We start from the raw sequence: 57,671 nt of genomic DNA, 5'->3' as shown, positions 1-57,671 counted from the left end.
AACGCGGTCGAGTGCTGGCGGAAACCAGCTGAGCTGCGGGCCGCGGTTGAACGGAAGACGGCGGGCGGACACCCCCTGGAGGGGTCTGTCCGCCCGCCGACTCGAATTCGTCGCTGATGCGAAGTGTCAGCGCTCGTCTTCTCCCGCCGTTGCCGGGGTGTCGGTCAGCCGTCCGGTCTCGTCCTGTATTTCCGAAGCGATCTTCTTGAGCTCCGGCTCGAACTTGCGTCCATGGTGTCCGCAGAAGAGCAGCTCACCACCGCTGATGAGGACAACGCGCAGGTATGCCTGAGCGCCGCAACGGTCGCAGCGGTCTGCCGCTGTCAGCGGACTCGCGGGGGTCAGAACAGTAGTCACGTCGCCTCTTCTCTAGCTCGACGAGCTGTCGTACCAGGGTCAACATCCAACCAGGCCGAAAACGTTCCCGCTCTCAGCTTTTCCTCGAAAACCGACCTCGGGGTGACTGGATGTTACCGATTGGCGGCGAATAGGAGTCAGTTGCGTCAGATGTCGCTTATGGAGCTGTTGTCCGGACTTGCTCCCGGCTGGCTTGCCGGTTGTTGCTGAGGACGTGCCCGGAGCCTAAATGGTTCATGCCTCTTTGGGAACGTGACATGTGTATCACTCGCGCGGGTTATCGAACACGTGCTCGAAGAGGGCTAGCATGGAAGCCGGGACGAGGGCCGTGTTGAGGCCCGGATACCGGGTCGCGGCGCTGTCACCCCTCCCGGCATCGGTACCCTCTCACCGACACGGCTGAAAAAAACTTCAGAACATTCCTGATCGAGGAGCTGCCCGCGTGACCGCCGAAACATCCGTGCCGTCCTCTGCGCTGCTGACGGGTGCAGATCGCGACGGCTCCAACTACACCGCGCGGCACCTGCTCGTCCTCGAAGGGCTGGAAGCGGTTCGCAAGCGGCCCGGTATGTACATCGGGTCAACAGACAGTCGCGGTCTGATGCACTGCGTCTGGGAGATCATCGACAACTCCGTCGACGAGGCGCTCGGCGGTCACGGCGACCGCATCGAGGTCATCCTGCACGAGGACGGCTCGGTCGAGGTCCGGGACAACGGCCGCGGCATCCCGGTGGACGTGGAGCCCAAGACGGGCCTGTCCGGCGTCGAGGTGGTCATGACCAAGCTGCACGCCGGCGGGAAGTTCGGCGGCGGCTCGTACGCGGCCTCCGGCGGTCTGCACGGCGTCGGCGCGTCCGTGGTGAACGCGCTGTCGGCCCGGCTGGACGTCGAGGTCGACCGCAACGGCGCCACGCACGCCATCAGCTTCCGCCGCGGGGTCCCCGGGATCTTCACCGAATCCGGCGCCGAGGCGCCCTTCGACCCCGCCAGCGGGCTCACCAAGGCCAAGCGGGTCCCCAAGACCCGCACCGGCACCCGCGTGCGCTACTGGGCCGACCGGCAGATCTTCCTCAAGGACGCCAAGCTCTCCCTGGACCATCTGCACCAGCGCGCCCGCCAGACCGCCTTTCTGGTGCCCGGCCTGACCATCGTGGTGCGCGACGAGCGCGGCATCGAGACCGACAAGCCCGTCGAGGAGGTCTTTCACTTCGACGGCGGCATCAGCGAATTCTGCGAGTTCCTCGCCCCTGACAAGCCGATCTGCGACGTCCTGCGCCTGTCCGGCAGCGGCACCTTCAAGGAGACCGTGCCCGTCCTTGACGACCGCGGCCACATGACCCCCACCGAGGTCACCCGCGAGCTGGGCGTCGACATCGCGCTGCGCTGGGGCACCGGCTACGAGACGACCGCCAGGTCCTTCGTGAACATCATCGCCACCCCCAAGGGCGGCACCCATGTGACCGGATTCGAGCGCTCCGTCACCAAGACGATGAACGAGGTGCTGCGCTCGGCCAAACTGCTGCGCGTCGCCGAGGACGACATCGTCAAGGACGACGCCATGGAGGGCCTGACGTCGGTGATCACCGTGCGTCTGGCCGAGCCGCAGTTCGAGGGCCAGACCAAGGAAGTGCTCGGCACCTCCGCCGCCAACCGCATCGTGGCCAATGTCGTCGCCACCGAACTGCGCGAGTTCCTGACCTCCACCAAGCGGGACGCCAAGGCCCAGGCGCGCGCCGTCCTGGAGAAGACCGTCGCCGCCGCCAGGACCCGCATCGCGGCCCGGCAGCACAAAGAGGCGCAGCGCAGGAAGACCGCGCTGGAGACCTCCTCGCTCCCCGCCAAGCTGGCCGACTGCCGCAGCGACGCCGTCGACCGCAGCGAACTGTTCATCGTCGAGGGCGACTCGGCACTGGGCACCGCCAAACTGGCCCGCAACTCCGAGTTCCAGGCGCTGCTGCCGATCCGCGGCAAGATCCTCAACGTCCAGAAGTCGTCCATCTCGGACATGCTCAAGAACGCCGAGTGCGGCGCGATCATCCAGGTCATAGGAGCCGGGTCCGGCCGCACCTTCGACATCGACCAGGCCCGCTACGGCAAGGTCATCTTCCTGGCCGACGCCGATGTCGACGGCGCCCACATCCGCTGCCTCCTGCTCACCCTTTTCCAGCGCTATATGCGTCCGATGGTCGAGCAGGGCCGGGTCTTCTCCGCCGTCCCCCCGCTCCACCGCATCGAACTCGTCCAGCCCAAGAAGGGCCAGGACAAGTACGTCTACACCTACTCGGACAACGAGCTGCGCCAGACCCTCCTCGACCTCCAGCGCCGCAACGTCCGCTACAAGGACAGCATCCAGCGCTACAAGGGCCTCGGTGAGATGGACGCCAACCAGTTGGCCGAAACCACCATGGACCCCCGCCACCGGACCCTGCGCCGCATCAACATCAGCGACCTCGAATCCGCCGAGCAGGCCTTCGACCTCCTGATGGGCAACGAGGTCGCCCCCCGCAAGGAGTTCATCACCAACTCCGCCACGACCCTGGACCGGTCGCGGATCGACGTCTGACCTGCGGCCGGGCCGGGCGTCAGGGGGTTGTTGGGTTCTGGAGGGTGCGGCGGAGGCGGGCGGCGGGGGCGGGGCGGTCGGCGGCGGTGAGGAGTTCTATGAGGCGGGAGCCGACGCGGTGGTGGAGGGCCGGGCCGCCCTGGGGGGAGATCGCGTAGAGGTCCATGATCTCGGTGGCCTCGTCGAAGAGGGCGAGGGCTTCGTCGAGGCGGGGGTCGGCCGGGGTGACGCGGACTTCCGCGGCGATGAGCAGGGCGCCGGCGAGGCGGTGGAGGGCCAGGGGGTCCTTCTCGGTCATGCGGCGGCAGACCATGACGCACTCGTCGGCTGTGTCGGTGGCCTCGGCGAAGCGGCCCGTGACCATCAGCGCGCCGAGCAGGACGCCGAGAGCCTCGGCCAAGGTGTGCTGTTCGGCGATCGCCTCGCGGGCGCTGACGCGGCGGAGGATCGCGACGCTCTCGTAGGCCGCGGTCAGGCTCTCCTCCGGGCGTTGGGCGACGAGCAGGCGTACGGCGAGTCCGTTGAGCCCGTCGGCGAGTTCGCGCTCGTAGGCGGCGGGATTGACCCTAGCGAGGTCGCGGTAGAGCTCGACGGCCTCGTGGGCCAGCGGGACGCTGTCGGGATCGCCGACACGTTCGAGGGCGGCGGCCAGGTGATAGAGCGCGTTGGCCAGGGACATGGCGTGGGCGGACGGGTCCTTCGCGTGGAGACGGCGGCGCAGGGCGACGCTCTCCCGGCCGTGTGAGACCGCCGACCGCGGACGGTCGATACGCAGGTGGCACACGCCGAGGGCGGCCAGGGCGGCGGAGAGGTTCGACTCGTGCTTGCCGGGCTCTTCCGCGGCCAGCGCGCGCAGGAGCGTCACGGACTCCTCCAGGGCAGCCGTCGCGTCGTCCCAGCGCTGCGCGTACGACAGATCCCGTCCGATACCGAGCAGGCCGCTTGCCAGGTCGGGGCGGTACTGCTCGTCGTACGCGGCCAGCCTGCGCTGTACGGCGACGGCTTCCTCGGTGGCGGCCAGGGCCTCCGCCCGGCGCCCGACCTCGCCCAGGCGGTCCGCGTACGCCTTGAGGGCGAACGCCAGATTGCCTTCGACCACGGGGACGAGCGAGGGATTGGGGACGCCGTCACGGGCGATGGCCCGGAACTGGGCCAGGACGGCCTCGGATTCGGCCAGCGCCTCCTCCAGCCGACCGGCGTGGTGGAGGCGGACGCCGTGCTCGTGCCGCTCCGCGGCCTGGTCGTTGGGGTTTCTGGCGCGCTCCAGGCGGTGCGGGAGCAGCCGGGTGCTGACGGCGGCGATTCCGGGGTCCAGGTCGGGACTGCGCCGGTTGAACGGCGGGAAGAACATCGCGACGGCTTCGAGGAGTTCGGGGCTGATGTCGTCAAGGGCGGCGAGCGTGGCCAGCGCGGCGCTGCCCCCGATGACGGCGAGTTGAGGGGCCGTGCCGAGCAGCGGGAACAGGTGGAGGGGGCCGACGTGGGGCCAGCGCTGGGCGGCGGCGGTCAGAAAGACCACGGCGCGCGGCATCCAGCTTCCGGTGACCGCGTCGCTCACCACGTCGGTGCCGCTGAGCATGGCGCTGACGGTGCGCCCGGCCCAGTCCTGGGCCGGGTAGTCGGCCCGGTGGCCGGGAAGGGTCAGCGCCAGGAAGTCCTCGGCGAGCCGGTCCGGGTACAGCGGTTCCAGGACGGTGTCGCGGTCGGCCTCGGCCGGTGGGTAGCAGACCGCGTGATCCGCGAGGATGCGATCGGCCGGCAGCCGGACCGCGAGGTCGCTGATGGCCACCCGCCCCTCCTCCGGGCTGACCGGCCCGGTGAGCGCCGCGGTGAACACGGTGCGGTTCATGAGCGCGGGCGAGGTGCGGAACGCTGGTGCGGACGGGGCGATCTCGTGATCCGGGTCCCCGTACAGCCGCGCCCAGTGCAACTGCTCCCGGTCCAGGAGATAGCTGGACAGGCCCGCGAGGTCGGTGGGCGCGCGCAGCCCGTGGGCGTCGGCGTCCACGGCGACCAGGGCAGCCATGTGCACGGCCAGGGTCAGGCCGAAGGCCGCGTCACCGAGCGGGGCCGGTGCCGCGATGCCGCCGGGGGAGACGCCGTAACGCGCCGCGAAGCTGTCGCGGGCCACGGCGAACATCTCGGACCGCGGGGATGCGGCGGCGCCGTCACCGCCGACCTCGTCGGACAGCGGCGCGAGCCGTTGCAGCGAGGTCCTGGCCTGCTGGTTCGCGAGAGCGGCGCGCACGCTCGGCCAGACCTCGTCGCCGCGGGCGATCAGCAGCACCCGGGCGCCGCGCCCGCTGTCGCGGTGCACCAGCGCGTTGCCGAACAGCCACATGAGATGGGTCAGCGGCCAGCGGTCGGCGTAGTCGACGATCAGCAGCACACCCGCGTCGCCCCGGTCACGGAGGTCCTGACTGCCAGGAGGCGGCAGCACGCTCCCCGGTCCGTGGGTGGCGGTGACGACCTGCCAGCCCTCGGCCAGCGACTCCTGCGCGAAGCGGTCGGCGAGACGGGTCTTGCCCTGTCCGCCCGGCGCGCACAGCCACTGCACGGCGAGCGGACCGCCGCCGTCGCGCCAGCGCCGTAACGAGGTCAACTCGGCGGTGCGTCCGGTGAACTCCACGACCCGGAAACGCGCGTTGAGCATCCGGCTCGGTACATTCAACAGAAAGCCGTCGTCCGGCAGGACCGGCGGCTGCCAGCGTTGCAGCAGGTAGACCGGGACGCCGTCGCCGAACACGTGGATGTCCGCGCCCACGACCCCGTAGGCGAAACCGCTCTCGGCGCGTACGGACTGGCTCACGCTCCCGCCTCCCCACCGTGCGGTGTCCGGCGCTCCACGTTCCGCTGGCCGAGATCCGACACGGTGCCCTCCCCCGTTGTCCGACGATCCGATCGCCGGTCGCTGGAAAAGCGTACGCAGCGCCGCCCCCCGGACGCAGGGGATCCGCTCACCGGGCGGGCGCTCGGACCGGCGCCGGACCGGCGCGTTCGCCCACAGCACGGGGGCGTTGGTGGAGGGGGCTCCACCCGGGGGTGGAGAGGGAGATTCAACCCCCGGTTTGATCCGCTGAGCTGGGGGTTTCCGTAGATTCTGAGATGTCGGCGAACCCGCCGGCCTCGTGGGAGTCGCTTTACGGAGGCGTCCGTCATGTCCGGTCTGATCGATGCGCTGGTGATCGTGGCGGTCATCGGTGTGGTGGTCACCCGCCAGTTGCGGCCCAGGAAGGTCACGGGCGGCCGGCGGTGGTGGCTGATACCGGCGGTGCTGGTGTTCATGTCGCTGCGGCAGCACGGGCTGATCGACCCGGAGCACCGGCAGACGGCGGTCGCGCTGCTGGCCGTGGAGTTGGTGGTCGCTGTGGGGATGGGGTTGGCATGGGCGTGGACCACACGGTTGTGGACCGAGAGGGACGGGACGGTCTGGGCGCAGGGAGGGAAGGTCACCGTCGCGGTCTGGGCGGCCGGGGTCGCGGTGCGGATCGGGCTGTACGGGGTGGGTACGGCGATGGGGGTCCACCAGGACAGCGGCTCGTTCCTGATAGCGCTCGCGGCCACGCTGCTGATACGCGCCGGGGTGCTCGCCTGGCGGGCCCAGAGCGTGGCGCCGTCGTACCGTACGGCCTCATGAGCGGTTGGACGTCCTGGCCTTCGAAGGAGGCGCTGTCCCGCGAGAACCGGTCGTCCGCGCGGCGGGCGTTCGGCCGGGGAGTGCGGCTGCTCTTCGCCGCCGCGGCGCTATGGGGGATCCTGGCCCGCACGGATCTCAACGGGTGGCTGACCTCGGCGTCCGTGCTGGGGCTGGCGGTGGCGGCCGTCGTGGTGTGGGCGTTCTTCCGGTTCACGCTCGCGCACCGGGCGGCGCCGTCCGTCGCACTGATCGCACTGATGCTGGGCGCTGCCTTCGGGCTGCACGCGGTGGGCGCCGATGTGCCCGCGACGCTGCTGTGGTGCGGCTGCGCGGTGCTCGGGATGGAGCGGCTGCCGCTGGCCGCGGCGGCGCCCCTCACCGGTACGGCGCTGGCCGCCTACGCACTGGTCGGTGACTCCGGCGGCTGGCTGGTCACGTCGCTGACGGTGGCGGGGCTGGGGCTGATCGGGTACGTCGTGCGGCTGGACGCCGAGGCGCGGGGGAACACGCAGCGGCTGCTGGTCCAGGAGCGGGCGGCGCGGGCGGCGGAGGCCGAGTCGGCGGCGTTGGCGGAGCGGGCCCGGATCGCGCGGGAGATCCACGATGTGCTGGCGCACAGCCTGTCGGCGCAGACGGTGCACCTGGAGGCGACGCGGCTGCTGATCGAGCGGGGCGTCGAGCGGGACGTGGTGCTGGGACGGGTGATCGCGGCCCGGCAGATGGCGCGGGAGGGGCTGGCCGAGACGCGGCAGGCGCTGTCGGCGCTGCGCGGGGAGATGGCACCGGTGGAGGACTTCCTGCGGGAGCTGGTCGCTTCGGAGGGGGCGGACCTGGAAGTGGAAGGGGAGGCGCGGTATCTGCCTGCGGAGGCGGGGTTGGCGGTGCGGCGGGTGGCACAGGAGGCGATGACGAATGTGCGCAAGCACGCGCCGGGAGCGAAGGTCGCGCTGCGGCTGGAGTACCGGAGCGAGGAGGTGGAGCTGGAGTTCCGGGACTTCGGGAGCAGGACGCCTGTGGATAACTCTTTGAGGGCATCCGGATCGGGCTACGGTCTTCTGGGGATGCGGGAGCGCGCGGAGCTGCTGGGCGGCGCGCTCGACGCCGGACCGGCCGAGGAGGGCTTCGTGGTGCGCTTGCGGGTGCCCGCGTGACGCGGGTGGTGGTCGCGGACGACCAGACGGTGGTGCGTGAGGGAATTGTGATGCTGCTGGGGCTGCTGCCCGACATCGAGGTGGTCGGAGCGGCGGCCGACGGGGAGGAGGCGGTACGGCTGGTGGGGGAACACCGGCCGGAGGTGGTGCTGATGGACCTGCGGATGCCGCGCTGCGACGGGGTGGAGGCCACGCGGCGGATCAGGTCGCGGTATCCGGGGACGCAGGTGGTGGTGCTGACGACCTTCGCGGACGACGGCTCGCTCTTTCCCGCGCTGCGGGCGGGGGCGCGGGGATATCTGACCAAGGACGCGGGAGGGGAGGAGATCGCGCGGGCCATCGCGGAGGTGACGGCCGGGCGGGCGGGGCTGTCGCCCGCGGTGCAGGGCAGGATGCTGGACGCGCTGACCGGGGCGGGCCCCGAGCGGCGGCCGGAGGGACGGGGGAGCGGACCGGGCGGACCGGGCGGACCGGGCGGGGCGGGAAAGCCAGGCCAAGGGGCGGCGGGACGGGGGGAGTTGCCGGACGGGCTGACGGCCCGGGAGGCGGAAGTGCTAGCCCTGGTGGCCGAAGGGCTGTCCAACGCCGAGATCGCCGCGCGGCTGCACGTGAGCATGGCGACGGTGAAGACGCACATCAACAACCTGTTCGCCAAAACCGGGGCGCGGGACCGCGCACAGGCGGTCGGATATGCCTACCGGCACGGCATCACCTGATGGGGTGAAGGTTTCTACTTGTTCGTTCTGGATCTTCCCGCTCTGTCCATGATTGGGCACATCGGCCGATCGGCCGATGGAACGAGGAGTGTTCGGTGGACAAGCACGACGGGGGCGACCCCGGGGCGCTGCGGGTGAACGACCCGTGGCAGGACGCGGCGGACGCCGGTCTCTGGGTCCCGGATCAGACGGCCCCCGACCCCGCGCCGGGGCGGACCCGGCCCGAGGGCACACCGCAGGCGGGCCAGGACGGACGGCCGGTGGACCGGTCGGCGGTGTATCTGGAGGTGCAGGGCAGCGCGGCGTTCCAGGAGGTGCGCGACCGGTACCGGAGCTTCACCTTCCCGGTGGTGGCGGGCTTCCTGGCCTGGTACCTGCTGTACGTGGTGGCGGCCACCACGGCACCGGGCCTGATGGGACATCAGGTTGCGGGTGACGTGAATGTGGGGATGGTGGCGGGGCTGGCGCAGTTCGCCACGACGTTCCTGCTGACGTGGGCCTACGCCCGGCACGCGCGGCTGCGCAGGGACCGGGCGGCGCTCGATCTGCGCTGGACGCTGGCGACCAGGACCGGGCAGGAGCGGGTGCGTTGAACAGCGGTCGGTTCAATGGCGGGTATCTGGCGGATTCAGCCGGGGAGCATCAGGGCCTCGCGATCGTGCTGTTCACGATCTTCGTGTCGGTGACGCTGGCGATCACGGCGTGGGCGGGACGGCGGCGGAGCTCGTCGGTGGAGTTCTTCGCCGGGGGACGGTTGTTCACCCCGATGGAGAACGGCCTGGCCATCGCGGGCGACTACATGTCGGCGGCGTCCTTCCTCGGCATCTCCGGGCTCATCGCGCTCTTCGGGTACGACGGCCTGCTGTACTCGGTCGGGTTCTTCGTCGCGTGGCTCGTGGTCCTCATGCTGGTCGCCGAGTTGGTGCGCAACTGCGGGCGGTACACACTCGCCGATGTGCTCTCCGCGCGGATGAGACAGCGGCCGGTGCGGATCGCGGCGGGCACGTCGTCGGTGGTGGTGTCGATCCTGTACCTGGTGGCGCAGATGGTCGGCGCCGGGAGCCTGGTCGGGCTGCTGCTCGGCGGGCACGGCGCGGCGCGCACCTGGACGGTGGTCGGGGTCGGCGCGCTGATGGTGTTCTACGTGTCCTTCGGCGGGATGCGGGCGACGACATGGATCCAGATCGTCAAGACGGTGCTGCTGATCGGCGGCACGGTGACGCTCACCGTGATGGTCCTGGTCCGCTTCCACGGCAATCCGGGGAGTCTGCTGCACGCCGCCGCGGCGGGCAGCGGGCACGGCAACGCCTTCCTGGCTCCCGGGCTGAAATACGGCGGGAGTTGGGCGTCGAAGCTGGACTTCATCAGCCTCGGCCTGGCGCTGGTGCTCGGGACGGCGGGCCTGCCGCACATCCTGTCCCGCTTCTACACGGTGCCCACGGCACGCTCCGCGCGGCGGTCGGTGGTCTGGGCGATCGGGCTGATCGGCGCCTTCTACCTGATGACGATCGTGCTCGGTTTCGGAGCGGCGGCGGTCGTCGGCACCGACACCGTCCGCTCGTCCAACGCCGCGGGCAACACCGCGGTGCCGCTGCTCGCCGAGATCCTGGGCGGCGGGGAGGGGACGACAGGGGGCACCGTGCTGTTCGCGGTGGTCGGCGCGGTGGCCTTCGCGACGATCCTGGCCGTGGTCGCGGGCATCACCCTGGCGTCGTCGGCCTCGGTGGCCCACGACCTCTACGCCACGCTGCGCCGCCGCCCCGTCGCGGAAACGCAGGCACGGCAGAACAGGCGCGCCAAGCGCGAGGCCGCGGCCCCCGGCACCGCGCGGGTCACCGCCGACGCGGTGGAGGAAGGGGCGATGGAGGAGGACGAGGTGCGGGTGGCCAGATTCGCGGCCGTCGGGATCGGCGCCGTCGCGATCGGGCTCAGCCTCTTCGCGCAGGACCAGAACATCGCCTTCCTGGTCGGCCTCGCCTTCGCCGTCGCCGCGTCCGCGAATCTGCCCGCCCTGCTCTACTCCCTGTTCTGGCACCGGTTCACCACCCGCGGCGCGGTCTGGTCGATCTACGGCGGCCTCGTACCGGCCCTGCTCCTGGTGGTGTTCTCGCCCGTCATCTCCGGCAGGCCCGACGCGCTCTTCCCCGGCGTCGACTTCCACCTCTTCCCGCTGGAGAACCCGGGCCTGGTCTCCATCCCGCTCGGTTTCCTCGCGGGCTGGCTCGGCACCCTGCTGTCGCCGGAGGAGGCGGACGCGGGGAAGTACGCGGAGACGGAGGTGCGTTCGCTCACCGGCGCCGGGGCCGCGTAACGGCGGTTCAGCCGGTGGCGGCCCAGGCGTAGCGGTGTTCGGGACGGCCCGTGTCGCCGTATTTGAGGGTGAGGCTCAACCGCCCCGCCTGCTCCAGGTACTTCAGGTAGCGCTGGGCGGTGGAGCGGCTGAGCCCGGCGCGTTCGGCGACCTCGTGGGCGGACAGCGGGCGGCCCGCCTCGTGCAGGACGCGGCGGATCAGGTCGGCGGTCGGCGCGGAGTGCCCCTTGGGCAGTTCGGCCGAGGACGCGCCCGCCGTACGCAGGGCGCCGAAGATCCGGTCGACCTGCTCCTGCCCGGCCTCGCCGCGCCCGCCCACCCCCTCCAGGGTGCGGCGCAGCGCCGCGTAACCGTCCAGCTTGGCCCGCAGACCGGCGAAGCTGAACGGCTTCACCAGGTACTGCAACGCGCCGAGCCGCATCGCTGCCTGCACGGTGGCGACATCACGCGCCGCCGTCACCATGATCACGTCCGCGTGGTGCCCGTGCTGCCGCATCCGGCGGACCAGCGTCAGCCCCGTCTCGTCCGGCAGATAGTGGTCGAGCAGCACCAGGTCGATCCGGGTGCGCTCCAGCACCGACAGCGCGTGCGCCGCGGTGTGGGCCCGCCCGGCCACCCGGAAGCCCGGCACCTTGCCCACATAGGCCGAGTTGATCTCCGCCACCCGGAAGTCGTCGTCCACCACCAGTACGTCGATCATCGCGCCGCCTCCCCAGCCGCGGAAAGCACTCCTCCGGCCAGCGCCCCACCGGCCAGCACTCCTTCGGCCAGCGCCTCGGGCAGCACCACCGTGAACACCGCGCCACCGCCCGCCCGCGCCGTCACCCGCGCCAGACCCCCGTACCGCTCGGCGAGCCTGCGCACCAGCGCGAGGCCCAGGCCGCGCCCCCGGTGCGGCGGACGTTCCTTCGTCGACCAGCCCTCGGTGAAGATCAGTTCGCGCGCCTCCGGCGGCACTCCCGGCCCCGTGTCCGACACCCGCAGCAGCAGGGTCGTGTCGTCCTCGGCGCGCAGTTCGACCTCCACGAAAGGCGCGGCGGACATCGCCGGGGACACGCGGTGCCCGGCGGCGGCGTCCAGCGCGTTGTCGATGAGATTGCCCAGCACCGTCACCAGATCGCGCGGGTCCACCACCCGGTCGGGCAGCAGCGTGCTCTGCGCGACCCGCAGCGACACCCCGCGCTCCGCCGCGATGGCGGCCTTGCCGACCAGCAGCGCCGACACCAGCGGATCGTGCACCCGGTCCGCGATCACCTCGGCCGACGCCCGATGGGTGTCGGCGACCTCCGCGACATAGCCCACCGCCTCCTCGTGCAGGCCCAGTTCCAGCAGGCCCAGCACGGTGTGCAGCCGGTTGGCGTGCTCGTGGTCCTGGGCGCGCAGCGCGTCCAGCAGCCCGTGGGTGGAGTCCAGTTCGCGGCCGAGCAGCTCCAGTTCCGTACGGTCCCGCAGCGTCACCACGGCCCCGCCGTCACCGGTCGGCATCCGGTTGGCGACCAGTACCCGGCCGCCGCTGACCGTCAGCAGATCCGCGCCCTCGACCCGCCCCGCCAGCACGTCCGTCGTACGGCCAGGCGGCAGCAGCTCGTCCAGCAGCCGCCCGGTGGCCGCGCCGTCACCGGCGCCGTCGAGCCCGAGCAGCCGCTGCGCCTCGTCGTTGACCAGCCGCACCCGCCCCTGCCGGTCCAGTGCGACCACGCCCTCGCGGACGCCGTGCAGCATCGCCTCCCGCTCGTCGAGCAGCGCCGATATGTCGGCGAAGGCCAGCCCGTGCGTGGCCCGCTGCAACCGCCGCGAACCCCACACCGCCGCCAGCACGCCCACGCCCAGCGCCGCGCCCGCGTACATCAGCAGACCCGGCACCAGGCCGATCGCCCGGTTGAGGATGCCGTCGTACCTGATGCCCACCGACACCGCGCCCACGATCCGGTGGGAGGAGTCGTACAGCGGCACCTTGCCGCGGGTGCTGCGCCCCAGCGTGCCGCGGTCGATCTGCATGATCTCGTCACCGGCCAGCGCCACGCTGGGATCGGTCGAGACGGGTTCGCCGATCCGCTTGGGGTCGGTGTGCGACCACCGGATGCCGTGGGTGTCCATCACCACGATGTAGAGGGCCTTCGTGGCGATCCTGACTCGTTCCGCCTCCGCCTGCACCGGGCCGTCCGGCGTCGGCCGGGACGAGACCACGGCCCGCGCGACCTCGGGATCGACGGCCACGGTCTCCGCGATGGCCAGCGCCCTGTGCATCGCCTCTTCGTCGAGCTGGTGGCTGAGCGGCGCCAGGAAGAGCCCGGTGGCGAGCGCCGTGACGCCCGCCGTGATCGCCAGTTGCACCAACAGGACCTGCGCCGAGACACGGCGCGGCCATCCGATCCGCATCGTGGGGCTCCTCCGCATTCCAACCGGTCCGCCGACAGTCGCGGCGGCCGACCCGCGTCCCCACCCCACGCGTACGTCGACAGCCCTGTCGTCAACGCAAGGTAAACCCCGCAGAGCCGGATGGGCAGACTCCGTTTCGCTTTCGTTGTGCGCGGGCGAGCAAAACGAGCAGAAGACCGGCTTGCGCGCAGAAGGCTCCTTGCGCCCACAAGACTGCCGCCGCCGCGGTGGTCGCTCCTAGCCTCCACCGCCATGAGCAGCGAAACGAGCCCCGCCATCGAGCTGCGGGGGGCGAGCAAGGCGTTCAGGACCCCGTCCGGCGCCCTGCACACCGCCGTGAGAGACCTGGACCTGACCGTGGAACGCGGTGAGTTCGTCGCGGTCGTCGGACCGACCGGCTGCGGCAAATCGACGACGCTGACCCTGGTCAGCGGCCTGGAGGAGCCCACGGAAGGCGAGGTGCTGGTCTCGGGAGAGGCCGTGAACGGCATCAACCCCGGCGTCGGCTTCGTCTTCCAGCAGGACGCCGTCTTCCCCTGGCGGACCGTGCTGTCCAACGTCATGGCCGGGCCGCGCTTCCGCGGTGTCGGCAAGGCCGAGGCCAAGGAGCGGGCCCGCGACTGGCTGGCCCGCGTGGGCCTGACCGCCTTCGAGGACCGCTATCCGCACCAGCTCTCCGGCGGCCAGCGCAAGCGCGTCGCGCTCGCCGCGACCTTCGTCAACGACCCCGACATCCTGCTGATGGACGAGCCGTTCTCCGCGCTCGACGTGCAGACCAGGGCCCTGATGTCCGACGAACTCCTGGAGCTGTGGTCCGGTACCGGGTCCTCGGTGGTGTTCGTCACCCATGACCTGGAGGAGTCCATCGCCCTGGCCGACAAGGTCGTCGTGATGACCGCGGGGCCCGCCACCGTCAAGGAGGTCTTCACGATCGACCTGCCGCGGCCCCGCAAGGTCGAGGAGGTCAGGCTCCAGCCGCGCTTCGTGGAGATCTACCGCGAGATCTGGTCGTCGCTGGGCGAAGAGGTCCGCATCACCCGCGAGAGGAGCGTCGGACATGCCGCCTGAGTCCGCAGCCCCGGCCGCCCCCCGGACCGGGGCCACCCCCGAGGACGCCGTCCCGGCCGGGCCCGGCACCGGCACCCAGCGCACCAAGGCCCGCGCCCGCGCCGTCCGCAACCGCACCCTCCTGGTGTACGCCAGCCGCCTCGCCGTCCTCGTCCTCGTGCTCGGCCTGTGGGAGTGGTCGGCCCGCACCGGGGTCATCGACCCGTTCAACTTCTCCATGCCGTCCAAGATCTGGGACCAGATCCGGCAGTGGACGATGCACGGCACACCGCAGGGCCCCCTGGGCGAGCAGATCTGGTACACGCTCTACGAGGCGCTGTACGGCTGGGTCATCGGCGTCGCCGGCGGTGTGGTGCTGGGCATCGCGCTCGGCCGGATCCCCTTCCTCTCGGACGTCTTCGGCCCGTACGTGAAGGTGCTCAACGCGATGCCGCGTATCGTGCTGGCGCCGATCTTCCTCATCTGGTTCGGCCTCGGCCCGGCCTCCAAGGTGGCCTCCGCCGTCGTCCTGGTCTTCTTCCCGGTGTTCTTCAACGCCTTCCAGGGGGCCCGCGAGGTCGACCGCAATCTGGTCGCCAACGCCCGCGTCCTCGGCGCGAGCAACCGCCGCGTCACCCTCCAGGTGGTGATCCCGGCCGCCACGTCGTGGATCTTCACCAGCCTGCACGTCAGCTTCGGCTTCGCGCTGATCGGCGCGATCGTCGGCGAGTACATCGGCGCGACCAAGGGCATCGGCCTGCTGGTCTCCGCCTCGCAGGGCACCTTCAACGCCGCCGGTGTCTACGCGGCCATGGTGATCCTCGCCGTCGTCGCCCTCATCGCCGAGGGCCTGCTGACCTACCTGGAGAAGCGGCTCTTCCGCTGGAAGCCCGCCCAGCCCGGCGCCGAACGCTGAGCCGCGGTCGCCCTCCCCGAAATCCCGCGCCCCCGCGCGCCCACCCTCCGCTCTCACAAGGACGTGACCATGCGCCAGTACGCCAAGCTCCCGGCATTCGCCCTCGCCGGAGCCCTCGCCCTCACCACACTCACCGCCTGTGCCAACGACGCCGCGTCCGGCTCCGGCTCCGGCTCGGATTCCACCGGGGACGCGGGCTCCACGGCCCCGGCGGCCAAGAACGCCGAGAAGGTCAAGATCATGGTCGGCGGCCTGGACAAGGTCATCTACATGCCCGCCATGCTCACTCAGAGACTCGGCTTCTTCCAGGCCGAGGGCCTCGACGTGACGCTGCTGAGCGAACCGGCCGGTGTGCAGGCCACCACGGCGCTGGTCTCCGGTGACGTGCAGGGCGCCGTCGGCTTCTACGACCACACCCTCGACCTCCAGACCAAGAACAAGATGATCGAGTCCGTCGTGCAGTTCGCACAGGCCCCCGGTGAGGTCGAGGTGGTCTCCACCAAGGCCGCGGGCGACATCACCTCCGCCAAGGACTTCAAGGGCAAGAAGCTCGGTGTGACCGGTCTCGGCTCGTCCACCGACTTCCTCACCAAGTACCTCGCGGTGCACAACGGCCTCAAGGTCAGCGACTTCACGCCCGTCACCGTCGGCGCTGGCCAGACCTTCATCGCCGCCCTCCGACAGGGCTCCATCCAGGCCGGTATGACCACCGACCCGACCGTCGCGCAGATCCTCGACAAGGGCATCGGCAAGGTGCTGTACGACATGCGCACGCCCGAGGGCTCGCGGGAGGCGCTCGGCGGCCTCTACCCGTCCTCCAGCCTCTACATGAACACCGACTGGGTGAACGGCCACAAGGAGACCGTGCAGAAGCTGGCCAACGCCTTCGTGAAGACCCTCAAGTGGATGTCCACGCACACCCCCGAGGAGATCGCCGCGAAGATGCCCTCCGACTACGCGCAGGGCGGCGCCAAGCTGTACGCCGACTCCATCAAGGCCACGCTGCCGATGTTCACCACCGACGGCGTGATGCCCCCCGACGGCCCGGCCACCGTGGAGGCGGTCCTGAAGTCCTTCAACCCGAACCTCAAGGGCAAGAAGGTCGACCTGGAGAAGACCTACACCACGGAGTTCGTCAAGAACGTCAAGTAGCGCCCGGTCATGTAGCGCCCGGTCATGTAGCGCCTGCTCACATAACGCCTGCTCAGGTAGCGCCTGCTCACGCAGCGCCTCGCCATGAGCGCCCGGCGAAGAGCCCTACGACGCGCGGCCCCCGGCCACCCGCTCGATCCCCGTGACCTCCATCCGGGCGGGTGTGCCGAGGGCCGCGCCGCAGCTCTCCGGGCGCGGCGGCAGCGACGCGACCTGCGCCACCGCCACCTCCCAGACCCGCCCGTCGACGTGCGCCACCCGCACCGCCCAGGCGCCGTCGCCGTCGCCCGAGGGCGCCGGGTCCGTACGCTCCACGGCCTCCACGACCACGGCCGCCGTACGGTCCTCACCGGTCAGCTCCCGTACGGCCAGATCGGCCGCCTGTCCGGGACGGTCCCACGCCGAGCGGCCCCGGCAGCCGTCCAGCACCATTCGCCCGGAGCGCGCCGCCTCCAGTACGTCCTTCGCGTGGTGCGCGTCCACCCGGCCGTACGTGTAGCCGTAGGGCAGCACGAGCATGGTCGGCGCGAAACGGTGTCCGCCGAGGTGGGTGACCTCCCAGACCTCGCTGCCGCCCGAGGCGGTCAGCTCCGCGGCGAGCGGCCGGCCGCGCACCGCGCAGCAGCGGTCCCGCTTGCCGTTGGTGCACACCAGGGCGAGGGGCGCGCCGTCGTACGCGTCGCCGAATCCGTTGTGCGCGCCCGCGCCCAGCGCGGTGAAGTCCAGCGCGGTCAGCTCCGCCGGGTCGGCGACCTCGGCGGTACGGACCCAGGAGGCGCCCGGCGCGGTGTGCGCGAGGTAGACCCGGTGCCGACGCGGAAGGTGCAGGTCGGCGTGTCTGCCGGGGCGGCGGATCAGGGCGACGCGGGTGCCGGTGCCGTCGGCGAGCCGTTCCAGTTCGCGGCCGGTCGCCGGGTCCAGCCTGCTCGCCCCCAGCGCCTTCGCCCCCCACGGGCCCGGCTGCTCGATCAGCAGCCACGTCCGTGCGGTGGCCGCGGTGGCGGCCACCGGTTCGGCGAGGGACGCCGAGGCGCTGGTGCAGGTGCTCACCCGGCTGAGCCTATTGCCTCCCGGCGGCCCCCGAATCCCGGGGCGCGGCGGCCCCCGCCACCGCGCCCGTATCCAGCGACCTGTACGACAGCCTGTACGACCGGCCGTACGACAGCCCGTACGACACCCTGTGCGACAAGCCGCACGCGCCCGTACGACCGGCCCGCGTACGGCCCGGCGCTACACCGGTCCCGCCACCACCGCGACCGGCTTGACCAGCGGCACCCCCGAGCCGTCGCGGCGCGGGTCCTTCGGCGGCAGCTCGGCGGGCGTGCCGGTGGGCGTGGCGGCGCGGGCGGGCGCGGGACCCGCCCAGGCCAGCGCGAGACCGACCTCGCCGCGCAGGAACCGCTGGCAGCGCACACCGCCGGTGGCGCGCCCCTTGCGCGGATACTGCTCGAACGGCGTCAGCTTCGCGGTGCCCTCGGTCGTGTCGTCCAGCGTGCCCTCGGCGCGCGCGACGGTGAACACCACCGCGTCCACGGCGGGATCGACGGCGGTGAAGGAGATCACCTTGGCGCCGTCGGCGAGCTTGACGCCCGCCATGCCGCCCGCGGGCCGCCCCTGCGGGCGTACCTGCGCGGCCGGGTAGCGCAGCAGTTGCGCGTCGTCGGTGATGAAGACCAGGTCCTCCTCGCCGGTGCGCAGCTCCATCGCGCCGACCACCCGGTCACCGTCCTTGAGGCCGATGACCTCCAAGTCGTCCTTGTTCGACGGGTAGTCGGGCACGACGCGCTTGACGACGCCCTGTTCGGTGCCGAGCGCGAGGCCGGGCGAGGACTCGTCGAGCGTGGTCAGGCACAGCACCCGCTCGCCGTCCTCCAGGGTGAGGAACTCCGACAGCGCGGCGCCGCCCGCCAGCGACGGCGCCCCGGCCGTGTCCGGCAGCATCGGCAGGTCGATCACGGTCAGCCGCAGCAGCCGCCCGGCGGACGTCACCGCGCCGATGTCGGCGCGCGCCGTGGTCGGCACCGCCGAGACGATCACATCGTGCTTGGCGCGCTTGGCACCGCCGTCGCTGAAGTCCTCGCCGTTGGTCGTACGGGCCAGCAGCCCGGTCGAGGAGAGCAGCACACGGCACGGGTCGTCGGCCACTTCGAGCGGCACCGAGGACAGCGGCGCGCCCGCCGACTCCAGCAGGACCGTACGGCGCTCGGTGCCGTACTGCTTGGCGACCGCGGCCAGTTCGGCCGAGACCAGCTTGCGCAGCTCCGCGTCCGAGTCGAGGATCCGGGTCAGCTCGGCGATCTCCGCGTTCAGCCGGTCGCGCTCGGACTCCAGCTCGATCCGGTCGAAGCGGGTGAGGCGGCGCAGCGGGGTGTCCAGGATGTACTGCGTCTGGATCTCGGAGAGCCCGAAGCGCTCCATCAGGCTTTCCTTGGCCGCCGACGAGTTGTCGCTGGCCCGGATGATCGCGATGACCTCGTCGATGTCGATGAGGGCCACCAGCAGACCGTCCACCAGGTGCAGCCGGTCGCGGCGCTTGGTGCGGCGGAATTCGCTGCGGCGGCGGACGACCTCGAAGCGGTGGTCGACGTACACCTGGAGCAGTTCGCGCAGGCCCAGGGTGAGCGGCTGCCCGTCCACCAGGCACACGTTGTTGATGCCGAAGGAGTCCTCCATCGGCGTCAGCTTGTAGAGCTGCTCCAGGACGGCCTCGGGGTTGAAGCCGTTCTTGATCTCGATGACCAGCCGCAGGCCGTGCTCGCGGTCGGTGAGGTCCTTGACGTCCGCGATGCCCTGGAGCTTCTTCGCGTTGACCATGTCCTTGATCTTCGCGATCACCTTCTCCGGGCCGACCGTGAAGGGCAGTTCGGTGACGACCAGGCCCTTGCGGCGCGGCGTCACGTCGTCCACCGCGACCGTCGCGCGGATCTTGAAGGTGCCCCGGCCCGACTCGTACGCGTCCCGGATGCCGGTCAGTCCGATGATCCGGCCGCCGGTCGGCAGGTCGGGGCCGGGCACGAAGCGCATCAGTGTGTCGAGGTCGGCGTTCGGGTGCCTGATGAGGTGGCGCGCGGCGGCGATGACCTCGCCCAGATTGTGCGGCGGCATGTTGGTGGCCATGCCGACGGCGATCCCGGAGGCGCCGTTGACCAGCAGGTTGGGGTACGCGGACGGCAGGACCGCGGGCTCCTGCTCCTGGCCGTCGTAGTTGGGGGCGAAGTCGACGGTGTCCTCGTCGATCGACTCCACCATGAGCTGGGCCGGGCCGGACATCCGGGCCTCGGTGTAACGCATCGCCGCGGGCAGGTCGTCCAGCGAGCCGAAGTTGCCGTGTCCGTCGACCAGCGGGAGCCGCTGCGAGAACGGCTGGGCCATCCGCACCATGGCGTCGTAGATCGACGCGTCCCCGTGCGGGTGAAGCTTGCCCATCACCTCGCCGACCACGCGGGCACACTTGACGAAGCCGCGGTCGGGCCGCAGCCCCATCTCGTTCATCTGGTAGACGATGCGGCGGTGTACCGGCTTCATCCCGTCACGGGCGTCGGGAAGCGCCCGCGAGTAGATCACCGAGTAGGCGTACTCGAGGTAGGAGGCCTGCATCTCGTCCACGACGTCGATGTCGAGGATGCGCTCCTCGAAATCGTCGGGCGGCGGGGTCTTCGCGGTGCGGCGGGCCATCTCGGCGGCTGCTCCTTCATCTGGACGGGCGGACAGGCGATCGGTCGGGCGGTCGGGCGGTGGCCGGTCGGACGATCGGACGGGCGATCAGCCGAACGGTCGGACGATCAGTCGAGCGATCAGTCGAGCGGTCGGACGGGCACAAGGCTCGGGTGGGACGCCGACCATTGTGGACCGCACTACCGACATCGCGGACCACCACCCGGTACGAGCGTGCCGTGGACGGCACGTTCACCCACGACGCGGCGGGCACGTTCACCCACGGCGTGACCGGGAACTTCGCGGACGGTCGGCTCCCTTGCCTAGAGTGGCAGCACTCTACGCAGTCACGCAGCAGCGACCGGAAGGACAGCTTGCCCATGGGTCACACGGCCACGCCGGAGGCACACTCCAGCGGCCTGACAGCCACCGAGCACCGCCTGGCGAACGGCCTGCGGGTGGTGCTCTCCGAGGACCACCTCACTCCGGTCGCGGCCGTCTGCCTCTGGTACGACGTCGGTTCCCGCCACGAGGTCAAGGGCCGTACCGGCCTCGCCCACCTCTTCGAGCACCTGATGTTCCAGGGCTCCGCCAGCGTCAAGGGCAACGGGCACTTCGAACTGGTGCAGGGCGCGGGCGGCTCGCTGAACGGCACCACCAGCTTCGAGCGCACCAATTACTTCGAGACCATGCCCGCCCACCAGGTCGAACTGGCCCTGTGGCTGGAGGCCGACCGGATGGGCAGCCTGCTCACCGCGCTCGACCTGGAGAGCCTGGACAACCAGCGCGACGTGGTGAAGAACGAGCGCCGCCAGCGGTACGACAACGTCCCCTACGGCACGGCCTTCGAGCGGCTGACCGCGCTGGCCTACCCCGAGGGACACCCGTACCACCACACGCCGATCGGCTCGATGGCCGACCTGGACGCGGCGTCGCTGGAGGACGCGCAGGCGTTCTTCCGTACGTACTACGCGCCCGGCAACGCGGTGCTGGCCGTGGTCGGCGACATCGACCCCGAGCAGACGCTGGCGTGGGTCGAGAAGTACTTCGGCAGTATCCCCGCCCACGACGGCAAGCCCGCACCGCGTGACGGCTCGCTGCCCGAGGTGATGGGCGGCCAGCTCCGCGAGGTGATCGAGGAGGACGTGCCCTCGCGCGCGCTGATGGCGGCCTACCGGCTGCCGGAGGACGGCACCGCCGACGGCGACGCGGCCGACCTGGCGCTGACCATGCTCGGCGGCGGCGAGTCGTCCCGGCTGCACAACCGACTGGTACGGCGCGACCGCAGCGCCGTCGCCGCGGGCTTCGGCCTGCTGCGCCTCGCGGGCGCGCCGTCGCTCGGCTGGCTGGACATCAAGGCGTCCAGCGGGGTCGAACTGAGCACCATCGAGGCCGCGGTGGACGAGGAGCTGGCCCGCTTCGCCCAGGAGGGCCCCAGCCCCGAGGAGATGGAGCGCGCCCAGGCGCAGATCGAGCGCGAGTGGCTCGACCGGCTCGCCACCGTGGGCGGCCGGGCCGACGAACTGTGCCGTTACGCGGTGCTGTTCGGCGACCCGCAGCTCGCCCTCACCGCCGTCCAGCGGGTGCTGGCCGTCACCCCCGAGCAGGTGCGGGCCGTGGCCGCCGCGCGGCTGCGCCCCGACAACCGCGCGGTCCTCGTCTACGAGCCCACCGGCGGCGACGCGGCGGAGGACGCCACCGACGAAGCCACCGACGACGCCACTGACGAAGCGACCGACGAAGCCACCGAGCAGGAGGGCGAGCTGTGAGCGAGACCGCGGCCGTCATGACGTTCCACCCGCAGCCGCAGGCCGGGGAGCCCCGGCCGTGGGCGTTCCCCGCCCCCGACCGCGGCACCCTGGGCAACGGTCTGACGGTGCTGACCAGCCACCGCCCGGGACAGCAGGTCGTCGCCGTCGAGGTGCTGCTCGACGCGCCGCTGGACGCCGAGCCCGAGGGTCTGGACGGCGTCGGCACCATCATGGCCAGGGCGCTGTCGGAGGGCACGGAGCAGCACACCGCCGAGGAGTTCGCGGCCGAGCTGGAGCGCTGCGGCGCCACGCTGGACGCGCACGCCGACCACCCCGGTGTGCGGGTCTCCCTCGAAGTGCCCGCCTCCCGGCTCGACAAGGCGCTCGCCCTGCTCGCGGAGGCGCTGCTGACCCCGGCCTTCCCAGAGGACGAGATCAAGCGCCTGGTCGCCAACCGGCTCGACGAGATCCCGCACGAGCTGGCCAACCCCGCCCGCAGGGCCGCGATGGCGCTGTCCAAGGAGCTGTTCGCACCGGAGCTGCGCTGCTCCCGGCCGCGCCAGGGCACCGAGGAGACCGTCCGCAGGATCGACGCGGCGGCCGTACGCGCCTTCTACCGGGCCCACGTCCGCCCGTCCACCGCGACCGCCGTGGTGGTCGGCGACCTCACCGGCATCGACCTGCCGCGGCTGCTCGACGACACCCTGGGCGGCTGGAGCGGCTCGGCCGCCAAGCCCCGCCCGCGCCCGGCGATCACCTCGGACGACACCGCGCGCGTGGTCATCGTGGACCGGCCGGGCGCGGTGCAGACCCAGCTCCTCATCGGCCGTACCGGCGCCGACCGGCACGACCCGGTGTGGGCGGCCCGCGTGATCGGCACCTACTGCCTGGGCGGCACCCTGACCTCCCGCCTGGACCGCGTGCTGCGCGAGGAGAAGGGCTACACCTACGGCGTACGCGCCTTCGGACAGGTGCTGCTCGGCTCCGCCGACGGTACGGGCGCCGCGCTGCTGGGCATCAGCGGCTCGGTGGCCACCGAGGTCACCGGGCCCGCGCTCGCCGACACCTGGCAGGTCATCAGGACGCTCGGCGAGGGCGGCCTGACCGACGAGGAGCGGGACGTCGCCGTACAGAATCTGGTCGGTGTGGCGCCGCTGCGCTACGAGACGTCGGCGGCCGTCGCGGCCACGCTGACCGACCAGGTCGAGCAGCAGCTCCCGGACGACTACCAGGCCGAGCTCTACGCGCGGCTGGCGGCCACGGGCACGGTGGAGGCGACCGCCGCGGTCGTCAACGCCTTCCCGCTCGACCGGCTCGTGGTGGTCCTGGTCGGGGACGCGTCCGTCATCGCCGGGCCGGTGGGCGAGTTGGGCATCGGACCGGTGAACATCATCACGTAGCACCGGACGGTCGGACCCGCGTCACGCGGGTCACGCGCCACCCGGCGCGAGCGGTCGGCACCGCTCGCGCCACCCGTCCCCGGAACCCCGGCAGCCCCCTGCGGCGCCGGGGTTCCGGGCGTTTTCGAGCGCGGCGCGGGCGTTTTCGAGCGCCGTGCGGGATTTGGGGAGGGCTTGCGGGGGAGTGTCAGCGAAGTGTGGCGTACGCAACAAATCAGCTGATCTGTTTGGCGGATGGGCGAAACCGCGGTTAGCGTCTTCGCTCGTTGCCCGTCAGCAGCAGCCGCGTCCGGCGGCACGCGGGCACACATCGCCGAGTCCCCGTCAGGGGAGCCGGGGACCCAGCCCTCTCGCGAGGGAGCAGTCCCTGGGGTGAATCGGGACCGACCGCCGAGCGGCGGCCGGACCCGTAGGAGACCTTCCTGCTCCGAACCCGTCAGCTAACCCGGTAGGCGAGAAGGAAGGAAAGGAGCGACGCCTCTTCATGGCGTTCACCGTTCTGCCCGCGCCCAGCGGGAAGCACCGCCGTCCCCGTCGCGGCGCCGCACGCACCGTCCGCGGTGGCGGCACGCTCGCCGGAGTCGCGGTGCTCACCGCGACCGGAGCGTTCGGGGCCACCTCGATGACCGCCACGGCCCACGCCGAGAGCGCGCACGACGCCGTCGCGAACACCGTCTTCGCCCGTACCGCCGATGTGACCGGCTCGCTCGCCGACTCCCTGGCCGCGCAGGCGGAGGCCCAGCGCAAGGCCGCCGAGGCCGCGAAGGCCACGGCGGAGGCCGACCGCAAGCAGGCCGAGGCCGCCGCCCGCGCCAAGGCGGCCAAGGCCAAGGCCGACGCGGCGGCCGCGAAGGCCAAGGCGGAGGCCGCGGCCAAGGTCCGGGCCGCCCGCGAGGCCAAGGCCCGCGCCGACCGCGCCGCCGCCGAGCGCAAGCGCCTCGGCTCCTTCGTCCTGCCGGTCGACAGCTCCTACGTCTCCACCGCCTACCACTCCTCCAGCGGCCTGTGGTCCTCCGGCTACCACACCGGCATCGACTTCCACGCAGCCAGCGGCACCACCGTGCACGCGGTCGGCTCCGGCACCGTGGTCGAGGCCGGCTGGGGAGGCTCGTACGGCAACAACATCGTGATCCGGATGTCCGACGGGATGTACACCCAGTACGGCCACCTGTCCTCGATCCAGGTCTCGGTCGGCCAGAGCGTCACGCCCGGCCAGCAGATCGCCCTGTCCGGCGCGACCGGCAACGTCACCGGGCCGCACCTGCACTTCGAGGCCCGTACCGGACCCGACTACGGCTCCGACGTCGACCCCATCGCCTACCTGCGCAAGCACGGCGTCTCGGTCTGACCCCAGGACCCCGCAGGGGTTCCGCCACCGCCCCCTGGAACCACCGCACCACCCCCCTCAGCACGAAGGCCCCGGCTCCCCCCGCCGGGGCCTTCGTCCGTCCCGTACCCGTCCCGTACCCGTCCCGTACCCGTCCCGTACCCGTCCCGTGCCCGTCCCGTGCCCGTCCCGTGCCCGTCCCGCACCGGTCCCGCGCGCCAAAAGAAGTTCCATATTCGGGACTGTGATCGGAATCCCTGGTGTGCTGGAATAGGGTTACCGCAGAATGTGCGGAAAGAATGGGGTCCTGCGATGCGGAATCGGATGTGAACGGGACGGACGGCACGGGGCGGCGTATCTCGGCCCAGGTGGTGTGTACGGCCATCCGCGACGACATTGTCAGCGGTTTCTTCCCGCCGGGCGGCCGACTGACGGAGGAACTGCTCGCGCAGCGGTACGGGGTGTCGCGCGTGCCGGTCCGCGAGGCGCTGCGCACCTTGGAGTCCGAGGGCTTCGTCCGCACCCGCAGGCACGCCGGCGCGTCGGTGGCCGAGCCCACCGAGCAGGAGGCGGCCGACCTTCTGGAACTGCGCGGCCTGTTGGAGCCGCTGGGCGCCGCGCGCGCCGCCCAGCGCCGTACCGACGCGCATCTGAAGGTGCTGCGCGGGCTCGTACGCCTAGGTCAGGAGCGCGCGGTCCAGGGCCAGTTGTCCGACCTGCCGTCGCTCGGCGGCTGGTTCCACGAGACGCTGGCGCAGGCGTCGGGCAGTCCCACGCTGGCCGCGCTGCTCACGCAACTGCGCCACAAGATCGCCTGGGTGTACGGCGACGACGTGCCCACCCGCGCGGTGGAGTCGTGGGAGGAGCACGCGGCGCTCGTGGACGCGGTGGCGCGCGGTGACGCCGAGCGGGCCCGCAAACTGGCCGCGGGGCACGTGGAGCGGAGCGCCGCGGTGAGGATTCTGAAACATCCCGTAAACGCGGTGCGCCGCCGCCATTAACAATCGCACCGTATACAAGTGCGTAGAATTGCGGCACCCGTAAATGCAATAAAGCGGGGCCGGTGCAATCCGGGTGGATTGTCCGGCCCCGCTGAATTCCGCTGTCCGGTGGCGGGACAAAGATCCCCGGACGTGTTCCGGCCACGCGAAGGGCGCTTCGCGCGGCAGGGCGCACCGCCCGAAGGCCCGGTCGCGCGAAAGCGCGGCCGGGGAGGGCGGGCGCGCCCCGCCGCGTCTCAGACGGTCTCGGGAAGCTCTTCCAGGCCCTCGGCGACGAGCTTCGCCAGCCGGTCGAGCGCGGCGTCGGCGCCGTCGGCCTCCGAGGCGAGCACGATCTCCTCGCCGCCCTGCGCGCCGAGGCTCAGCACCGCCAGCATGGACGCGGCGTTCACCGGGCCGCCGTCGGCCTTCGCGATCGTCACGGGGACGCCCGCGGCCATGGCCGCGCGGACGAAGATGGACGCGGGGCGGGCGTGCAGGCCCTCCGCCCAGCCGACGTTGACACAGCGCTCAACCATGGTGCTGCCCTTCGGGTCGTTCCAGTTGTCTAGACCAGTTTCGCACGGCCGGAGCGCTGCTCCGGCACGTCGGCACGATCGCGGCCCCCACCAGACTGCCCCCTGCGCGTCGGCTCCGCGAGTGTGACGCGCCCGCCGGGCCACCCGCTTACGCTGGGGCCATGAGCGAGCAGACGGCGCATCCGTACCCCGTCCACTGGGAGGCGGACGTCGTACTGCGGGACGGCGGGATCGCCCACATCCGGCCGATCGGGCCCGACGACGCGGGACGGCTCGTCGACTTCTACGAGCAGGTCTCCGACGAGTCGAAGTACTACCGCTTCTTCGCGCCCTACCCCCGGCTGTCCGACCGGGACGTGCACCGCTTCACGCACCACGACTACAACGACCGCGTCGGCCTGGCCGCCACCGTCGGCGGCGACTTCATCGCCACCGTCCGCTACGACCGCACCGACGACGCGGGCCGGGCCGTCTCCGCCGACAAGGGCACCACCGGCACCCGCGCCGAGGTCGCCTTCCTCGTCCAGGACGCGCACCAGGGCCGCGGCGTCGCCTCCGCGCTGCTCGAACACATCGCCGCCGTCGCCCGCGAGCGCGGCATCCTGCACTTCACCGCCGAAGTCCTGCCCACCAACCGCAAGATGGTCAAGGTCTTCACCGACGCGGGCTTCACCCAGCAGCGCAGCTTCACCGACGGCGTCGTCCACCTCGAACTCGACCTGGAACCCACCGAGCAGTCCGTCCAGGTGATGCGGGCCCGCGAGCACCGCGCCGAGGCCCGCTCCGTCCAGCGGCTGCTGCGCCCCGGCTCGGTCGCCGTCGTCGGCACCGGCCGCAGGCCGGGCGGCGTCGGCCGTACGCTGCTGCGCAACATCGTCGCGGGCGGCTTCACCGGCCACGTCTACGCCGTCAACCGCTCCTTCCCCGAGGGCGGAACCGACATCGACGGCGTGCCCGGCCACCGCTCCGTCCTCGGCATCGGCGCGCCCGTCGACCTCGCCGTGATCGCCGTGCCCGCCGACCGGGTCCCCGAGGCCGTCGCCGACTGCGGCGCCGCGGGCGTCCAGGGCCTGGTGGTGGTCGCCGCCGGATACTCCGAGACCGGCGAGGAGGGCAGGGCGCGCCAGCGCGAGCTGGTCCGGCAGGCCAGGAGCCACGGCATGCGGGTGATCGGCCCGAACGCCTTCGGCGTCCTCAACACTGCCGCCGGGGTCCGGCTCAACGCCTCCCTGTCGCCCGAGATGCCGCGCAGCGGACGCCTCGGCCTGTTCACCCAGTCCGGCTCGATCGGCATCGCCCTGCTCTCCGGACTGCACCGCCGCGGCGCGGGCCCCTCCTCCTTCGTCTCCGCGGGCAACCGCGCCGACGTCTCGGGCAACGACCTCCTCCAGTACTGGCAGGACGACCCCGACACCGACGCCGTCCTGATGTACCTCGAATCCTTCGGCAACCCGCGGAAGTTCACCCGGCTCGCCCGCCGCACCGCCGCCGCCAAACCGGTGGTCGTCGTCAAGGGCGCCCTGCACTCCGGCTCCGTCCCGGCAGGACACGCCGTGCCCGCCACCCGCATCCCCGACTCCACCGTCTCCGCGCTCTTCCGGCAGGCCGGGGTGATCCGCGTGGACACCGTCACCGAACTGCTGGACGCCGGACTCTTCCTGGCCCTCCAGCCGCTGCCCGCGGGCGACCGGATCGCCGTCCTCGGCAACTCCGAATCGCTCGGCCTGCTCACCTACGACGCCGCGCTCACCGCGGGACTGCGGCCCGCCGCGCCCCTCGACCTCACCACCGCGGCCACCCCCGACGACTTCGCCGCCGCCCTCGGCGCCGCGCTCGCCGACCCCGGCAGCGACGCCGTCGTCGTCACCGCGATCCCGCGCGTCGGCTCCGAGGACGCCCCCGACCCCGAGTCCGGCGACGACCCGGCGCTCGCCGAGGCGCTGCGCCGTACGACCGCCGCCGCGGGCGGCGGCAAGCCGGTGGTGGTCGCCCACCTCGCCCTGGAGACCCTGGCCGACCGGCTCGGCGCGCCCGGCGACGAGGCCGCCTCCCGTATCCCCGCCTACTCCGCGCCCGACCGGGCCGTGCGCGCGCTCGCCGAGGCCGCCGGCTACGCGGCCTGGCGCGCCGGATCGGCGGACCCCGGCCGGATCCCGCAGTTCGACGACATCCAGGAGGCCGCGGCGGCCGACGACGTACGCCGCCTGCTGCCGCCCGGCGAGGCGCCCGAGGGCGGGATCGCGCTCGGCGACGCGGACACCGCGACGCTGCTCGGCCGGTACGGCATCCAGGTGCGCGGCGCGCTGCCCGCCCCCGACGCCGACACCGCCGTGGCCGCCGCCGCCCGGCTCGGCTACCCGGTCGCCCTCAAGACCACCGCCCCCCACCTGCGGCACCGCGCCGACCTCGGCGGCGTACGCCTGGACCTGGCGGACGAGGGCGACCTGCGGCGCGCCTACGACGAGCTGACCGCGCGGCTGGGCACCCCGCGGGAGCTGCTGCCCGTCGTGCAGGCGATGGCGCCGCGCGGGGTGGACACGGTGGTACGGGCGGGCGTCGACCCCGCCGCGGGCGCCGTGCTGTCCTTCGGCCTGGCGGGCGCGCCCTCGGAGCTGCTCGGCGACACCGCCCACCGGCTCGTCCCCGCCACCGACCGGGACGCGGCCGAACTGGTCCGCTCCATCAAGGCCGCGCCGCTGCTGTTCGGCTGGCGCGGCGCCGAGCCGGTCGACACCGACGCGCTGGAGGAGCTGCTGCTGCGCGTGTCGCTGCTGACCGCCGACCTCCCGGAGGTCGTCGCGGTCGACCTGGAACCGGTGGTGGTCTCCTCGCGCGGCCTGACCGTCCTCGGCGCGTCCGTCCGCCTGGCCAGGCCGCCCGCCCGCACCGATCTCGGGCCGCGGGCGCTGTCCTCGTTCTGACCCGGCGCCCGCTCCCGCGCCCGCCCGCACGCCGGGTCGCGCTCCGAGCACGTCGCGGTCGTACCTGGCCCTTAGGATGGTCGGCATGGCGAAGACCGGTACTACGACTCAGGGCCTGCGCACGGCCATCGAGCGCAGCGGCTACTACCCCACCCTCGTGGCGGAGGCCGTCGAGGCGGCGGTCGGACGCGAGCCGGTCTCCTCCTACCTGGTCCACCAGGAGACCAGCTTCGACGCCAACGAGGTCCGTCGTCATGTGACCGTGCTGGTGCTCACCGACAGCCGCTTCATCGTCAGCCACACCGACGAGCAGGCCGCCGACGACACCTCGCCGACGCCGTACGCCACCACGTCCACCGAATCGGTGAAGATCGGCCGGATCTCCTCGGTCGTGGTCAGCCGGGTGGTCGCGAACCCGGAGTCGTACACGCCCGGCACGCTGCCCCGCGAAGTGGTGCTCACCATCGGCTGGGGCGCGGTCTCGCGGCTCGACCTGGAGCCCGCCGCCTGCGGCGACCCCAACTGCGAGGCCGACCACGGCTACACCGGCTCCTCGACCGCCGACGACCTGTCGCTGCGGGTCAGCGAGGCGGGCGACGGCCCGGACACCGTCCGCCAGACCCTGGCCTTCGCGCAGGCGCTCTCCGAGGCGACAGCGGCCACTGACTGATGGTCCAGCCGCTGCACGGCGGGTACGGTTCCGCGCCGCTCGATCCGCGTACCGCTCCCGTACCCGACTACGGCACCGGCGCGCTCTGTGACGTCATCCCGGCCGCCGTCGCCGGATTCGCCGTCCCCGGCATGCCGGCCACCGGCCTGGAACTGGCGCCCGCCGACCGGGTCTGCGTCTTCCTCGTGGACGGCCTCGGCTGGGAGCTGATCCTCGCCCACCCCGACGAGGCGCCGTACCTCACCTCGCTGCTGCCGACCTCGCGCGGCGGCACCGGCCGCCCGCTGACCGCCGGATTCCCGGCGACGACCGCGACCTCGCTCGGCTCGGTCGGCACCGGGCTGCCGCCGTCCGCGCACGGCCTGGCGGGCTACACCACGCTCAATCCGGCCACCGGCGAGCTGATGAACCAGCTGCGCTGGCAGCCCTGGACCGCGCCGCACGTCTGGCAGCCGCACCCCACCGTCTTCCAGCTCGCCGACGCCGCCGGGATCGCCACCTGCCAGGTCTCCTCGCCGACCTTCGTCAACACCCCGCTGACCAAGGTCGCGCTGTCCGGCGGCACCTTCCACGGGCGTCTCACCGGCGAGGAGCGGATGGACCTGGCCGCCGACCGGCTCGGCGCCGCCGACCGCACGCTGGTCTACACGTACTACAGCGAGCTGGACGGCATGGGGCACCGGCACGGCGTCGACTCCGACGCCTGGCGCGGCCAGCTCATGATGGTCGACCGGCTGGCGCAGCGGCTCGCCGAGCAACTGCCGCCGCGCAGCGCCCTGTACGTCACCGCCGACCACGGCATGATCGACATCCCCTTCGACGAGCGGTCCCGGATCGACTTCGACGAGGACTGGGAACTGCGCGCCGGGGTCGCGGTGCTCGGCGGCGAGGCCCGCGCCCGGCACGTCTACGCGGTGCCCGGCGCCGCCGCCGACGTGCACGCGGTGTGGAGCGAGGTCCTCGGCGAGCAGATGTGGGTGGCGACCAGGGCCGAGGCGATCGAGGCGGGCTGGTTCGGACCGCCGCCGGACGAGCGGGTGTTCGGCCGGATCGGCGACGTCGTGGCCGTCGCCCGCGACGACATCGCGGTCGTCGCCCACCGCACGGAATCGGGGGAGTCGAAGATGGTCGGCCTGCACGGCTCGATGGCCGCCGCCGAGCAGCTCGTACCGCTGCTCGAAGTACGCTCCTGAGGCCCGCCCGCCCCCGCGCTTTCCCGCCCCCGCGCTCTCCCGCCCCCCATCGAAAGGCCGTCGTCCTTCCCATGCCCGAGCTGGTCTTCTTCTCCGGAACGATGGACTGCGGCAAAAGCACCCTCGCCCTCCAGATCGTCCACAACCGCACCGCTCGCGGCCTCCAGTCGGTGATCTTCACCAGGGACGACCGCGCGGGCGAGGGCAAGCTCTCCTCGCGGCTCGGCCTGGTCACCGACGCCGTCGAGGTCGCGGACGGCATGGACCTGTACGGCCACGTGGTCGGCGTGCTCAGCCGCGGCGGCCGGGTGGACTACGTGATCGTGGACGAGGCGCAGTTCCTCGCGCCCGAGCAGATCGACCAGTTGGCGCGGGTGGTCGACGAACTCGACCTGGACGTCCACGCGTTCGGCATCACCACCGACTTCCGCACCCGGCTCTTCCCCGGCTCGCAGCGGCTGATCGAACTCGCCGACCGCGTCGAGGCCCTTCAGGTCGAGGCGCTGTGCTGGTGCGGCGAGCGCGCCACCCACAACGCCCGTACGGTCGACGGCGTGATGGTCGTCGAGGGCGCGCAGGTGGTGATCGGCGACGTCGACCGGTCCGGCGAGGTCGGCTACGAGGTGCTGTGCCGCCGTCACCACCGCCGCCGGATGACCAGCGCGACCGCGGGCGCGGGCACGCTCTCGCCCGACGTGCTGCCGGTCACCCACTCCTGACCGCGGCGGTCACCCGCTCATGACGACGGGCCCGGCCGGCCGCACGACGGCGGTCGACCGGGCCCGCCCGCCGGTCAGTTGACGCCGACCGGACCGAAACGCGCCACGACCGTGCGGTCCCCGGTCACCGGCACGGTGATCGTCGGCCCGCTGTCGGGCAGTTGGGCGCCGTCGAGCGTCCAGCCCAGCAGTTGGAAGCCGGGCGCCGGTACGGCCGTCACGGTCGCGGTGTCGCCGCGCTCGAAGCGGCCCGGCTCCGTCTGGTTCCCGCCGACGGTGACCTTCCCGCCGCTCGCGGGCTCGGCCGTGGCGGTCACCGACTGCTGCACCATGTTGATCGCCATGATGCCCAGCAGCTTCGCGGGACCGGTGGACGTCGCGCCGTTGTAGCGCAGCACGTTGACCGCCGTGACGTCGGCCGAGGCGCCCGCCTTCACGGTGTAACCGCCGTCGCCGAGGTTGTCCGTGCCCAGGTTGAAGGCGCGGACGTCGCCGGAGGTGACCACCAGACCGTTGTGCATGCCGTAGCCGAAGACGTCCGAGACCGTCAGGCCGCGGGCGCCGTCGACATGCACCAGGTCGGTGTTCTTGCGGGTGAACCCGTCGATGGTCTGCGCGAACAGATCGCTGCCGAGGCCCCAGCCGGGAATGCCGAAGCCGGTGCGGTTCACCGCGTTGCCGTTGCTGAGCACACCGTCGACCAGACCGCCGCGGCCCGCGCGCGCCGTGACGCCCCGGTTGAGGAAGACCCCGGTCAGCTTGTGCACCACGAAGCCGTCGTTGCCCTCGTCCACGGCGTTCCACGCGTTGGTCAGACCGACGTCGACCACATACGTGCCGCGGCCGGTGCCCCGGATGTCGTACGGGTAGGGGACGTAGCCGGTCGCGGGGTTGTTTTCCGGGTGGAAGACCCGCAGACCGCGCACGCCCGAGCCGTTTCCGGCGAGCGTGACGAAGGCGGCGTCGGTGTCGGCGTTCGCGGTGTTCCGGCCCGCGTAGGCGAACAGCACGGTGCCGCCGCTGGCGCCGTCCTCGTCGCGGTTCGGCGAGGACGAGGCGCCCCGCAGTTCGACCCCGGCCGGTACCCGCAGCCGGCCCTCGACCCGGTACCAGCCCGCGGGCAGGTACACGGTGCCGCCGCCCCGCGCGCCCGCCCGGTCCAGCAGCCGCTGGATGCCCGCGGTGGCGTCGGCGGCGGGCTGGTAGCCCACGCCGTGCGGGACGGCGCCCGCCGCGTACAGGGCGTGCCCGCGAGGCGCGGGCAGGTCGGGTGCGGCGGCCTGGACCGGTACGGGACCGGGCATCGTCACGACCGTGCCGGAGGTCGCGCCGTCCAGCGCCGTACCGGTGACCTTCACAAATCCCTTGGTGGCGTTGCGGATCGACGCGACGCTGCCCTGGAGCGTGCCCCCGGCCACCGTCATGCCCCAGCGGGTGTCGATGTCGTCCACCTGGAGGGCCACATCGGTGCGCACCACCCGGGTCTGCTGGAACGCGCCGACGAAAGCCGCCCGTTGGCCCTTCACGACCTGGATGCCGGTGCGGTAGTCGGACAGCGAGATCCGGGAGAACTGGTCCCACTCCAGGTCACCGAGGACGAGTCCCGTGCCGTTGGCCCGCGTCCACCGGTCGAGCGCCGACCGCGCGGGCGGGTCGTACGCCGAAGGCGCGTGCGCCCAGTAGGAGTTGGAGAAGGTGATGTCGCTCCAGGTGCCGACGTCCGAGCCGTTGTAACCGGTGGCCCCGGTGAACAGCACCGTCCCCTTGATGTCGGCGAGCGTCGCCGACTCGTGCACCTGGCCCTGCACCGCGGGCCTGCCGCGGTCGTCGGTCTTCGTGGAGACCCCGACACCCTTGTACGAGTTGAGCATCGTGACGTGCGCGACCGTGCTCATCATGAAATTCGCGTCGCTCTGCCAGGCCGAACCCGGAATCTCGAAGGTGTTGTTGTACGGCACCGGGTGGGCCGCGTTCTGCCGCGGGTAGTAGGTGGTCAGGCCCTGGACGGAGGCGCTGCCGCCGACCCGGAAGAGCACCGGCCCGTCGGCTCCCGGCGGCAGGTCGGCGCGGATCACCGTGCCGTAGCCGCCGGACCCGCGGTCCGGGTCGCGCCGGTCGCCGATCAGCGAGCAGAAGGCCGGGACCTCCACGGTGGTGGTGAGGCGGTAGGTGCCCGCGCCCAGCCACACCGTGCCGCCGCCCGCGTCCTGGCAGTCGTACAGCGCGGACTGCACGGCGGCGGTCGCGTCCCTCTTCCCCGAGGTGTCGACGCCGTAGTCGCGGATGTCGAAGTCGGCGACGACCGGAGCGCCGGTCGAGTAGCGGGTGGTGACCAGCTTCGGGTGCGGTGTGACCACCCGCTGGTCGCGGACCTCGAGGACGGCGAGACCCACCTTGGTCTGGCCCGCGCTGTACCCGTGGATCGCCAGCCGGACGTACCGGGCGGTCGTCGGAGCGAAGGCGGTGGTGAACACCGAGCCGCCGACGGCCCCGGTGCGGCCCACGTCCGTGAAGCGCGTCCCGTCCGTGGACACCTGGACGGTGTAGTCGGAGGAGAAGGCGCCGGTCCAGCCGGCCTTGACCTGGTTGAAGCGCTTGGCCGCGCCCAGGTCCACGGTGAAGGTCTCGCCTGTCCCGCCGTCCCCGCTGACCCAGGCGCTGCCGCCGTTCCCGTCGATCGCCGCGGCCGGGGCGGACCCGGCGGCGGTGGACGAGGCGGTGGCGGTGCCCAGGTGCGCCAGGTCGGTGTTCACGGCGGCGGCGTGGAAGACGTCGAGCGCGGCGGCCAGCGCGTGGAAGGCGGTACGGGCCTGCTCGTCGGTGACGCCGGTGCCGTTCGCGACCGCGCGGGCCGCGTCGGCGGCCTGCTGGAGCGCGGCCTTCGCGCCGGCCGGGTACTGCCCGTCGCGGGTGCCCTCGCGGGCCGCGAGGTAGGCCAGATCGGCCTGCGCCACAAGCTGCTTGAGGCCGGTCGTCGGGTCGAGCACGCGCGGCAGCGCGGTCACCGAGACGCGGGCGACCTTCAGTTCGGCCGGGCTGCCGCCGGTGGTGATGCGGAAGTCCGAGCCGTTGGAGCGGTTGGTGAGGATCGCGTCGTCCAGCAGGAAGGTGTGGGTCTTCCAGGTCCCCGAGTCGCCGTAGGTGAAGACCGGCGAGTTCTTGAACATCTCCGGGATCGTGTCGCCGGGGGAGTCGTACTGGAGCTGGATCGCTCCGTTGCCCCGGTCGAGGTAGTCGACGGTGACCGCGACCGGGTCGCGGTTGTCGTACAGCGCGGTGTCGTCCACGTTCATGTAGAAGAAGCCGGTCTCGGCGCCCGGGTGGCTCTGGTCGGTTCCCCAGTAGCCGCGGCCCGCCTCCGTGCCGGTCACCAGGTGCGTGTCGTTGTCGCCCGCCCGCGGCGAGATGCCGTGCGCGTCGACCGCGGTGCCGAGGTCCACGGACTGGCCCGCGGCGACCCTCACCGACGCCACCGTCACGTCGGCGGGCGCCCCGTCCTTCGACCCCGACAGCCGCAGCTCACGGCCCGCCTCCGTCCCGAAGTCCGCCGGTACGGTGAAGGCTTCCGTCGTCCATCCGGCCGCTCCGGTGAGCGGCACGCTGCCGACGAGGTCGCTCGCGCCGCGCGTCAGCCGAAGCGTCGTCCCGTCGGGCGCGTCGTCGTACGTCACCGCCACGGTGACCTGGCCGGCGCCGCCGACGGTGTCGGTCCACTCCCGGTCCAGCGCCAGCTTGATGTAGTCCGTGCCGGCCGCCACATCGGTCTGCCAGTACGGCTTTCCGTTCTTCTCACCGGTGCGCAGGCCGTCGGCGGAGTCGCCCGCGCTCGCCGTCAGGCCCAGCGTGACCGGTTTCGGGCCGAGGTCGGCGCCGACGCCCAGCGGATACAGCGCCGCCGCGGCGGCCCGCGACGACGGAGGGAGCAGGAGGGCCGCGAGCAGCAGCAGTGCTAACGCGGCGGGGGGCCGCAGCCATCGTGCGAGGGTGGGTCTCATGTGGCTTCTCCTACGGAGGGTCGGTTTCCAGGGGGAAGGGCGGTACGCCAGGTCTTGAGGGGCGCGGGGAACGGTGCGATCAGCCACGACGGGCCTGCGGGGGCAACCGGCCCGCGTCGGGCGGACACTAAGGACGCGCCAGGCGGAGCGTCAGGATCTGGAACGGGCGCAGGTCCAGCGGGAAGGAGCCGTCCCCGGCCCGGGGGAGGGGATCGGTGGGGCTCTCCAGGAGGTCGGTGACGTGCGCCGCGGCGACGGGGAAGCCGGTGTGCAGCGCCCCGCGCGCGCCGCCGCCGCGCGACTCGTAGAGCCGGACGACCACGTCGCCGCCGCGGTCGTCGGCGAGTTTCACCGTCTCCACGACGATGTCGGGGTTGTCGACGGTGACGAACGACGGCCCGGCGGCGGCCCCGCCGGTCGACGCCGAACTGCCCGGCCGCAGCGGCAGGTTGAAGGAGTAGCCGGAGGCGACGGCGTCGCCGACCCCGGCGCCGACCACCAGGCCGTAGGCGAAGGAATGCCGCCCCCGGTCGGCCTGCGGGTCGGGGCTGTGCGGCGCGCGCAGCAGCGACAGCCGCAGCGTGGTGGTCGTACCGCCGTCGTCGCGGGTCAGGCGCGAGACGTCGTGGCCGTAGGTGGATTCGTTGACGACGGCGGCTCCCCAGCCGTGCTCGCCCACGTGCACCCAGCGGTGGGCCCAGAGTTCGAAGCGGGCGGCGTCCCAGCTCGTGTTCTCGTGGGTGGGGCGCTGGACGTGCCCGAACTGGATCTCGGCGCTCTCGCGCTCCGCGTGCACGTTCAGCGGCCACGCGGCCTTGAGGAGGGTGTCCCGCTCCTGCCAGTCGATGTCGGTTCGGACGGTCAACCGCGCGCTTCCGGCGGTGAGTTGCAGGTCCTGCGTGAGGTGCGAGCCGCCGAAGGAGCGCGTGACGCGCACCGACGCGAGCAGCGGCCCGGCCTCGGTGACCTCGACGGCGTCGGCGGCGGTGAGGTCGCGGACGGTGTCCCGGTAGTAGCCGTCGATGTTCCAGGCGCTCCACCGGTTGGGGTCGTCCGGGTGGAGTTGCAGCAGATTGCCCGCCGCGCCGGGGGCGATCGCCTCGCGTCCGGCGCGCAGGTCGTACGCGGACCGCACGAGGCCGTCGGCGTCGATCCGTATCCGCAGCACCCCGTTGTCGAGGGTGATCCCGGTGGTGTCCTCGGTGACCGAGACCGGGGGCAGCGCGGAGCGCACGGCCTGACCGGTGCCGAAGGCGGGTGCCTCGACGAGGACGGCGGTACGTCCGTCGGACAGCGGCTGGCCGTCGGCGGCGGGGGTGCCCGCGGGCAGGACGGCCACCTCGCGGCGCGCGTAGGGCCCGGCGTTGTAGAAGACGGGTCCCGAGTCGGCGGGTCCTGAGTCGGCGGGCCCCGAACCGCCGGGTCCTGAGCCGGCGGGCCCCGAACCGGCGGGCCCCGCGCCCGTCCCCGCACCCACCGCGGCCTCGATCACCTCGGCCAACTCGGCCTGCAACTCCCGGTGTACGGCCTCCGCCTCCCGGTGCACCCAGGCGATCGAGGAGCCCGGCAGGATGTCGTGGAACTGGTGCAGCAGCACCCGCCGCCAGATCGACTCCAGCCGCTCGTACGGGTAGGGGGCGCCGCCGCGGACCGTGGCCGCCGCCGACCACAGCTCGGCCTCGCGCAGCAGCGCCTCCGCGCGCCGGTTGCCGCGCTTGGTACGGGCCTGGCTGGTGTAGGTGCCGCGGTGATTCTCCAGGTACAGCTCGCCGCGCCAGACCGGCAGCCGCTCGTACTCCTCGCGCGCCTCGTCGAAGAAGGCCGAGGGATCGCCGACTTCCACGCGGGTGGAGCCCTCCAGGTCGCGCAGCCGCCGCGCCTTCTCCAGCATCTCGCGGGTCGGCCCGCCGCCGCCGTCGCCGAAGCCGAAGGGGGCGAGCGAGCGGGTGGCGGCGCCCTTGTCGGCGAAGTTGTGCTCGGCGTGGGCCAGTTCGGCGCCGGTCAGGGAGGCGTTGTAGGTGTCGACCGGCGGGAAGTGGGTGAAGATCCGGGTGCCGTCGATGCCCTCCCAGTGGAAGGTGTGGTGCGGCAGCCGGTTGGTCTCGTTCCACGAGAGCTTCTGGGTGAGGAACCAGCGGGCCCCGGCCAGCGCGGCGAGCTGCGGGTACGCGGCGGTGTAGCCGAAGGAGTCGGGCAGCCACACGCCGTCCTGCGGGATGCCGAACTCCTCGGCGAAGAACCGCCGCCCGTAGACGAGTTGCCGGGCCAGCGCCTCCCCGCCGGGCAGATTGCCGTCCGCCTCCACCCACATGCCGCCGACCGGCGCCCAATTGCCGTCGGACACCGCCTTCTTGATCCGCTCGAAGATCTCGGGGCGGCGCTCCTTCATCCACGCGTACTGCTGCGCGGAGGAGCAGGCGAAGACCAGCTCCGGGTACTCCTGGGCCAGCGTCGTCATATTGGTGAAGGTCCGGGCGCACTTGCGGACCGTCTCGCGGACCGGCCACAGCCATGCCGAGTCGATATGGGCGTGCCCGACCGCGGTGACGGTGTGCGCGGAGGCGTGCGCGGGCCGGGACAGCACGTCCGTCAGCCGGTCGCGGGCGGCCTGCGCGGTGGCCGCGACCGCGCGCACGTCGACCGCGTCGACCGCCCGCTGGAGCGCCCGCAGGATCTCGTGCCGCCGCGACCCGTCTGTCGGCAGCTCGCGCATCAGCTCGTCCAGCACCTCCATGTCGTGCAGCAGGTGCCACACCGCGTCCTCGCGCACCGCGATCTCGGCGGCGCGCAGCCGGTACAGGTGCTCCTCGCCCGCGGTGTCCCGCGAGCCGTAGTGCGTGCCGACCGCGAGCGCGCCCTCGATCATCGGGTTCGCCGCCAACTCCACCAGCAGCTCGACCGGTTCGCCGCCCGCGGCGGGCTCCGCGAGCAGCACCGAGCGGTGGTGCGGGTGCAGGCCCTGCACGGGTGCGCCCGCCGCGTCGTGGACGAAGCCCTCGGCCTGGCCGCCGGGGCCCTTCGTCGGGTCGAAGCCCAGGTCGAAGACGGCCTCCACCCGGCGGCCCGCCCAGGCCGCCGGTATCCGGCCGGTCGCCCGCAGCCAGGTCGTCGACCACGGACCGCCCCAGGTGTCGCCGATCGCGGCGGGCGCGTACGTCGCGGCCAGCGCGTCGGCCACCGGTACGGGTTCGCCCGGCACCTGCCAGGCGGCGAGATCGAGGGTCAGCGCGTCACTGTAGAGGGCGGGACGGACCACCTGAGCGAGGAATTTGGTGATCCGCTCTTCGACGATGTGCCGGTCGTCATGCACAGTTGCGTTTCCTTCTGCCGTGGGCGGGCGGGTGCCGGAAGGGCGGGCGGATGGGGGAGGGCGAGTGCTCGCGGGAAAGCCGTGGGGGACGTGGGGGAGGGGTCAGGTACGGCGCTCCGCTCCGGCCGTACGCCAGGTGCGCCGGGGCGTGAAGCCCAGCAGCTCCGTGCAGGCGGCCGTGTCGAAGAGCGAGGCGTGGTCCGGGAGGCCGCTGCGCAGCGGCACCCCCGGATGGTGACGGGCCATCAGTTCCGCGGACGGCAGCGCGGATGTCGTGTCGGCGGCCGTGACGTTGACGACGTGACAGCCGGTCAGCTCGGTCTCCAGCGCGCGCCGTACCGCCTCGGCCGCGTCCAGGGTGTGCAGCCAGCCCCACAGGTCGTGCCGCTGACCGGCCGGGTCGGCGGCGCAGGCGTCCAGGAAGTGGCCGAGCCGGTCGCCGGTCCCGGTGAAGGGCAGCCGCAGACAGACCGCGTCCAGGCCCCAGCGCCGGTGCGCGGTGCGTGCCACCTCCTCCAGCGCGGCCTTCGACAGGCCGTACGGGTCGCGCAGCACGCTCGGATGGGCCTCGTCCAGCGGGACGTAGGACGGCGAGACCGGCACCGGTGACCAGGCCAGGCCCACCGCGGCCATGCTGGAGGCGGCCACCACCCGGCGCACCCCGGCCCGGCCCGCCTCCTCGAACACCCGGTGCGCCGTCAGGCAGTTGTGCGCGAACAGCGTGCTCGGGTCGGTGTCGTTCGGGTGCGGGATCGCCCCGAGGTGCACCACCGCCTCCGCGCCGGCCATGGCCTCGCGGACCAGTGCCGGGTCCTGGAGGTCGCCGGTGTGCACGCGCGCGGCGCGCGGCTCGGTCACCGGCAGCAGGTCGGTGAGCACCAGGTCGTGCCCGGCGGCCAGCAGCGCCGCGGTGACATGGCCGCCGATGTGTCCGGCGGCCCCCGTGATCAGGACGCGCATCAGCCCTTCACCGCCCCGACCAGGCCGTTGACGAAGTAGCGCTGGAGGCTCAGGAACAGCAGCGCCACCGGGATGACGACGATCAGCGCGCCCGCCATCAGGTTGTTGTAGTGCGGCACGTTCGACGAGGCGAGCGTCTGGAGCCCGAGCGGCAGCGTGTACGTGCTCTCGTCGTTGAGCGACACCCGCGTCAGCAGGTACTCGTTCCAGGTGGGGATCGCGGTGAGCAGCGCCACCGTGATCAGCGCGGGCCTGGCCAGCGGCAGATAGATCCGGGTGAAGATGTGGAACTCGTTGGCGCCGTCGACCCGCGCCGACTCCCGCAACTCCCGTGGCACGGCGCTGAAGGCGCCGGTCATCAGCAGCACCGACAGCGGCGCGCCGCCGTTGACGAAGGGCAGCACCAGACCGATGTGCGTGCCCAGGATGCCCATCTTGTTCTCCAGCAGCACGATCGGCAGCATCACCGTGATGCCGGGCACGAACAGCAGCGCGACGAAGAGCTTCTGGAGCAGGCCGCGGCCGGGGAAGTCCAGCACCGCGAAGGCGTATCCGGCCGCCGCGTACACCCCGAGCGTCAGCACCACGGTGAGCGCGGTGACCTGAAGGCTGTTCAGGAAGTAGTGGAAGAAGTGCAGTTGGTTCCAGGTGTGGGTCAGCGTGTCCAGCGTCGGGTGGTGCGGGATCAGATGGCCGCCGCGTACCACCTCGACCTGGTCCTTGAAGGCGGCCGAGACCATCCACAGGAAGGGGTAGACGCTGACCAGGCCGTAGAGCGTCAGCAGGATGCCGACGGTCCAGCGCGCGGCGGCGCGCGAGACGGCGGCCCTGGCCGGCGAGGCGGGTCCTGTGGTGCGCGAGGGGCCCGCGCCGGAGATGTTCGTCGTCATGTTCTGCTCCGCATGACTCGCAGGTTGATCAGGGCGAGCACCACGGCGGCGGCGAACAGCAGCCAGCCGAGGGCGCTCGCCAGGCCGAGCGTCGGCGCCAGGTCCTTGAGGAAGGCCAGCCGGTACGCCTCGAGGCCGAGGACGTTGGTGTGGTCTCCGGGACCGCCGTTGGTCATCACCAGGAAGGTCTGGAAGCCCTGGAGGGAGTCGCGGAGATTGAGCAGCACGACGATCGAGGTGATCGGCCGGACCAGCGGCCACACCACCGACATGTTCGTCCGCCACCATCCGGCGCCGTCGAGCTGCGCGGCCTCCATCACGCTGCGGTCGATGGTCTGAAGACCGGTGAGGTACATCAGCATCGCGACCGGCACCGCCCCCCACACGGTGACCACGATCATCGTGGGCAGCGCGGTGTGCGGGTTGCCGAGCCAGCCCTGCGGCTGCGCGAGCGACCCCATGCCGACGCTGCTGAGCAGGGTGTTGACCGCGCCGTCCGGCTGGAGGATGTACTGCCAGGCGAAGAAGACGGCGATGCCGCTGGTGACGTACGGCACGAAGTACACCGAACGCAGCACGCCCTGCATCCGCTTGGCGGAGTTGAGCAGGATCGCCAGCGGGAAGGACACCGCGACGGTCAGCAGCGGGACGGCGATCATCACGTACAGGGTGTGGAGCGCCGCGTGGTGCAGCCGGGGCGCGTAGGCCGGATTCTGCCAGAGCAGGTCCTTGTAGTTCTGGAGGCCGACCCAGTCCCAGTGCGGCGCGAAGCCGTTCCAGCGGGCGAAGCTCAGCAGGAAGCCGTAGCCGACGGTGTACAGGCCCATGACCGCGAAGAGCACGACGGCGGGGGCGACGAACAGGTAACCGGAGACGGCCTCGTAGCCGCGGCGGCGCGGGGGGCGCGCGCCGCGGCCGGCGGCGGCGCGCGCGGTCGGCCGGGGATCGCCTCCCCGGCCGGCGCCGGCCGTCTCCGTGAGCGTGGGACGGGGTGCGGTGGTCACTTGGACGTCGCCCAGAAGGAGTTGTTGAGCTTGGCCATCGCCTTGCCGGTCTGGTCCACGCTCTTCTGCTTCAGCGGCGTCAGGTCGGCCAGCACCTCGCCCATCGAGTCCTGGTCGTACGTCGGCGGCCGGAAGGTGTTGTCGCTCGGGTCGTAGGTGGTCTCCGGCGTGCCGACGAAGGTCTTCAGCATGTCGGCGAGGGTCGGGCCCATCACCGAGGCGGCGTCCGCGCCGAGTTCAGTGGCGGGCACGTCGGTGGCGTCCTTGGCGAACTTCGAGGCGATGTCGGGCCGCGCCAGGAACTTCATCCACTTCTCGGCGTTGTCCGGGTGCTTGCTGGTGGAGGTGACCGTCAGACCGGTGAGCGCCAGCGGGCCGAGCGCCCGGTGGGGCACCGCGCCGTCGCCCGGCGAGGGCAGGCCGAAGGCCATCACGTCGTCGGGGTTCATGCCGTTCTGCTGGAGGAAGGCCAGCGTGAAGGTGCCGCCGATGTCGAAGGCCGACTTGCCCTGGGCGAACGCCTGGTCGGCCGCGTCGATGTCGAGGGTCTGGGTGCCCGGCATCCAGTACGGCTGGAGCTGCGCGTACTGCGTGAGGACCTTGGTGCCGTCGGCGGAGGAGAAGTCCGCGCCGGCGTCCTTGCCGAACAGCGCCTGGTACTTCTCCTTGCCCAACTGGGCGAAGGCCAGCGGCTGGAGGACCCAGGTCAGACCGGTCGCCTTGACCTTCAGACCGAGGCTGACCCCGCCGTTCTTCGGGTCCTTGGTGGTGGTGGCCTTCAGGTCGGCCAGGAACTCGTCCCAGTTCGCGGGGGCCTTGGTGATCCCGGCGGCGGCCAGCATCTTCTTGTTGGCCATGACGATGCCGAAGGTCCCGGAGGTGAAGGGCACGCTGAAGCGCTGGCCCTTGCTCACGCCGTGCGTCTTGGAGTCGGCGGGCTTGGACTCGGTGTACTTCGCGTCCGTGACGGTGCCCGAGACCTGGACGCCCTTCTGGTACAGGCCGCTCCAGGCGGCGTCGACGTCGCCCGCGATGTCCTTGGCTATGCCGGTGGCGCCGAGCACCAGGTCCTCGCCGTCGGAGTGCGTCTCCAGCACATCGGGCAGGTCGTGGGTCTTGGCGGCGGCCTGGAGCTTGGTGCTGTACGCGTCGTCCGGTCCGTACGCCTCGATCTTGACGGTGATGCCGGTCTGCTTCTTGAACTCGGCCGCCGCGTTGCGCAGTCCGGCGACGTGCGACTGCTTGAAGGTCCACATCTCCAGCGACTTGCTGTCCCCCGATCCGGAGGAGCCGCCGCCGCAGGCGGCCAGCGGGCTCAGCGAGAGGACGGTGGCCACAGCGGCTGCGGCGAGTCTCGTCTTCGGGGTAAAACGTGCGAATGGTGTGTTCATGGGCCCCTACCTAGGATTCGACCGTTCAGAAGACCGAATGACGTTGGAGTGACTGAACTTAGGGTCGTGTTTGATATAGCGTCAAGACGCACGCCGCGATGGGAGTGGGCACTCTTATGCGTCGTGCATCGGCGGCGGGGAGCGGAGGATCGGTGGAATCGGTGGCAGAAGCGGCGCGCGGGCGGAAGCCCGAAGAGGTGAAGTCCGCAGCTCGGGTGCTGGAAGTGCTCGAACTGCTCGGCGCGGACGGCGCCCGGCTCTCGCTGGCGGAGATGGCGACGGCGATGGCGGTGCCGAAGAGCAGCCTGCACGCCATCCTGCGCACGATGCAGGCGCGCCGGTGGGTGGATCTCGACCCGTCAGGGACGCGCTACAGCCTCGGTCTCAAGGCGCTGTTGACGGGCACCGCCTACCTGGAGGGCGACGACGTCACCAGCCTGGCGGGGCCGGTGCTCGACGCGCTGGCCGAGGAGACCGGCGAGGCCGTGCACCTGGGCAGGCTCGACGGCACGCACGTCGTCTACCTGGCCAAACGCGAGTCGCGGCACGCGCTGCGGATGTACTCCGCGGTCGGCCGCAGGCTCCCCGCGCACGCCACGGCGCTCGGCAAGGCGGTGCTCTCGCAGTACGACCACGCCGAGGTGCAGCGGCGGCTGGACTGGCCGCTGGAGCGGATGACCCCGACCACGGTGGTCGATCCCGACGCGTTCCTGGCCCAGTTGGCCGAGGCGCGGCTGCGCGGCTGGGCGGCGGACGACGGCGAGAATTCCGTCGACATCCGCTGCGTCGCGGTCGCGCTCGGCGGCGGCCAGGGCGAGGACGCGATCAGTTGCTCGGCGCCCAAGAGCCGGATGGACGACGCGCGGGTCGAGGAGGTCGCGCAGGCGGTCACCGAGGCCGCGCAGTCGCTGAGCACCCTGCTCAAACGGCTGGGCCAGCACTGACCGGCCGCCGCCACCGCGCCGACCGGCCGCGGGCCGGCCGCTGAACCGGCACGGGCCGCCCGCCTGCTCGCCGACGGCCCGCCGCCCGCCTGCCGCCGGGCCTGACGCGCTGTCGGGCCCGGCCTGACGGGCCGTCCGGCCGACCGGGGCGTGCCGACCCCTTGTGTGTCCCGCGTGGCGGGGGTTACGGTCGTTCCGAGTTTGTCAAAGTGATTGACAAACTCGGAATGCCCTCTCTACGTTCGGATACCGGTACGTCATTCCGTTACCTGTACGTGGGAGTTCGTATGGCATTGCCTGATGCCGGCCCCGCACCGCTCGCCCCGGCCCCCTGGGTCGACGAGCGCGGCGCCAAGATCCGCATCACGGCCGTTCGCACCTTTCTGACCGCCCCCCACGGGTGCCCCCATCTCATCGTCCGCGTCGAGACCGGCGAACCGGGCCTCTACGGCCTCGGCTGCGCCAGCGACCCCCAGCGCACGCTGGCCGTCCGCTCGGTGCTCGACGACTACCTCGCCCCGCTGCTCACCGGGCGGGACCCCGACGACATCGAGGACATCCACCGGCTGATCCTCAACAGCGCCTACTGGCGCGGCGGTTCGGTCACCGGCAACGCGCTCGGCGGCATCGATGTCGCCTTGTGGGACCTCAAGGCCAAGCGCCTCGGCGCGCCCCTGCACTCGCTGTTCGGCGGCAAGGTCCGCGCCTTCGCCGAGGCGTACACGCACGTCGACGGCCGCGACGCCGCCGAGATCGCCGACAAGGTCCAGGCCGCGAGGGAACACGGCTACCGGCACGTCCGGATCCAGGCCGCCGTGCCGGGCGCCGACACCTACGGCGCCTCCGGCGGCGGCACCACGGACGCCGACGCGGTACGCGAGCGGCGCGCGCCCTGGGACAGCGCGGGCTATCTGCGGCACGTGCCGGGCGTTCTCACCCGCGTGCGCGAACTCGTCGGCGACGACGTTGAGTTGCTGCACGACGTGCACGAACGGCTCGACCCCCGGCAGGCCAGGGACTTCCTGCGCAGGGTCGAGGACGCCGGACTGTACTTCGTGGAGGACCTGCTCGCGCCCGAGGACACCCAGCACTTCAAGCGGCTGCACGACGCCTCGCCCGTACCGCTCGCGGTCGGCGAACTCTTCCACGACACCGCCCAGTTCACCGCCCTGCTGGACGGCCCCGACATCGACTTCGCGCGGATCCGCGTCCCCACCCTCGGCGGCCTCACCCCCGCCCGCAAGATCGCGGCCTTCTGCGAACTGCGCGGTGTCCGGCTCGCGCCGCACGGCCCCGCCGACGTCAGCCCGGTCGCCCAGGCCGCCACCTTGGCCATGGACATCTCCAGCCACGCCTTCGGCGTCCAGGAGGCCGCGGTCTTCAGGCCGCCCGTCCACGAGGTGTTCCCCGGCACGGTCACCGCGTCCGCGGGCGGCCTCGTGCCCCATGACACCCCGGGCCACGGAGTGGACTTCGACGAGGCCGCCGCCCGCCGTCACCCCGTGCCCGAACCCCTGGCCCACGACCGCTGGGCCCTGCTGCGCAACACCGATGGGAGCGTGCAACGCCCGTGACGAATCCGATCAGAGCCGGTGAACCCGGAGCCGGAGCCGGAGCCGACCAGGACGGGGCCGGCCGGGAGCGGTCCGCACGACGGGCGTTGGTGGTACGCGGCGGCTGGGAGGGCCACGCGCCGATCGCGATCACCGACCTCTTCCTGCCCTTCCTCGAGGACGAGGGCTTCACCGTCGAGACCGCGCAGTCGCTCGACGTCTACGCCGACCGGGACTTGATGGCCGCCACCGACCTCGTCGTCCAGTGCTGGACGATGGGCGAGATCAGCGGCGAGCAGACCAGGGGCCTGGCCGAGGCGGTCCGGGCGGGCACCGGCTTCGCGGGCTGGCACGGCGGGATCGTCGACTCCTTCCGCGGCGACGTCGACTACCAGTTCCTGACCGGCGGTCAGTTCCTCATGCACCCGGCGGGATTCCTCGACTACCGGGTCCATGTGCGGCCCGAGCGCGCCGACCACCCGGTGATCGCCGGGATCGGCGACTTCGACGTGCACACCGAGCAGTACTGGCTGGCCACCGACCCCGACATCGACGTGCTGGCCACCACGACCTTCCCGCCGGACGGCGAGCGCGCGCACCCGGTCGTGATGCCCGCGGTGTGGACCAGGAGGCAGGGCGCGGGACGGGTGTTCGTGTCCGCCATCGGGCACAAGGCCGACGACTTCGACGTGCCCGAGGTGCGGGCGCTGACCGAGAGGGGACTGCTGTGGGCGAGCCGTTGAGGATCGGCATGGTCGGCGCGGGCAAGATCAGCGGCCAGTACCTGGACACCATCGCCGGGCTCGAAGGGCTGCGGCTGACCGCCGTCACCGACCTCGACCCCGGCCGGGCCAAGGAGGCCGCCGAGCGCGCGGGCGCCGAAGTGGCGTCGAGCGTCGCGGAGTTGGTGGCGCGCGACGACGTGGACGCCGTCCTGAACCTCACCGTCCCCGCCGTGCACGCCGAAGTGGCGCTGGCCGCGGTCGCCGCGGGCAAGCACGTCTACGGCGAGAAGCCGCTCGCCGCCACCCGCGAGGAGGCCGCCGCCGTGCTCGCCGCCGCGCGCGCCGCGGGCGTCCGGGTCGGCAGCGCGCCCGACACCGTACTCGGCACCGGCACCCAGACCGCCCGCAAGGCCGTGGACGACGGGCTGATCGGCACGCCCGTCGCCGCGACCGCCTTCATGACCACCGCGGGCCACGAAGCCTGGCACCCGGACCCGGAGTTCTACTACCGGCCCGGCGGCGGCCCGCTGCTCGACATGGGCCCGTACTATCTGTCCGCGCTGGTCCACCTGCTGGGCCCGGTCGTCAAGGTCACCGGCGCCGTCGCCACCCCGCGCGCCGAACGCGCCATCGGCAGCGGCCCGCGCGCCGGGGCGCGCTTCCCCGTCGAGGTCGACACCCACGTCACCGGCGTCCTCCAGCACGAAGGCGGCGCCCTCACCACGCTGATCATGAGCTTCGACATCCACGCCGCCCGGCTGCCGCGGATCGAGGTGTACGGCACCGAGGGCTCGCTGTCCGTCCCCGACCCCAACGGCTTCGACGGCCAGGTCGAGTTGTTCACCGACGGTACGTGGCAGCCGCTGCCGGTCTCGGCCGGATACCGCGGCGCGGGGCGCGGCACCGGTCTCGCGGACCTCGCCGCCGCCGTCGCCGCCGGACGCCCGCACCTGGCGTCGGCCGAACTCGCCCAGCACGTACTGGACGTGATGCTGACACTGCTGGACGCCGCGCACGACGGGACGGCGCTGCCGGTCACCAGCGGCTGCGAGCGGCCCGCGCGGGTGGATTCCGTGACACCGTAATTCCACCGAGGGCGGCAGGAAGGGCCACGGCCCTTCCTGCCGCCTTTTGCCGTTCCCGATGTCAGGTGAATTAACTGACGGCTGACTCCCTTTTCGGTTCCAAATTAGCCTGACAATTTGATAGTTGCAGGTCACGACCTGCGAGAAGAAGGAATTCGCGCGAGGCGTTGACTTGATAACACACATGGTTTTACATGGCGGTTACTGGCTGGACAGGAAGGGCTGCCGATGCATGACCGGATGAAGTCCGGCGAAGAGCGCATAGCCGCATTCCTCGCCGAACGGCTGCGCCCCGCGCTCTACCCGCAGAAGCTGCCCATGGACGTCGGCGCCTGGCACATCGCGGGCGAGCCCGTCCCCGCCGAGGTCGCGCTGCGCGCCGACTACGCGCCGTTCGCCGTCGGCGAGGCGTGGGGGCGCCCCTGGGCGACCACCTGGTTCAGCGTCCACGCCACCGTGCCGGAGCGCTGGGCCGGGCGGCGGGTCGAGGCGCTGTTCGACCTCGGCTCGGGGCCCGACGACGGGACGGGGGAGGGAACCGGGGCCTGGACCGGGGCCTCCGGCGGCCCGGCCGAGGGCCTGGTGCACGACGCGCACGGCATCCCGCTCCAGGGCCTGCACCCCGGCCTCGGCGCCGTCCTGATCGCCGGCTCCGCCACCGCCGGCTCGTCCGTACGGCTGCTGGTCGAGGCCGCCGCCAACCCGCGGATCGCGGCGGGCAGCGGCGCGGGCACCCGGTACGGCGACCCGGCCACCGCGGGCGACACCCTCCTGTACCGGCTGCGCCGCGCCGACCTCGCCGTGCGCGACGAGGACGTCTGGCAGCTCGTCCACGACGTGCAGACCCTCGAAGGGCTGATGCGCGCGCTGCCCGAACAGCAGCCGCGCAGGCACGAGATCCGGCTCGCGCTGGAACGCGCCCTGGACGCCGTCGACCCGCGGGCCGTCGGCCGCACCGCCGGATACGCCCGTACGCTGCTGACCGACGTGCTCGCCCGGCGCGCCCACGAGTCCGCGCACACCGTGACCGCCGTCGGCCACGCGCACCTCGACTCCGCCCGGCTGTGGCCGGTGCGCGAGACGGTCCGCGAACGCGCCCGCGCCTTCAGCACGATGGCGGCGCTCGCCGACGAGTACCCCGAACTGGTCGTGGCCGCCTCCAGCGCGCAGCACTACGCCTGGATGAAGGACCACCAGCCGCATGTCTTCGAGCGGATACGCAAGGCGGTCGCGGACGGCAACTGGGCGCCGGTCGGCGGCATGTGGGTGGAGGCCGACACCGAACTGCCCGGCGGCGAGGCGCTGGTGCGCCAGCTCGTGCACGGACGGCGCTTCTTCCGCGACGAGTTGGGCACCGAGACCGACGGCGTGTGGCTGCCCGGCGCCTCCGGCGCGTCCGCGGCCTTCCCGCAGCTCGCCGCGCTCGCGGGCGCCCGCTGGTTCCTCGGCCGCCGCCCGGAGCCCGGCCGCGGCTCCGCGCTGCCGCACCACACCTTCCGCTGGGAGGGCCTGGACGGCACCAGGCTCTTCGCGCACCTCGCTCCGGTCGGGACCGACGGCGAACGCGGAACCGAGGACCCGGCGCTGACCGGCGGCGACCTCGTACGGTCCGTGGACGACTTCGCCGACAAGGGTGACGCGACCCGCTCCCTGCTGCCCTTCGGCCGCGGCGACGGCGGCCCCGACCGGTCGATGCTGGAGCGCGCCCGCCGCCTGGCCGACCTCGACGGCGCGCCGCGCGTCACCCTCGGCGCCCCGGCCCGCTTCTTCCGCGACGCCCAGGCCGAGCATCCGGCCGCCCCCGTGTGGCGCGGCGAACTCGACCTCGCGCCGCACCTGGGCACGTACACCAGCCAGGCGCGCACCAAGCGCGGCAACCGGCGCAGCGAGGCGCTGCTGCACGAGGCCGAGCTGTGGTCGGCGACCGCCGCCGTACGGCACGGAATCCCGTACCCCTACGACGAGTTGGAGCGGCTGTGGAAGAAGGTGCTGCTCCAGCAGTGCCACGACATCCTGCCCGGCACGTCGATCGCCTGGGTGCATGAGGAGGCCGAGCAGACCCACCGGGACGTACGGCGCAGGCTGGAACGGCTGATCCGGCGGGCGGTCGGTGACCCGGACGGCGCGACCGTGCTCAACGCGGGGCCGCGGGCCCGCCGCGAGGTCGTCGTCCTCGAACCGGAGGACGGCCCGGTGCCCGGCACGCTCCTGACCGGCACTCTTCCCCTCGACGCCGCACAGCCTGGCACCGCACAGCCCGGCACCGCCCGACCCGGCACCGTACAGCCTCGTGCGGCGCGGCCCGGCACCGTACAGCCGCTGTCCGACGGCCGGTTCGCGGTCCTCGCACAGGCCCCGGCGCACGGCTCAGGACCCGCGGGCATCGCGCTCGGCGACCTCGCCCCGGTCACCGTGACGGCGGGCGCGGACGGCGGCCACGTCCTGGACAACGGGCTGCTGCGAATACGGGTCGACGCGGCCGGTCTGGTGCGGTCCGCCGCCGACCTCGGCACCGGACGCGAGGCCATCGCGCCCGGCGCGGCGGGCAATCTGCTCCAGCTGCACCGCGACGAGCCCGGCGGCTGGAGCGCGGCGCGCTACGCCCCGGCGGCCGGGTCCCGCGATCTGGACCGGGCCGACCGGGTGGAGGTCACCGCCGCGGGACCGCTGCTGGCCCGGCTGCGGATACTGCGCGGCACCGGACGCTCCACCGTCGTACAGGAGTTGACGCTCACCGCGGGCAGCCACGCGCTGACCGTCGACACCGAGGTCGACTGGCGCGAGCAGGACACCGTGCTCAAGGCCGCCTGGCCATTGGACGTGCACGCGGAACACAGCCGCGCGGAAACGCAGTTCGGCCACGTCGCGCGCCCCACGCACGGGAACACCGACGGGGACGCGGCCCGCCGCGAGTCGGTCGCGCACCGCTGGATCCACGTCGGCGAGCACGGCTGGGGCGTCGCGCTCGCCGGGGACTCGACGTACGGCTACGACGTGACACGGCACACCCGCGAGGACGGCGGCACCACCACCGTCGTGCGCAGCACGCTGCTGCGCGCCCCGCGCAGCCCCGACCCGCACGCCGACCGCGGACTCCAGCGCTTCCGGCACCGGCTGCGGCCCGGCGCCGACGTGGACGACGCCGTCTCCGAGGGCTACGCGCTGCACCTGCCGCTGCGCCCCGGCCCGGACACCGGCGCCGTCACCCGACCCGACTCCCCTCCCGGCAACGCTTCTGACGCGGCGTCACCGCCCCCGCTGGTCGCCGTCGACCACCCCGACGTCGTGGTCGAGACGGTCAAACTCGCCGACGACCGCAGCGGCGACGTCGTGGTCCGGCTGTACGAGTCGCGCGGCGGGCGGGCCCGCACCGTCCTGACCGCGGGCTTCCCCGCGACGGCCGTCCAGGAGACGGATCTGCTGGAGGAACGGCTCGCCGACCACCCGCACGACGACGGACGCACCCCGCTGACGCTCCGCCCGTTCCAGGTCCTCACCCTGCGGCTGATCCGCCCCCGCGAAGGCCAGGAGGGCCGCGTTGCCTGAAACACCCCACTCGCCGCTCCCCGAAGTGCCGTCGCAGGAAAGGGCGTTGCCCACCTTCCCCGACGAGCGGCGGCCGCCGGGACCGCCGGACGCGCGGACGCGGGACCTGCTGCGCCAGTGGGCCGCGGGCGACGGTCCGCTCGCCACCCGCGCCAGGGTCGTCCTGCTCGCCGCCGAAGGACTGCGGGACGCCGAGATCTCCCGGCGGCTCGGCGTCTCCCGGCAGACCGTGGGCAGTTGGCGGCACCGCTGGCAGAGCGCGGGGCTGCGCGGCCTCGAACAGCGGCCCCGCACCGGCAGACCCGCCACCGTGGACGAGGCCGAGGTGGTCACCCGGGCACTGCTCGCGCCCGGCGGCAGCGGCGCCAGCCGGGCCATCGCCCGCGAACTGGGCCTGTCCCACGCCACGGTGGCCGCGATCAGACGCCGCTGGCAGCTCACCGCGGACGAGACGACACCCGCCCCGCACGTACCGACCAGACCGCCGCTGCCCGGCACCGACGTGTGGGTGATGGGCCTGTACGCCGACGCGCGCGGCGCCGTCCTGCTCGCCGGCACCCGCGCCGCGGCCCCGGCGCCGGGACCCGCGGCCACCGTCATCGGCGAGGACGTCCTGGCCGGACTCGGCCGGGCCCTCGACGGGATGCGCCTGGCCGTGGCCCCGGACCCCGGCGGCCCGCCGCCGCTCGGGCTCACCGGCTACCTCGCGGCGGCGGCCGAACACCACCCGGACATCGCCCTGCACGCGATCACCCTCTGGGAGACCGGCCGGATCTCCGCGCCCCCGCCCGGCACCACGCCGGTGACCTTCCACCAGCTCCCGGCCCGCTCCACCTGGCGCGGTTTCCTGCGCGCCATGATCGCCCTGGACAGCACCAGCCACCCCGAGTCCTCCCGGCGGGTCTACCTCGACCTGGTCGCCGCGCTGGAACGGCAGACCGCGGGCGCGCCGGGCCCGGTCCGCTGGCTGCGGGAGAACGTCGCGGGCCACCTGCGCGCCCCGCACACCCCCGAGGCCGTCGCGCACCCGCCCTCGTTCAGCGGCGTCAACCAGATCGACCTCGGCTCCTTCAACGAGTGCGTGGTGATCGAGACCGTCCGGCTGTCCGGCACCATCACCCGCGGCGAGATCGCCCACCGCACCGGACTCACCCAGCAGTCGGTCTCCCGGATCGCCCGCTCGCTGCTCGACCGCGGCATCCTCGTCGAGGACGCGCAGCGGCGCGCCACCTCGGGCAAGCCCCGCACCCCGGTGCGGCTCAGCGGCACCGCCGCGCACGCGCTCGGCCTGCACATCGACCCCGAGGTGCTGACCGCCGTCGTCATCGACCTCGACGGCGCGATCGTCTGCACCCGCACCCGGCCGGTGAGCGCCGACATCGACCCGGCCGAATTCGTCGCGCAGGTGGTCGAGTTGGGCCGCGAGACGCTGCAAAAGGCGGGCGGCGCGGTCCGCGAGGACGGCTTCCTCGGCATCGGCGTCGCGGTGCCGGGCCCGGTCGACATCGCCTCCGGTACGGTGCTCGGCCCGCCGCTGCTGTCGGCCTGGAACGACCTGCCGCTGCTCTACCTGCTCAAGGACCACTTCCCGTGCCCGGTGATCATCGAGAAGGACTCGCTGGCCGCGGCGGCGGGGGAGCGGTGGATCGGCCGCGACCGCAGGGCCCGCGATTTCGCGTACCTCTACCTCGGTACGGGCGTCGGCTCCGGGCTCTACCTCAACGGCGACCTCTACCGGGGCGTCAGCGCCAACGCCGGTGAGTTCGGGCAGCTCTGCGCCATCGCGCTGGGCCGGGTGGACGCCGACGGGCGGCCCGAGCTGCTGCCCGAGTGCAATCCGCCGGTCTCCGTGACCGACTTCGCGGTCCGCCGCGGCTTGCCCGCCGCCGACGCCGCCCGCGGCAGCACCGCCGCCTACCGGGAGGTCGGCCGGGCCGCGGCGGCCGGTGACCCGGCCGCGACGGCCGCGCTGCGCGAGGTGGCGGGCGCCGTCGGACGCGGCGCGCTCGGCCTGGTCGACCTGCTGGACATCGACCTCATCGTGCTCGGCGGCCCGTTCTTCACCGACGACGTCGCCGACTTCTACCTGGACGAGATCGGCCGCGCCGTCAACGAATTCCCCACCGCCCGCAGGCTGCGCCGGGTCGAGGTGGAGCGCTCGGTGCTGAGCGCCGAGGCCGCCGCCGTCGGCGCCGCGTCGACCATCTTCCACGCCACGTTCACCCCGCGGCTGCGCGGGCGCGAGCGGCCCTGACCGCGACCCGAGCCCGGACCGGCTCCGGGCACAGGCCGGTGAGCAGCCCGCTTCCAGCTTTTTGCATCGAGAAGTCAAAAAATGCCGGTCCGATCGCGTTCTTTGTCTTGACGCTGCGTCAAAGATGGCAACACACTGCCCAACTGATGACGCGAGACCCGGACTTCCTTCGGACTTGCACCGAAGTCGGTACCGGCATCTGCTCGATGCTGCTCGATGACGACGGAGGCAGGATGGACGAGCGAAAGCGCCGACGCGCGGGACTGGCCGCGGTCTGCGCCATGGCGTGTGCGATCGGTCTGACGGCGGGCTTCGGCCCGAGCGCGGCCGCGAACACCCCACAGGAGGCGGTCGCCGCCACCCCGGTCTACCTCGACACCCACTACTCCTTCCAGGAGCGGGCCGCCGACCTGGTGTCGAGGATGACCTTGCAGGAGAAGGTCCAGCAGCTCAGCACCAACAGCGGCCCCGCCATCCCCCGGCTGGGCGTCCAGCAGTACACGTACTGGAGCGAGGGCCAGCACGGCGTCAACACCCTCGGGGCCAACCAGAACAACGGCGGGGTGCAGGGCGGCGTCCACGCCACCAGCTTCCCGACCAACTTCGCCTCGTCCATGTCCTGGGACCCGGCGCTGCTCTACCAGGAGAGCACCGCGATCTCCGACGAGGTGCGCGGCTTCGTCGACAAGTCGCTCTTCGGCACCGGCCAGAACAACCTCGGCCCGTCCGCCGACGACTACGGCTCGCTGACCTACTGGGCGCCGACGGTCAACCTCGACCGCGACCCGCGCTGGGGCAGGACCGACGAGGCGTTCGGCGAGGACCCGTACTTCGTCGGGCAGATGGCCGGCCAGTTCGTCGACGGCTACCAGGGCAACAACCCCGACGGCACCTCGAAGACCGGCTATCTGAAGGTCGCCTCCACCGCCAAGCACTACGCGCTCAACAACGTCGAGGACAACCGCACCGGCATCAGCTCCGACGTCAACGACACCGACCTGCGCGACTACTACACCGCGCAGTTCCGCTCGCTGATCGAGGACGCGCACGTGTCCGGGCTCATGACGTCGTACAACGCGATCAACGGCACCCCGTCGGTCTCCGACACCTACACCACCAACCAACTCGCCCAGCGCACCTACGGGTTCAACGGGTACATCACCTCCGACTGCGGCGCGGTCAGCACCAACTGGCGGCAGTTCCCCGGCGGTCACGACTGGGCGCCGCCCGGCTGGACCACCGACCACAAGGACAACCCGACGTGGACCGAGACCGCCACCGGCACGACGATGTCCGGGCAGGCCGGCGGCCAGGCGTACGCGCTGCGGGCCGGTACCGACCTCAACTGCACGGGTGACGAGGCGACCACCGCCAACATCCAGGAGGCCATCGAGGCGGGCGCGCTCAGCGAGGGCGTGGTCGACACCGCCCTGGTGAAGGTCTTCACCATCCGCATGGAGACCGGCGAGTTCGACCCGGCGAGCGCGGTGTCGTACACGAACATCACCAAGGACCAGATCGAGAGCCCGGCCCACCAGGCGCTCGCCACCACGGTCGCCGACAACTCCCTGGTGCTGCTGAAGAACGACAAGCGGGCCTCGGGCGGCGGCAAACTGCTGCCCGCCGACCCCGCCACCACCAAGAAGGTCGTCGTCCTCGGCGACCTCGCCAACACCGCGACGCTCGGCCTGTACTCGGGTGACCCGACCTACCGGACCAGCCCGCTGCGCGGCATCCAGAACGAGATCCACGCGATCGACCCCACGGCGTCCGTGGTCTACGACGCGGCGGGCACCTCGTCCACCGGCACCGGCGCCGCGGTGCTCTCCGACAAGACCAAGGCCGACATCAAGGCCGCCGACCTCGTGGTGCTGTTCGTCGGCACCACCCAGGCCAACGGCGACGAGGGCAACGACCGCGACAACCTGAACATGCCCGGCAACTACCAGTCGTTGATCGACCAGACGTCGGCGCTCGGCACCGACAAGCTCGCCCTGGTCATCCAGTCCGACGGCCCGGTCGACATCCAGAAGGAGGCCGCCGCCGGCTCACCGGTCTCCTCGATCGTCTTCAGCGGCTACAACGGCCAGTCGCAGGGCACCGCGCTCGCCCATGTGCTCTTCGGCGACGTCAACCCGTCAGGGCACCTCAACTTCACCTGGTACAAGGACGATTCACAGCTCCCCGACAAGCAGAACTACGGGCTGACCCCGAGCGCCACCGGCGGCCTCGGCCGTACGTACCAGTACTTCACCGGCGCCCCCACGTACCCCTTCGGCTACGGACTCAGCTACAGCTCCTTCTCCTTCACCTCGGTCAGCGCCAACAAGACGCAGATCACGCCGGACGGCACCGTGAAGATCGGCGTGGACGTCACCAACACCGGCAAGACGGCGGGCGCCACGGTCGCGCAGCTCTACGCGGCGACCCCCTTCACCGTCCCCGGCGTGGAACTGCCCGCCAAGCGGCTGGCGGGCTTCGCCAAGACCAAGGTGCTGGGGCCCGGCAAGAGCCAGCACCTGACCATCACCGTCAAGGCCGCCGACCTGTCCTTCTGGGACGCCAAGAGCTCCCGGCAGACCGTCTACAACGGCACCTACGCGTTCCGGCTCGGCCCGGACTCCGCGCACCCGGCGGGCACCGCGAACGTGAGGATCAGCGGCACTCTGACGCCCAAGGTGCGCTACGTCACCGTGCAGCCCGAGAGCGTCGTCCACGACGCGGGCCAGACCTTCTCGCTCACCGGCAAGAACAAGTGGATCAAGGACGACACCAACCCGGCGAAGGAACAGCGCGACCTGTCCGTCACCGCGGACGACGTCGTGGAGGCCGTCAACAACGACCAGTCCTTCGTCGACCTGTCCACCGCCAAGGTCACGTACCGCAGCAGTGACCCGGCGGTCGCCACCGTCGACAAGAACGGCCTGGTGCACGCCGTGGCCGACGGCGTCGCCACCGTCTCGGCGACCGTGGGCGGCGTCACCGGCTCCACCCCGGTCGTGGTCCGCGGCACCCTCACGCTCAAGGCGCTGCCGATCGCCAAGGCGGGCAGCACCCTGACCGCGACCACCACCTACACCAACGGCGCCGCGTCCGCGGTGCGGAACGTGTCGGTCACGCTCGCCACCCCGGCGGGCTGGACGGCCACGGCCACCAGCCCGGCGACCTTCGACACCGTCGGCGCGGGCCAGAAGGCCACCACCACCTGGCAGGTGACCGTCCCTGCCGGAGCGGACCCCGACAGCTTCACCCTGGACGCCACCGTCATCACCCCCTCCGGGGAGGAGAGCGCCCAGGCCCCCGTCACCGTGCCGTACGCGTCACTGACCGCCGCCTACAACAACTCCGGCATCAGCGACGACGCCCACACCACGACCGGCAGCCTGGACGGCGAGGGCGCCAGCTTCTCGCTCCAGGCGCTGGCCGCCCTGGGCTGGCACGCGGGCCAGAACACCGACCACGACGGGGTGTCCTTCCCCTGGCCCGCCACCGCGGGCACCGGGGACCCCGACAACGCCGTGGCCGGCGGCCAGGCCGTCGAGATCACCGGCACCGGAACCAAGCTGGGCTTTGTCGGCACCAGCGCCTTCGGCGCCACCTCCGGCACCGGCACCATCGTCTACACCGACGGGACCACGCAGACCTACGCGCTGGCCCTGTCCGACTGGTGGGCCGGATCACCGTCGCAGGGCAGCGACTTCGCCGCCAGCACGCCCTACCTCAACAACGGCGGCGGACAGCAGCAGCAGACCGTGCACATCTCCGCGGCCACCGTGGACCTGCTGCCCGGAAAGACCGTCCAGGCGATCACCCTGCCCAACGTGAGCAAGACGCAGGTCGACCACCAGGTCGCCATGCACCTGTTCTCGATCGCGATCGGCGGCTGACACGCAGCGGCGCGCCGTCCCCCCGCTGCGGGGGACGGCGCGCCGAGCGCCGCCCGGCCGGCCAGCCTGTCAGGACCGGGCCCGCCGGGAGGAGCCGCAGGACGTCAGCGACGATCCCAGACGTTCATGAGGACGAGCTGAACGCCGAGTCGAAGGAGGCCGCGGGCGGCTCGATCGCGGCCAGCGCCCGGACGTGCGCGAGCGCGGCGGGCGCGCCCGTCATCCGGTCCATCCCCGCGTCCTCCCACTCCACCGAGATCGGCCCCTCGTACCCGATGCTGTTGAGCATCCGGAAGACCGGCTCCCACGGCACGTCGCCGTGCCCGGTCGACACGAAGTCCCAGCCGCGCCGCGGGTCGCCCCACGGCAGATGCGAACCGAGCCGCCCGTTGCGGCCGTTGAACTGCTTGACCGACTCCTTGCAGTCCACGTGGTAGATACGGTCGCGGAAGTCGTACAGGAAGCCGACCGGGTCCAGGTCCTGCCACACGAAGTGGCTGGGGTCGAAGTTGAGCCCGAAGGCCGGGCGGTGGCCGATCGCCTCCAGGGTCCTCACGGTCGTCCAGTAGTCGTACGCGATCTCGCCCGGGTGCACCTCGTGCGCGTACCGGACCCCGACCTCGTCGAAGACGTCCAGGATCGGATTCCAGCGGTCGGCGAAGTCGGTGAATCCGCGGTCGACCATCTCCTCCGGCACCGGCGGGAACATCGCCACCGTGTGCCAGATCGACGAACCGGTGAAGC

At 72.3% G+C, this 57,671-nt stretch carries 38 protein-coding genes and 1 riboswitch (1 of these 39 only partly in view); of the genes, 24 read left to right on the top strand and 14 right to left on the bottom strand.

Annotated features, from left to right (window positions below; genetic code table 11):
* Positions 1 to 126 precede the first annotated feature (126 nt).
* Positions 127 to 357 (bottom strand): hypothetical protein, encoded by a 231-nt coding sequence (locus ACFZAM_RS23555; protein ID WP_188286081.1) that lies wholly within the window; start codon positions 355 to 357, stop codon positions 127 to 129.
* A gap of 442 nt (positions 358 to 799) precedes the next feature.
* Here ACFZAM_RS23555 and ACFZAM_RS23550 point away from each other — a divergent pair, with 442 nt between their 5' ends.
* Positions 800 to 2,920: a DNA topoisomerase IV subunit B gene (locus tag ACFZAM_RS23550; RefSeq protein ID WP_355338286.1), complete on the top strand. Its 2,121-nt coding sequence runs from the start codon at positions 800 to 802 to the stop codon at positions 2,918 to 2,920.
* A 19-nt stretch (positions 2,921 to 2,939) separates the two neighbouring features.
* Here ACFZAM_RS23550 and ACFZAM_RS23545 read toward each other — a convergent pair whose 3' ends face one another.
* Positions 2,940 to 5,729, bottom strand: coding sequence for a hypothetical protein (locus ACFZAM_RS23545; RefSeq protein WP_391048981.1), 2,790 nt, complete (start codon positions 5,727 to 5,729; stop codon positions 2,940 to 2,942).
* 348 nt (positions 5,730 to 6,077) lie between these two features.
* Between ACFZAM_RS23545 and ACFZAM_RS23540 the strand changes: the two genes are divergently transcribed.
* The 5 genes from ACFZAM_RS23540 to ACFZAM_RS23520 all read left to right on the top strand — a co-directional run bounded on the left by ACFZAM_RS23540 (position 6,078) and on the right by ACFZAM_RS23520 (position 10,735).
* On the top strand, positions 6,078 to 6,557 hold the full coding sequence (locus ACFZAM_RS23540; protein ID WP_391048978.1) for a DUF1453 domain-containing protein: 480 nt from the start codon (positions 6,078 to 6,080) through the stop codon (positions 6,555 to 6,557).
* Complete coding sequence (locus ACFZAM_RS23535; RefSeq protein WP_391048975.1) at positions 6,554 to 7,708, top strand: histidine kinase; 1,155 nt, start codon at positions 6,554 to 6,556, stop codon at positions 7,706 to 7,708. The genes ACFZAM_RS23540 and ACFZAM_RS23535 overlap by 4 nt, the downstream gene beginning before the upstream one ends.
* A gap of 50 nt (positions 7,709 to 7,758) precedes the next feature.
* Complete coding sequence (locus tag ACFZAM_RS23530; RefSeq protein ID WP_391049045.1) at positions 7,759 to 8,424, top strand: response regulator; 666 nt, start codon at positions 7,759 to 7,761, stop codon at positions 8,422 to 8,424.
* A 95-nt stretch (positions 8,425 to 8,519) separates the two neighbouring features.
* Positions 8,520 to 9,017 carry a DUF485 domain-containing protein gene (locus ACFZAM_RS23525; RefSeq protein ID WP_391048972.1) on the top strand — a complete coding sequence of 166 codons (498 nt, stop codon included), beginning with the start codon at positions 8,520 to 8,522 and terminating at the stop codon, positions 9,015 to 9,017.
* Entirely contained in the window at positions 9,014 to 10,735 is a 1,722-nt protein-coding gene (locus tag ACFZAM_RS23520; protein ID WP_391048969.1) for a cation acetate symporter, read from the top strand. The genes ACFZAM_RS23525 and ACFZAM_RS23520 overlap by 4 nt, the downstream gene beginning before the upstream one ends.
* A 7-nt stretch (positions 10,736 to 10,742) precedes the next feature.
* On the opposite strand, the gene ACFZAM_RS23515 is transcribed toward ACFZAM_RS23520, so the two are convergent.
* Positions 10,743 to 11,435, bottom strand: a complete 693-nt coding sequence (locus tag ACFZAM_RS23515; protein ID WP_355338364.1) for a response regulator — start codon at positions 11,433 to 11,435, stop codon at positions 10,743 to 10,745.
* A complete protein-coding gene (locus ACFZAM_RS23510) occupies positions 11,432 to 13,114 on the bottom strand; it encodes an ATP-binding protein (RefSeq protein WP_391048966.1) in 1,683 nt (560 codons plus the stop codon). Before ACFZAM_RS23510 ends, ACFZAM_RS23515 begins: the two co-directional genes overlap by 4 nt.
* 252 nt (positions 13,115 to 13,366) lie before the next feature.
* On the opposite strand from ACFZAM_RS23510, the gene ACFZAM_RS23505 reads away from it, so the two are divergent.
* The 3 genes from ACFZAM_RS23505 (at position 13,367) to ACFZAM_RS23495 (ending at position 16,229) form a co-directional block, all read left to right on the top strand.
* Entirely contained in the window at positions 13,367 to 14,182 is an 816-nt protein-coding gene (locus tag ACFZAM_RS23505) for an ABC transporter ATP-binding protein (protein ID WP_355338370.1), read from the top strand.
* The gene (locus tag ACFZAM_RS23500; RefSeq protein WP_391048963.1) at positions 14,172 to 15,077 is read left to right on the top strand and encodes an ABC transporter permease subunit; all 906 of its coding nucleotides are present in this window, start codon (positions 14,172 to 14,174) and stop codon (positions 15,075 to 15,077) included. Before ACFZAM_RS23505 ends, ACFZAM_RS23500 begins: the two co-directional genes overlap by 11 nt.
* A 69-nt stretch (positions 15,078 to 15,146) precedes the next feature.
* Positions 15,147 to 16,229 carry an ABC transporter substrate-binding protein gene (locus tag ACFZAM_RS23495; RefSeq protein WP_391048961.1) on the top strand — a complete coding sequence of 361 codons (1,083 nt, stop codon included), beginning with the start codon at positions 15,147 to 15,149 and terminating at the stop codon, positions 16,227 to 16,229.
* 105 nt (positions 16,230 to 16,334) lie between these two features.
* On the opposite strand, the gene ACFZAM_RS23490 is transcribed toward ACFZAM_RS23495, so the two are convergent.
* Together ACFZAM_RS23490 and ACFZAM_RS23485 are read right to left on the bottom strand one after the other, a co-directional pair.
* Positions 16,335 to 17,279 carry a sucrase ferredoxin gene (locus ACFZAM_RS23490; RefSeq protein WP_391048959.1) on the bottom strand — a complete coding sequence of 315 codons (945 nt, stop codon included), beginning with the start codon at positions 17,277 to 17,279 and terminating at the stop codon, positions 16,335 to 16,337.
* Between the two features lie 180 nt (positions 17,280 to 17,459).
* Positions 17,460 to 19,904 (bottom strand): DNA topoisomerase IV subunit A, encoded by a 2,445-nt coding sequence (locus tag ACFZAM_RS23485; protein ID WP_355338381.1) that lies wholly within the window; start codon positions 19,902 to 19,904, stop codon positions 17,460 to 17,462.
* 359 nt (positions 19,905 to 20,263) lie between these two features.
* Here ACFZAM_RS23485 and ACFZAM_RS23480 point away from each other — a divergent pair, with 359 nt between their 5' ends.
* The 4 genes from ACFZAM_RS23480 (at position 20,264) to ACFZAM_RS23465 (ending at position 25,362) form a co-directional block, all read left to right on the top strand.
* Positions 20,264 to 21,652, top strand: coding sequence for an insulinase family protein (locus ACFZAM_RS23480; RefSeq protein ID WP_391048955.1), 1,389 nt, complete (start codon positions 20,264 to 20,266; stop codon positions 21,650 to 21,652).
* Entirely contained in the window at positions 21,649 to 23,034 is a 1,386-nt protein-coding gene (locus tag ACFZAM_RS23475; RefSeq protein WP_355338387.1) for a pitrilysin family protein, read from the top strand. The genes ACFZAM_RS23480 and ACFZAM_RS23475 overlap by 4 nt, the downstream gene beginning before the upstream one ends.
* A 301-nt stretch (positions 23,035 to 23,335) precedes the next feature.
* Positions 23,336 to 23,503: riboswitch (cyclic di-AMP (ydaO/yuaA leader) on the top strand.
* 15 nt (positions 23,504 to 23,518) lie between these two features.
* Entirely contained in the window at positions 23,519 to 24,382 is an 864-nt protein-coding gene (locus ACFZAM_RS23470) for a M23 family metallopeptidase (protein WP_355338389.1), read from the top strand.
* A gap of 278 nt (positions 24,383 to 24,660) precedes the next feature.
* Positions 24,661 to 25,362 carry a GntR family transcriptional regulator gene (locus tag ACFZAM_RS23465; RefSeq protein WP_355338392.1) on the top strand — a complete coding sequence of 234 codons (702 nt, stop codon included), beginning with the start codon at positions 24,661 to 24,663 and terminating at the stop codon, positions 25,360 to 25,362.
* A 236-nt stretch (positions 25,363 to 25,598) separates the two neighbouring features.
* Here the strand turns inward: ACFZAM_RS23465 and ACFZAM_RS23460 are convergent, their stop codons facing one another.
* Positions 25,599 to 25,880, bottom strand: coding sequence for an HPr family phosphocarrier protein (locus ACFZAM_RS23460; protein WP_391048951.1), 282 nt, complete (start codon positions 25,878 to 25,880; stop codon positions 25,599 to 25,601).
* A gap of 161 nt (positions 25,881 to 26,041) precedes the next feature.
* Here ACFZAM_RS23460 and ACFZAM_RS23455 point away from each other — a divergent pair, with 161 nt between their 5' ends.
* The 4 genes from ACFZAM_RS23455 to ACFZAM_RS23440 all read left to right on the top strand — a co-directional run bounded on the left by ACFZAM_RS23455 (position 26,042) and on the right by ACFZAM_RS23440 (position 31,383).
* Complete coding sequence (locus ACFZAM_RS23455) at positions 26,042 to 28,801, top strand: GNAT family N-acetyltransferase (protein ID WP_391048948.1); 2,760 nt, start codon at positions 26,042 to 26,044, stop codon at positions 28,799 to 28,801.
* Between the two features lie 76 nt (positions 28,802 to 28,877).
* On the top strand, positions 28,878 to 29,471 hold the full coding sequence (locus ACFZAM_RS23450) for a DUF5998 family protein (protein WP_188286046.1): 594 nt from the start codon (positions 28,878 to 28,880) through the stop codon (positions 29,469 to 29,471).
* Positions 29,471 to 30,664, top strand: coding sequence for an alkaline phosphatase family protein (locus ACFZAM_RS23445; RefSeq protein ID WP_391048945.1), 1,194 nt, complete (start codon positions 29,471 to 29,473; stop codon positions 30,662 to 30,664). Before ACFZAM_RS23450 ends, ACFZAM_RS23445 begins: the two co-directional genes overlap by 1 nt.
* Before the next feature lie 71 nt (positions 30,665 to 30,735).
* Positions 30,736 to 31,383: a thymidine kinase gene (locus ACFZAM_RS23440; RefSeq protein ID WP_355338403.1), complete on the top strand. Its 648-nt coding sequence runs from the start codon at positions 30,736 to 30,738 to the stop codon at positions 31,381 to 31,383.
* A gap of 74 nt (positions 31,384 to 31,457) precedes the next feature.
* Here ACFZAM_RS23440 and ACFZAM_RS23435 read toward each other — a convergent pair whose 3' ends face one another.
* From ACFZAM_RS23435 to ACFZAM_RS23410, 6 genes are all read right to left on the bottom strand, one after another.
* Positions 31,458 to 35,378 (bottom strand): discoidin domain-containing protein, encoded by a 3,921-nt coding sequence (locus ACFZAM_RS23435; protein ID WP_391048941.1) that lies wholly within the window; start codon positions 35,376 to 35,378, stop codon positions 31,458 to 31,460.
* Between the two features lie 127 nt (positions 35,379 to 35,505).
* Positions 35,506 to 38,688 carry a glycoside hydrolase family 38 C-terminal domain-containing protein gene (locus ACFZAM_RS23430; RefSeq protein WP_391048938.1) on the bottom strand — a complete coding sequence of 1,061 codons (3,183 nt, stop codon included), beginning with the start codon at positions 38,686 to 38,688 and terminating at the stop codon, positions 35,506 to 35,508.
* A gap of 102 nt (positions 38,689 to 38,790) precedes the next feature.
* Complete coding sequence (locus ACFZAM_RS23425; protein ID WP_391048936.1) at positions 38,791 to 39,648, bottom strand: NAD-dependent epimerase/dehydratase family protein; 858 nt, start codon at positions 39,646 to 39,648, stop codon at positions 38,791 to 38,793.
* Positions 39,648 to 40,538 carry an ABC transporter permease subunit gene (locus ACFZAM_RS23420; protein WP_391048933.1) on the bottom strand — a complete coding sequence of 297 codons (891 nt, stop codon included), beginning with the start codon at positions 40,536 to 40,538 and terminating at the stop codon, positions 39,648 to 39,650. The genes ACFZAM_RS23425 and ACFZAM_RS23420 overlap by 1 nt, the downstream gene beginning before the upstream one ends.
* On the bottom strand, positions 40,535 to 41,542 hold the full coding sequence (locus ACFZAM_RS23415; protein ID WP_391048932.1) for an ABC transporter permease subunit: 1,008 nt from the start codon (positions 41,540 to 41,542) through the stop codon (positions 40,535 to 40,537). The genes ACFZAM_RS23420 and ACFZAM_RS23415 overlap by 4 nt, the downstream gene beginning before the upstream one ends.
* Positions 41,539 to 42,933, bottom strand: coding sequence for an extracellular solute-binding protein (locus tag ACFZAM_RS23410; RefSeq protein WP_391048929.1), 1,395 nt, complete (start codon positions 42,931 to 42,933; stop codon positions 41,539 to 41,541). The genes ACFZAM_RS23415 and ACFZAM_RS23410 overlap by 4 nt, the downstream gene beginning before the upstream one ends.
* Before the next feature lie 197 nt (positions 42,934 to 43,130).
* Here ACFZAM_RS23410 and ACFZAM_RS23405 point away from each other — a divergent pair, with 197 nt between their 5' ends.
* The 7 genes from ACFZAM_RS23405 to ACFZAM_RS23375 all read left to right on the top strand — a co-directional run bounded on the left by ACFZAM_RS23405 (position 43,131) and on the right by ACFZAM_RS23375 (position 56,927).
* Positions 43,131 to 43,877, top strand: a complete 747-nt coding sequence (locus tag ACFZAM_RS23405; RefSeq protein WP_355338424.1) for an IclR family transcriptional regulator — start codon at positions 43,131 to 43,133, stop codon at positions 43,875 to 43,877.
* 287 nt (positions 43,878 to 44,164) lie between these two features.
* Positions 44,165 to 45,451, top strand: a complete 1,287-nt coding sequence (locus ACFZAM_RS23400; RefSeq protein WP_391048925.1) for an enolase C-terminal domain-like protein — start codon at positions 44,165 to 44,167, stop codon at positions 45,449 to 45,451.
* Between the two features lie 86 nt (positions 45,452 to 45,537).
* On the top strand, positions 45,538 to 46,173 hold the full coding sequence (locus ACFZAM_RS23395) for a ThuA domain-containing protein (protein ID WP_391049042.1): 636 nt from the start codon (positions 45,538 to 45,540) through the stop codon (positions 46,171 to 46,173).
* Positions 46,158 to 47,240: a Gfo/Idh/MocA family oxidoreductase gene (locus tag ACFZAM_RS23390; RefSeq protein WP_355338430.1), complete on the top strand. Its 1,083-nt coding sequence runs from the start codon at positions 46,158 to 46,160 to the stop codon at positions 47,238 to 47,240. The genes ACFZAM_RS23395 and ACFZAM_RS23390 overlap by 16 nt, the downstream gene beginning before the upstream one ends.
* A gap of 228 nt (positions 47,241 to 47,468) precedes the next feature.
* Positions 47,469 to 50,786: a glycoside hydrolase family 38 C-terminal domain-containing protein gene (locus ACFZAM_RS23385; RefSeq protein ID WP_391048921.1), complete on the top strand. Its 3,318-nt coding sequence runs from the start codon at positions 47,469 to 47,471 to the stop codon at positions 50,784 to 50,786.
* On the top strand, positions 50,779 to 53,040 hold the full coding sequence (locus ACFZAM_RS23380; RefSeq protein ID WP_391048919.1) for an ROK family protein: 2,262 nt from the start codon (positions 50,779 to 50,781) through the stop codon (positions 53,038 to 53,040). The genes ACFZAM_RS23385 and ACFZAM_RS23380 overlap by 8 nt, the downstream gene beginning before the upstream one ends.
* Positions 53,041 to 53,273: 233 nt before the next feature.
* Complete coding sequence (locus ACFZAM_RS23375; protein WP_391048917.1) at positions 53,274 to 56,927, top strand: glycoside hydrolase family 3 C-terminal domain-containing protein; 3,654 nt, start codon at positions 53,274 to 53,276, stop codon at positions 56,925 to 56,927.
* A 124-nt stretch (positions 56,928 to 57,051) separates the two neighbouring features.
* On the opposite strand, the gene ACFZAM_RS23370 is transcribed toward ACFZAM_RS23375, so the two are convergent.
* Positions 57,052 to 57,671, bottom strand: the 3' portion of a protein-coding gene (locus tag ACFZAM_RS23370) for a TIM barrel protein (RefSeq protein ID WP_391048914.1). The gene runs 388 nt beyond the window's last position; the window shows 620 of its 1,008 coding nt (coding positions 389–1,008); the start codon falls outside the window, past its right edge; the stop codon is at positions 57,052 to 57,054.

The sequence above is a fragment of the Streptomyces sp. NPDC008079 genome, assembly GCF_042957385.1.
GTDB lineage: Bacteria > Actinomycetota > Actinomycetes > Streptomycetales > Streptomycetaceae > Actinacidiphila.
This window is presented reverse-complemented; position numbering and strand designations above follow the sequence as displayed.

Bases quoted from the DNA above. Each gene is read 5' to 3' on its own strand.
- ACFZAM_RS23540 (WP_391048978.1), top strand. From the start codon at position 6,078: ATGTCCGGTCTGATCGATGCGCTGGTGATCGTGGCGGTCATCGGTGTG.
- ACFZAM_RS23535 (WP_391048975.1), top strand. From the start codon at position 6,554: ATGAGCGGTTGGACGTCCTGGCCTTCGAAGGAGGCGCTGTCCCGCGAG.
- ACFZAM_RS23530 (WP_391049045.1), top strand. From the start codon at position 7,759: ATGCTGCTGGGGCTGCTGCCCGACATCGAGGTGGTCGGAGCGGCGGCC.
- ACFZAM_RS23515 (WP_355338364.1), bottom strand. From the start codon at position 11,435: ATGATCGACGTACTGGTGGTGGACGACGACTTCCGGGTGGCGGAGATC.
- ACFZAM_RS23510 (WP_391048966.1), bottom strand. From the start codon at position 13,114: ATGCGGATCGGATGGCCGCGCCGTGTCTCGGCGCAGGTCCTGTTGGTG.
- ACFZAM_RS23505 (WP_355338370.1), top strand. From the start codon at position 13,367: ATGAGCAGCGAAACGAGCCCCGCCATCGAGCTGCGGGGGGCGAGCAAG.
- ACFZAM_RS23500 (WP_391048963.1), top strand. From the start codon at position 14,172: ATGCCGCCTGAGTCCGCAGCCCCGGCCGCCCCCCGGACCGGGGCCACC.
- ACFZAM_RS23495 (WP_391048961.1), top strand. From the start codon at position 15,147: ATGCGCCAGTACGCCAAGCTCCCGGCATTCGCCCTCGCCGGAGCCCTC.
- ACFZAM_RS23485 (WP_355338381.1), bottom strand. From the start codon at position 19,904: ATGGCCCGCCGCACCGCGAAGACCCCGCCGCCCGACGATTTCGAGGAG.
- ACFZAM_RS23480 (WP_391048955.1), top strand. From the start codon at position 20,264: ATGGGTCACACGGCCACGCCGGAGGCACACTCCAGCGGCCTGACAGCC.
- ACFZAM_RS23470 (WP_355338389.1), top strand. From the start codon at position 23,519: ATGGCGTTCACCGTTCTGCCCGCGCCCAGCGGGAAGCACCGCCGTCCC.
- ACFZAM_RS23465 (WP_355338392.1), top strand. From the start codon at position 24,661: ATGGGGTCCTGCGATGCGGAATCGGATGTGAACGGGACGGACGGCACG.
- ACFZAM_RS23460 (WP_391048951.1), bottom strand. From the start codon at position 25,880: ATGGTTGAGCGCTGTGTCAACGTCGGCTGGGCGGAGGGCCTGCACGCC.
- ACFZAM_RS23455 (WP_391048948.1), top strand. From the start codon at position 26,042: ATGAGCGAGCAGACGGCGCATCCGTACCCCGTCCACTGGGAGGCGGAC.
- ACFZAM_RS23450 (WP_188286046.1), top strand. From the start codon at position 28,878: ATGGTCGGCATGGCGAAGACCGGTACTACGACTCAGGGCCTGCGCACG.
- ACFZAM_RS23445 (WP_391048945.1), top strand. From the start codon at position 29,471: ATGGTCCAGCCGCTGCACGGCGGGTACGGTTCCGCGCCGCTCGATCCG.
- ACFZAM_RS23440 (WP_355338403.1), top strand. From the start codon at position 30,736: ATGCCCGAGCTGGTCTTCTTCTCCGGAACGATGGACTGCGGCAAAAGC.
- ACFZAM_RS23435 (WP_391048941.1), bottom strand. From the start codon at position 35,378: ATGAGACCCACCCTCGCACGATGGCTGCGGCCCCCCGCCGCGTTAGCA.
- ACFZAM_RS23425 (WP_391048936.1), bottom strand. From the start codon at position 39,648: ATGCGCGTCCTGATCACGGGGGCCGCCGGACACATCGGCGGCCATGTC.
- ACFZAM_RS23420 (WP_391048933.1), bottom strand. From the start codon at position 40,538: ATGACGACGAACATCTCCGGCGCGGGCCCCTCGCGCACCACAGGACCC.
- ACFZAM_RS23410 (WP_391048929.1), bottom strand. From the start codon at position 42,933: ATGAACACACCATTCGCACGTTTTACCCCGAAGACGAGACTCGCCGCA.
- ACFZAM_RS23400 (WP_391048925.1), top strand. From the start codon at position 44,165: ATGGCATTGCCTGATGCCGGCCCCGCACCGCTCGCCCCGGCCCCCTGG.
- ACFZAM_RS23385 (WP_391048921.1), top strand. From the start codon at position 47,469: ATGCATGACCGGATGAAGTCCGGCGAAGAGCGCATAGCCGCATTCCTC.
- ACFZAM_RS23375 (WP_391048917.1), top strand. From the start codon at position 53,274: ATGGACGAGCGAAAGCGCCGACGCGCGGGACTGGCCGCGGTCTGCGCC.